Annotated in this window: 51 protein-coding genes and 1 pseudogene; 39 read left to right on the top strand and 13 right to left on the bottom strand. The window is 68.0% G+C overall.

Going from position 1 to position 56,983, the window contains the following annotated elements; all coding sequences use genetic code 11:
* The first annotated feature begins 22 nt into the window (after positions 1-22).
* Positions 23-1,075: a porin gene (locus GPA27_RS10390; RefSeq protein ID WP_169140182.1), complete on the top strand. Its 1,053-nt coding sequence runs from the start codon at positions 23-25 to the stop codon at positions 1,073-1,075.
* A gap of 173 nt (positions 1,076-1,248) precedes the next feature.
* Here the strand turns inward: GPA27_RS10390 and GPA27_RS10385 are convergent, their stop codons facing one another.
* Positions 1,249-2,346, bottom strand: a complete 1,098-nt coding sequence (locus GPA27_RS10385) for an ABC transporter substrate-binding protein (RefSeq protein ID WP_246261023.1) — start codon at positions 2,344-2,346, stop codon at positions 1,249-1,251.
* 105 nt (positions 2,347-2,451) lie between these two features.
* On the opposite strand from GPA27_RS10385, the gene GPA27_RS10380 reads away from it, so the two are divergent.
* The 11 genes from GPA27_RS10380 (at position 2,452) to GPA27_RS10330 (ending at position 14,376) form a co-directional block, all read left to right on the top strand.
* Positions 2,452-3,129, top strand: a complete 678-nt coding sequence (locus GPA27_RS10380) for a response regulator (RefSeq protein WP_169140177.1) — start codon at positions 2,452-2,454, stop codon at positions 3,127-3,129.
* Positions 3,130-3,147: 18 nt separating this feature from the next.
* Entirely contained in the window at positions 3,148-4,557 is a 1,410-nt protein-coding gene (locus tag GPA27_RS10375; RefSeq protein WP_169140175.1) for a sensor histidine kinase, read from the top strand.
* 161 nt (positions 4,558-4,718) lie between these two features.
* On the top strand, positions 4,719-5,690 hold the full coding sequence (locus tag GPA27_RS10370) for a Bug family tripartite tricarboxylate transporter substrate binding protein (RefSeq protein WP_169140173.1): 972 nt from the start codon (positions 4,719-4,721) through the stop codon (positions 5,688-5,690).
* 83 nt (positions 5,691-5,773) lie between these two features.
* Positions 5,774-6,754 (top strand): Bug family tripartite tricarboxylate transporter substrate binding protein, encoded by a 981-nt coding sequence (locus tag GPA27_RS10365; RefSeq protein WP_169140170.1) that lies wholly within the window; start codon positions 5,774-5,776, stop codon positions 6,752-6,754.
* The gene (locus GPA27_RS10360) at positions 6,751-7,233 is read left to right on the top strand and encodes a tripartite tricarboxylate transporter TctB family protein (RefSeq protein WP_169140168.1); all 483 of its coding nucleotides are present in this window, start codon (positions 6,751-6,753) and stop codon (positions 7,231-7,233) included. The genes GPA27_RS10365 and GPA27_RS10360 overlap by 4 nt, the downstream gene beginning before the upstream one ends.
* A 1-nt stretch (position 7,234) precedes the next feature.
* Entirely contained in the window at positions 7,235-8,752 is a 1,518-nt protein-coding gene (locus tag GPA27_RS10355; protein WP_169140165.1) for a tripartite tricarboxylate transporter permease, read from the top strand.
* Between the two features lie 12 nt (positions 8,753-8,764).
* Positions 8,765-9,508, top strand: coding sequence for a TerC family protein (locus GPA27_RS10350; RefSeq protein ID WP_169140240.1), 744 nt, complete (start codon positions 8,765-8,767; stop codon positions 9,506-9,508).
* Positions 9,509-9,598: 90 nt separating this feature from the next.
* On the top strand, positions 9,599-10,048 hold the full coding sequence (locus GPA27_RS10345; protein WP_169140163.1) for a universal stress protein: 450 nt from the start codon (positions 9,599-9,601) through the stop codon (positions 10,046-10,048).
* A gap of 245 nt (positions 10,049-10,293) precedes the next feature.
* Positions 10,294-10,536 carry a hypothetical protein gene (locus tag GPA27_RS10340; protein ID WP_169140161.1) on the top strand — a complete coding sequence of 81 codons (243 nt, stop codon included), beginning with the start codon at positions 10,294-10,296 and terminating at the stop codon, positions 10,534-10,536.
* A 113-nt stretch (positions 10,537-10,649) separates the two neighbouring features.
* The gene (hemE, locus tag GPA27_RS10335) at positions 10,650-11,720 is read left to right on the top strand and encodes a uroporphyrinogen decarboxylase (RefSeq protein ID WP_169140159.1); all 1,071 of its coding nucleotides are present in this window, start codon (positions 10,650-10,652) and stop codon (positions 11,718-11,720) included.
* A 484-nt stretch (positions 11,721-12,204) separates the two neighbouring features.
* Entirely contained in the window at positions 12,205-14,376 is a 2,172-nt protein-coding gene (locus GPA27_RS10330; RefSeq protein WP_169140157.1) for a primosomal protein N', read from the top strand.
* A 223-nt stretch (positions 14,377-14,599) separates the two neighbouring features.
* Here the strand turns inward: GPA27_RS10330 and GPA27_RS10325 are convergent, their stop codons facing one another.
* Positions 14,600-15,973 carry a tryptophanase gene (locus tag GPA27_RS10325; RefSeq protein ID WP_169140155.1) on the bottom strand — a complete coding sequence of 458 codons (1,374 nt, stop codon included), beginning with the start codon at positions 15,971-15,973 and terminating at the stop codon, positions 14,600-14,602.
* 365 nt (positions 15,974-16,338) lie between these two features.
* Here GPA27_RS10325 and GPA27_RS10320 point away from each other — a divergent pair, with 365 nt between their 5' ends.
* The 22 genes from GPA27_RS10320 (at position 16,339) to GPA27_RS10215 (ending at position 39,180) form a co-directional block, all read left to right on the top strand.
* The gene (locus GPA27_RS10320) at positions 16,339-16,590 is read left to right on the top strand and encodes a hypothetical protein (RefSeq protein WP_169140153.1); all 252 of its coding nucleotides are present in this window, start codon (positions 16,339-16,341) and stop codon (positions 16,588-16,590) included.
* 71 nt (positions 16,591-16,661) lie between these two features.
* Positions 16,662-17,336 carry a rhomboid family intramembrane serine protease gene (locus GPA27_RS10315; RefSeq protein WP_246261022.1) on the top strand — a complete coding sequence of 225 codons (675 nt, stop codon included), beginning with the start codon at positions 16,662-16,664 and terminating at the stop codon, positions 17,334-17,336.
* A gap of 72 nt (positions 17,337-17,408) precedes the next feature.
* The gene (locus tag GPA27_RS10310; protein WP_169140151.1) at positions 17,409-18,032 is read left to right on the top strand and encodes a glutathione S-transferase; all 624 of its coding nucleotides are present in this window, start codon (positions 17,409-17,411) and stop codon (positions 18,030-18,032) included.
* Between the two features lie 373 nt (positions 18,033-18,405).
* Positions 18,406-19,587, top strand: a complete 1,182-nt coding sequence (locus GPA27_RS10305) for a hydrogenase small subunit (protein WP_169140149.1) — start codon at positions 18,406-18,408, stop codon at positions 19,585-19,587.
* Positions 19,588-19,589: 2 nt separating this feature from the next.
* A complete protein-coding gene (gene hybA, locus GPA27_RS10300) occupies positions 19,590-20,597 on the top strand; it encodes a hydrogenase 2 operon protein HybA (RefSeq protein WP_169140147.1) in 1,008 nt (335 codons plus the stop codon).
* The gene (gene hybB, locus GPA27_RS10295; RefSeq protein WP_169140145.1) at positions 20,594-21,763 is read left to right on the top strand and encodes a Ni/Fe-hydrogenase cytochrome b subunit; all 1,170 of its coding nucleotides are present in this window, start codon (positions 20,594-20,596) and stop codon (positions 21,761-21,763) included. Before hybA ends, hybB begins: the two co-directional genes overlap by 4 nt.
* A 23-nt stretch (positions 21,764-21,786) precedes the next feature.
* The gene (locus GPA27_RS10290) at positions 21,787-23,499 is read left to right on the top strand and encodes a nickel-dependent hydrogenase large subunit (RefSeq protein WP_169140143.1); all 1,713 of its coding nucleotides are present in this window, start codon (positions 21,787-21,789) and stop codon (positions 23,497-23,499) included.
* Positions 23,499-24,017: a HyaD/HybD family hydrogenase maturation endopeptidase gene (locus tag GPA27_RS10285; protein WP_169140141.1), complete on the top strand. Its 519-nt coding sequence runs from the start codon at positions 23,499-23,501 to the stop codon at positions 24,015-24,017. Before GPA27_RS10290 ends, GPA27_RS10285 begins: the two co-directional genes overlap by 1 nt.
* A gap of 1 nt (position 24,018) precedes the next feature.
* The gene (locus tag GPA27_RS10280) at positions 24,019-24,303 is read left to right on the top strand and encodes a HypC/HybG/HupF family hydrogenase formation chaperone (RefSeq protein WP_169140139.1); all 285 of its coding nucleotides are present in this window, start codon (positions 24,019-24,021) and stop codon (positions 24,301-24,303) included.
* Positions 24,300-24,872, top strand: coding sequence for a [NiFe]-hydrogenase assembly chaperone HybE (gene hybE, locus GPA27_RS10275; protein WP_169140137.1), 573 nt, complete (start codon positions 24,300-24,302; stop codon positions 24,870-24,872). Before GPA27_RS10280 ends, hybE begins: the two co-directional genes overlap by 4 nt.
* Positions 24,873-25,074: 202 nt before the next feature.
* Entirely contained in the window at positions 25,075-26,193 is a 1,119-nt protein-coding gene (locus GPA27_RS10270) for a nickel-dependent hydrogenase large subunit (RefSeq protein ID WP_169140135.1), read from the top strand.
* Complete coding sequence (gene hypA / locus GPA27_RS10265; protein ID WP_169140133.1) at positions 26,186-26,527, top strand: hydrogenase maturation nickel metallochaperone HypA; 342 nt, start codon at positions 26,186-26,188, stop codon at positions 26,525-26,527. The genes GPA27_RS10270 and hypA overlap by 8 nt, the downstream gene beginning before the upstream one ends.
* 102 nt (positions 26,528-26,629) lie before the next feature.
* A complete protein-coding gene (gene hypB, locus GPA27_RS10260) occupies positions 26,630-27,643 on the top strand; it encodes a hydrogenase nickel incorporation protein HypB (protein ID WP_169140238.1) in 1,014 nt (337 codons plus the stop codon).
* 197 nt (positions 27,644-27,840) lie between these two features.
* Positions 27,841-28,986 carry a Kae1-like domain-containing protein gene (locus tag GPA27_RS10255; RefSeq protein ID WP_169140131.1) on the top strand — a complete coding sequence of 382 codons (1,146 nt, stop codon included), beginning with the start codon at positions 27,841-27,843 and terminating at the stop codon, positions 28,984-28,986.
* 145 nt (positions 28,987-29,131) lie between these two features.
* The gene (locus tag GPA27_RS10250) at positions 29,132-29,389 is read left to right on the top strand and encodes a HypC/HybG/HupF family hydrogenase formation chaperone (RefSeq protein WP_169140129.1); all 258 of its coding nucleotides are present in this window, start codon (positions 29,132-29,134) and stop codon (positions 29,387-29,389) included.
* Positions 29,386-30,537, top strand: coding sequence for a hydrogenase formation protein HypD (hypD, locus tag GPA27_RS10245; RefSeq protein ID WP_169140127.1), 1,152 nt, complete (start codon positions 29,386-29,388; stop codon positions 30,535-30,537). Before GPA27_RS10250 ends, hypD begins: the two co-directional genes overlap by 4 nt.
* Entirely contained in the window at positions 30,534-31,598 is a 1,065-nt protein-coding gene (hypE, locus tag GPA27_RS10240) for a hydrogenase expression/formation protein HypE (protein ID WP_169140125.1), read from the top strand. The genes hypD and hypE overlap by 4 nt, the downstream gene beginning before the upstream one ends.
* Before the next feature lie 254 nt (positions 31,599-31,852).
* Positions 31,853-33,769 (top strand): hydrogenase maturation protein, encoded by a 1,917-nt coding sequence (locus GPA27_RS10235; RefSeq protein ID WP_169140123.1) that lies wholly within the window; start codon positions 31,853-31,855, stop codon positions 33,767-33,769.
* A complete protein-coding gene (locus GPA27_RS10230; protein WP_169140121.1) occupies positions 33,766-35,211 on the top strand; it encodes a sigma-54-dependent transcriptional regulator in 1,446 nt (481 codons plus the stop codon). The genes GPA27_RS10235 and GPA27_RS10230 overlap by 4 nt, the downstream gene beginning before the upstream one ends.
* Before the next feature lie 7 nt (positions 35,212-35,218).
* On the top strand, positions 35,219-36,214 hold the full coding sequence (locus GPA27_RS10225) for an NADH-quinone oxidoreductase subunit B family protein (protein ID WP_169140119.1): 996 nt from the start codon (positions 35,219-35,221) through the stop codon (positions 36,212-36,214).
* A gap of 139 nt (positions 36,215-36,353) precedes the next feature.
* Positions 36,354-37,808, top strand: coding sequence for a nickel-dependent hydrogenase large subunit (locus GPA27_RS10220; protein ID WP_169140117.1), 1,455 nt, complete (start codon positions 36,354-36,356; stop codon positions 37,806-37,808).
* Between the two features lie 13 nt (positions 37,809-37,821).
* On the top strand, positions 37,822-39,180 hold the full coding sequence (locus GPA27_RS10215; protein WP_169140115.1) for a sensor histidine kinase: 1,359 nt from the start codon (positions 37,822-37,824) through the stop codon (positions 39,178-39,180).
* Position 39,181: 1 nt separating this feature from the next.
* Here the strand turns inward: GPA27_RS10215 and GPA27_RS10210 are convergent, their stop codons facing one another.
* From GPA27_RS10210 to GPA27_RS10190, 5 genes are all read right to left on the bottom strand, one after another.
* Complete coding sequence (locus tag GPA27_RS10210; protein ID WP_169140113.1) at positions 39,182-41,023, bottom strand: T6SS phospholipase effector Tle1-like catalytic domain-containing protein; 1,842 nt, start codon at positions 41,021-41,023, stop codon at positions 39,182-39,184.
* On the bottom strand, positions 41,020-41,520 hold the full coding sequence (locus tag GPA27_RS10205; RefSeq protein WP_169140111.1) for a DUF3304 domain-containing protein: 501 nt from the start codon (positions 41,518-41,520) through the stop codon (positions 41,020-41,022). Before GPA27_RS10205 ends, GPA27_RS10210 begins: the two co-directional genes overlap by 4 nt.
* Positions 41,521-41,597: 77 nt before the next feature.
* A complete protein-coding gene (locus tag GPA27_RS10200; protein WP_169140109.1) occupies positions 41,598-42,560 on the bottom strand; it encodes a DUF4123 domain-containing protein in 963 nt (320 codons plus the stop codon).
* Positions 42,561-42,568: 8 nt separating this feature from the next.
* Positions 42,569-45,466 carry a type VI secretion system Vgr family protein gene (locus GPA27_RS10195; RefSeq protein WP_211164922.1) on the bottom strand — a complete coding sequence of 966 codons (2,898 nt, stop codon included), beginning with the start codon at positions 45,464-45,466 and terminating at the stop codon, positions 42,569-42,571.
* A 178-nt stretch (positions 45,467-45,644) separates the two neighbouring features.
* The gene (locus GPA27_RS10190) at positions 45,645-46,313 is read right to left on the bottom strand and encodes an MOSC domain-containing protein (protein WP_169140107.1); all 669 of its coding nucleotides are present in this window, start codon (positions 46,311-46,313) and stop codon (positions 45,645-45,647) included.
* Between the two features lie 830 nt (positions 46,314-47,143).
* Here GPA27_RS10190 and GPA27_RS10185 point away from each other — a divergent pair.
* Entirely contained in the window at positions 47,144-48,778 is a 1,635-nt protein-coding gene (locus tag GPA27_RS10185; protein ID WP_169140105.1) for a methyl-accepting chemotaxis protein, read from the top strand.
* A gap of 69 nt (positions 48,779-48,847) precedes the next feature.
* Here the strand turns inward: GPA27_RS10185 and GPA27_RS10180 are convergent, their stop codons facing one another.
* On the bottom strand, positions 48,848-49,522 hold the full coding sequence (locus GPA27_RS10180) for a potassium channel family protein (protein WP_169140103.1): 675 nt from the start codon (positions 49,520-49,522) through the stop codon (positions 48,848-48,850).
* Positions 49,523-49,903: 381 nt separating this feature from the next.
* On the opposite strand from GPA27_RS10180, the gene GPA27_RS10175 reads away from it, so the two are divergent.
* Positions 49,904-50,488 (top strand): DUF4124 domain-containing protein, encoded by a 585-nt coding sequence (locus GPA27_RS10175; protein ID WP_169140101.1) that lies wholly within the window; start codon positions 49,904-49,906, stop codon positions 50,486-50,488.
* Between the two features lie 157 nt (positions 50,489-50,645).
* Positions 50,646-50,885, top strand: coding sequence for a PA2433 domain-containing protein (locus GPA27_RS10170; RefSeq protein WP_169140099.1), 240 nt, complete (start codon positions 50,646-50,648; stop codon positions 50,883-50,885).
* A gap of 194 nt (positions 50,886-51,079) precedes the next feature.
* On the opposite strand, the gene GPA27_RS10165 is transcribed toward GPA27_RS10170, so the two are convergent.
* The 5 genes and pseudogenes from GPA27_RS10165 to GPA27_RS10145 form a co-directional block, all read right to left on the bottom strand.
* Positions 51,080-51,442, bottom strand: a complete 363-nt coding sequence (locus GPA27_RS10165; protein ID WP_076604059.1) for a hypothetical protein — start codon at positions 51,440-51,442, stop codon at positions 51,080-51,082.
* Positions 51,443-51,864: 422 nt separating this feature from the next.
* Complete coding sequence (locus tag GPA27_RS10160; RefSeq protein ID WP_256222893.1) at positions 51,865-52,011, bottom strand: hypothetical protein; 147 nt, start codon at positions 52,009-52,011, stop codon at positions 51,865-51,867.
* Positions 52,012-52,078: 67 nt separating this feature from the next.
* Positions 52,079-52,276, bottom strand: a pseudogene (locus GPA27_RS10155) (transposase); the annotation flags it as partial.
* 60 nt (positions 52,277-52,336) lie between these two features.
* Complete coding sequence (locus GPA27_RS10150; protein WP_169140097.1) at positions 52,337-55,042, bottom strand: CoA-binding protein; 2,706 nt, start codon at positions 55,040-55,042, stop codon at positions 52,337-52,339.
* Between the two features lie 27 nt (positions 55,043-55,069).
* On the bottom strand, positions 55,070-56,317 hold the full coding sequence (locus tag GPA27_RS10145) for an ATP citrate lyase citrate-binding domain-containing protein (RefSeq protein ID WP_246261021.1): 1,248 nt from the start codon (positions 56,315-56,317) through the stop codon (positions 55,070-55,072).
* Between the two features lie 97 nt (positions 56,318-56,414).
* Between GPA27_RS10145 and tnpA the strand changes: the two genes are divergently transcribed.
* Positions 56,415-56,720: an IS66 family insertion sequence element accessory protein TnpA gene (gene tnpA, locus GPA27_RS10140; protein ID WP_169140095.1), complete on the top strand. Its 306-nt coding sequence runs from the start codon at positions 56,415-56,417 to the stop codon at positions 56,718-56,720.
* A partial coding sequence (gene tnpB / locus GPA27_RS10135) for an IS66 family insertion sequence element accessory protein TnpB (RefSeq protein ID WP_169140093.1) occupies positions 56,720-56,983 on the top strand: 264 nt, incomplete at its 3' end. The genes tnpA and tnpB, both read left to right, overlap by 1 nt.

Here is a 56,983-nt window from a genome sequence, read left to right as displayed (position 1 = left end):
TGAGCGCAACCGGAGGAGCACAATGCACAAGAAAATCATCGCCGCGGCCATCGCGGCGGCCGTCGCCATGCCGTTCGCGGCGCTGGCGCAATCGACCCCGTCCAACGTCACGATCTACGGCCTGCTGGACCTCAACCTTGCGCGCGAATCGGCGGGCGACAAGGAACGCACCGGCGTCGATCACGGCGAACTGAACGGCTCGCGCCTGGGATTCAAGGGCAGCGAGGCGCTCGGCGGCGACCTGAAGGCGATCTTCACCATCGAGAGCGGCTTCGACCCCTCTACCGGCACCGCCGAGCAGGGCGGCCGGCTGTTCGGGCGCCAGTCCTTCGTCGGCCTCGAAAGCGCCAGCTGGGGCCGCCTCACCCTCGGCCGCCAGTACTCGCCGGCCTTCGTCGCCATCGACCCGTTCGACGCCACCGGTTCGGCCGACCGCAGCGTGGGCCTGCTGACGCGCAAGACGGGCGGCATCAAGCCGGCCTACGAGACGCGCTTCGACAACATGGTGAAGTACCGCTCGCCGAGTTTCGCCGGCCTCGAGTTCGATCTCGGCTATTGGCTGGGCGAGAAGAGCGGCAACGGCGACGCGCGGAAGGAAGGCAACGGCCACGGCATCACCGCGCTGTACAAGAACGGCGCGTTGGCGGCCTCGCTGACGACCCAGAGCGTGCATCGCGACGCCACCGGCGGGCGCGTGCGCACGACGGGCGGTGGGATCGCCTACGACTTCGGCGTCGTGAAGCCCTACCTCGCCTACACCCAGGACAGGGAAAGCGGTTCGGTCGGCAGCGGCAAGGCGCGCACCTTCGACGTCGGCGCCGAGATCCGTGTCACCGCCAACGACACGATCGCGCTGAGCTACGCCAAGCGCGACGAGCGCAACGACGCCGCGGCCGAGGACGCGCAGGGCTGGTCGGCGTACTACATGCACGACCTGTCCAAGCGCACGACGCTGTATGCCGCGTACTCGCAGCTCAGCAACAAGGACGACGCCAACTACGCGCTCGGCAACCTCACGCCCGATGCCGGCGACGATCCGCGCGTGCTGATGGCGGGCATCCGCCACCGCTTCTGAGCGGCCCTCGCCCCGGAGGCTATCTTCTCCTCTTCGCGCGTTCCCGCGCGTTCCTTCCCCCGGCGCAGCGACTCCCGGCGCCGGGGGTTTTTCGCGTCGACGTCCCCGGGAACGATACCGCGAGCGGGCTCGTCATGCCTGTGAAGACGGGCGGAACCGGGTTCCGCCGTGGATCAGGGCGCGGGAAACAGCGTTTGCTGCCACTTGCGCAGGAAGTCGCGGCGCTTGACCTGGTCGAGGTAGGTCATCAGTCCGGGCCCGATCGGGATCGGGCGGAAGGCGCCGCCGAGCTGGCGGCGCAGCTCGGCGGCCGCGGCGTCGTCGGGCACGTCGTCGCGCACCGCGAAGAAGCCGGGGTTCTGCGCGAGCAGCTGCTGTCCCTCGCGCGACAGCAGGTGGTCCAGCCACAGGCGTGCGGCGTTCGGATGGCGCGCGCCGCGCGAGATGAAGGCGATGCGGCTCAGCACCAGCGTGTAGTCGCGCGGCAGCACGACGCCGATCGCAGGGTCCTCATGGGCGCGCAGCAGCGCGTAGGAGCCGAGCACGTTGTAGCCGATCAGCGCCTCGCCGGACGCGATGCGGTCGAGCATGCCGGTGGTCGAGACCAGCGTGGCGATGCCGGTGCGGCCGAAGGCCTGGGCGAGCTTCCAGAACACGACCGGGTTCGCGAGCTCGTCCTGCGTGTGCAGCATGAAGCCGAGGCCCGACGTGGAGGGTTCGTAGGTCGCCAGCTTGCCGCGGAAGCGCTCCGGCTGCTGGGCGAGCAGGCGCAGCAGCTCGGCATGCGTCGTGGGCACGTCGGCGGGGGCGAGCCGCTTGCGGTTGTAGGCGATCGCGACGGGTTCGAAGGTGGTGCCGAAGGCCTCGTTCTTCCACACCGCCCAGTCGGGCAGCGCGGCCGTCTCGGCGGAGCGCCAGGGCTGGGCGTAGCCGTCGTTGACGAGCTTCACCTGCATGTCCATCGCCGAGCTCCACACCACGTCGGCCTGTTCGCCGCGCGCGGCCTCGTCGAGGAAGCGCCGGTACAGCTCGCCGCTGTTGAGGTCCTCGTAATGCACGCGCACGCCGGGGTAGCGCTGCTCGAAGTCGCGGATCAGCGGGCGCGCGATGCGCTCGTCGGTCGCGGCATGGACGATGACGCGGCCCTCGCGTATCGCCGCCGCGTAAAGCGTGTCGTCCCGCGCCGCACGGGCGCTCGCGGCCGTCAGCACGCACGCGCACGCGAGCGCGAGCGCGACGGTGCGAAGCAGGCGGGGCAGGAATGTGCTCAATTCGAGGTCCTTGCGGAGGATGGCAGTGGTCCGCAGTGATTTTGCACGCCGCGCTCGTTTGCGGCACGATGATCTATCCAACAGCTTTCGAAGCACCTTCAGCCGATGCGCCTGCTGCTCGTAGAGGATCATACCGAACTCGCGGAATGGGTTTCCAAGGCGCTGGTGCAGGCGGGTTACGCCGTCGACGTGATGCGCCGCGGCGACCATGCCGACCACGCGCTGCTCACCCAGCCCTACGACCTCGTCGTGCTCGATCTGTCGCTGCCCGGGATGGACGGCCTGGAGGTGCTGCGCCGCCTGCGCGGGCGCGATGCGACCCGGACCACGCCGGTGATCATCCTCACCGCGCGCGGCTCGACCGAGGATCGCGTGAAGGGCCTCAACCTCGGCGCCGACGACTACCTGCCCAAGCCCTTCGAGCTCACCGAGCTGGAGGCGCGCATCAAGGCGCTGCTGCGCCGGGCCGGCAACCTCGTGCCGACGGTGAAGATCGGCCGGCTGGAGTTCGACCTCAACTCGCGCCTCGCGACGGTCGAGGGCAAGCCGCTGTCGCTGACACCGCGCGAGCTCGCGGTGCTCGAGGCGCTGATCGCGCGCCAGGGGCGCCCGCTCGCGCGCGAGGCGCTGTTCGAGAAGGTGTTCAGCTTCGACGAGGAGGCGCGTCCGGAGGCGATCGAGATCTACGTGCATCGCCTGCGCAAGAAGCTGGAGGGCTCGGGCGCGGTCGTGACGACGCTGCGCGGGCTGGGCTACCTGATCGGCGAGGCGGGCGGTGACTGAGGCTTGGCGCGGGCGGGCATGCGCGCGTCGCTGAGCCTGCGCGGGCGCGTCGCGCGCTGGCTGCTGCCGCCGCTGCTGATCCTGCTCGCGATCAACGCCGTGCTGTCCTGGGTGGGCGCGCGCCAGGCGGTCAATCGCGCCTACGACCGTTCGCTCACCGCATCGGTCCGCGCTATCGCCGAGCAGGTGCATTCGCTCGAGGGCGAGATCACCGTCAATGTGCCGTACTCGGCCTTCGACGTGTTCGAGGCCGGCGTGCAGGAGCGCGTGTTCTACGCCGTGATCGCCCCCGACGGGCGCCTCGTGACCGGCTACGAGGATCTCCTCGCGCCGCACGCGCCGCCCGAGGACGGCACGCTGCTGCTGGCGGAGATGCAGTACCGCGGCGAGGACGTGCGCATCGGCGCGATGCGGAAGCGCCTGTACGACCCGGCGCTCGCGGGCGGCGACGCGGTGACGATCGTGTTCGCCGAAACCACCGAGTCGCGCGTCGCACTTGCCCGCGAACTGTTCTTCGACAGCCTGCGGCGCCAGCTGCTGCTCGTCGGGCTGGGCGCGCTGATGCTGGTGCTGGCGCTGGGCACGGCCTTTCGCCCGCTCGTGGAGCTGCGCGACGCGGTGCAGCGGCGCGCCGAGGACGACCTCACGCCGGTGCCTACCGGCAACGTGCCGAGCGAGGTGCAGCCGCTGATCGGCGCGATCAACCACCACATGGAACGCCTGTCGGCGATGCTCGCGGCACGCCGGCGCTTCCTCGCCGACGCCGCGCACCAGATCCGCACCCCGCTCGCGGTGCTCAGCACGCAGGCCGAGTTCGGCGCGCGCCAGGGCGACCCGGGCGAGATGCGGCGCATCTTCGAGAGCCTGCTGGCGACGATCCGCAGCACGCGCCGCATGGCCGACCAGATGCTGTCGCTGTCGCGCGCGGAGCCGGCCAACGGCCTGATCCAGGAGCAGGCGCCGGTCGATCTCACCGCGATCGCGCGCGAGGTCGCGCTGGAGCTGGTACCGGTGGCGCTGAAGAAGCGCATCGAGCTCGCCTTCGAGGAGACGGGGCCGGCGCCGATGACCGGCAACGCCGCGATGCTGCGCGAGCTCGTCGCCAACCTCATCGACAACGCCATCCGCTACAGCCCGCCGGACACGCAGGTCGTCGTCGCGACCGGCACCGCGGACGGGCACGTCGTGCTCGCGGTGAGCGACGAGGGACTGGGCATTCCGGTCGCCGAGCGCGACAAGGTGTTCCAGCGCTTCTACCGCATCCTCGGCCAGGGCGGGCCGGATGGCAGCGGCCTGGGGCTCGCGATCGTGCGCGAAATCGCGCTCGCGCACGGCGGCGAAGTGAGGCTCGCCGATGCGCCGGGCGGACGCGGGCTGCAGGTCGAGGTCGAGTTTCCGCGCCGCGCGGACGAGGCCGGACAGGCTTAATTTGTGATGTCGGCTTGAGTGCTGCGCCGTCGCTCCCTCCCCTTCAAGGGGGCGGAACAAGGCGCTGTCGACCACTGAAAGCCAATCGAAAGCCCTTCTCCGTATCGTCTGCCTTCATGCAGGGCCGGAGCGACCGGTCCGATATCAAGGAGGAGACAAGCATGATCCGCAACATCGTCAAAACCACCCTCGTCGCCGCAGCGATCGGCCTCGGCTTCGTCGCCAGCGCCCCGGCGCTCGCGCTCGACAGCGTCAAGATCCTCGTGCCGGCCAACCCGGGCGGCGGCTGGGACCAGACCGCGCGCGCGCTGCAGGCCGCGATCAACGCCGAGGGCCTCGCGAAGAAGGTCACCGTCGACAACAAGGGCGGCGCGGGCGGCACGATCGGGCTGGCACAGTTCGTCAATGGCGCCAAGGGCGACGGCGGCGCGACGCTGGTCGGCGGCATGGTGATGGTCGGCGCGATCGCGACCAACAAGTCGCCGGTGAACCTGACCCAGGTCACGCCGCTCGCGCGCCTCTCCGGCGAGACGCTGGTCGTCGTCGTGCCGGCGAGCTCCAAGATCCAGACCCTGAAGGAGCTGATCGACCAGTTCAAGGCCAACCCGGGCTCGGTGTCGTGGGGCGGCGGCTCGGCGGGCGGCTCGGACCACATCCTCGCGGGCCTGATCGCGCAGGCCGTCGGCGTCGATCCGACGAAGGTGAACTACATCGCCTACTCGGGCGGCGGCGAGGCGCAGGCCGCGATCATGGGCGGCCACGTCGCGGCCGGCATCAGCGGCTTCGGCGAGTTCCAGTCGCAGATCAAGTCCGGCAAGCTGCGCGCGCTGGCGGTCTCGGGCGCCGAGCGCATCCCCGGCGAGAGCGTGCCGACGCTGAAGGAGCAGGGCGTCAATGTCGAGATGGTGAACTGGCGCGCGATCTTCGCCGCGCCCGGCATCAGCGAGGCGCAGCAGAAGGAGCTCGTCGCCGTGCTCGACAAGGCGGTCACGTCGAACTCGTGGAAGGACGCGCTGAAGCGCAACGACTGGCAGGACATGTACCTCGCCGGCCCCGAGTTCAAGAAGTTCCTCGACGCCGACATCGCGCGCATCACCAAGCTGGTGACCGACCTCGGCATGGTCAAGCCGTAAGCGGCCGCCTCGCCGCCCGCAGCACCTACCCGCGCGGGGCCGCGCCGCCGCGGCCCGCGGGACCTCTTCCGGAGACACTCGACATGCGACATCACCCTATCGGCGCCGGCCTCGGCCGCGCGCTGAGGACAGCCCTCGCCGGCCTCGCCCTCGCGGGCGCCACCCTGGCCTGCGCCGCGGACTACAAGATTCTCGTGCCCGCCGCGCCCGGCGGCGGCTACGACCAGCTCGGCCGCGCGGTGCAGGCCGCGCTGCAGGCCAACAAGCTCGCCGAGCGCGTGCAGGTGAACAACGTCGCCGGCGCGGGCGGCACGATCGGGCTCGCGCAGCTGATCAACAGCAGCAAGGGCGACGGCGGCGCGCTGATGGCGAGCGGCAAGGGCATGGTATCGGCGGTGTTCATCAACAAGTCGCCGGTCACGCTGTCGAACGTCACGCCGATCGCGCGCCTCACCGGCGAATACGAGGTGCTGGTGGTGCCGGCGAGCTCGCCGCTCAAATCCATGGCCGACCTCGTCGCCGCGTACAAGGCGAATCCGGCCGCGGTGTCGTGGGCGGGCGGCTTCGCCGGCGGCGTCGACCAGCTCACCGCGGGCATGATCGTGCAGGCGATCGGCGGCGAGGCGGGCAAGTTCAACTACGTCGCCTTCGGCAGCGGCGGCGAGGTGCTGGCGCAGGTGCTGGGCGGCCACGTCACGGTGGGTCTGGGCGGCTTCAACGAGTTCGCGGGCCAGATCAAGGCGGGCAAGCTGCGCGCGCTGGCGGTCACGGCGCCCGCGCGCGTCAAGGACATCGACGTGCCGACGCTGAAGGAGCAGGGCATCAACGTCGAGTTCGTGAACTGGCGCGGCATCATGGCGGCGCCCGGCATCAGCGACGCACAGCGCGACGAGCTGGTGAAGGCGCTGACGCAGATGGCGAAGAGCGAGTCGTGGAAGGCGACGCTCGAGAAGAACGAGTGGGTCGACATGCTGATGGCCGGCGACGAGTTCCGCCACTACGTCGAGGCTGAGCAGAAGACCGTGCTCAAGCTCGTCACCGACCTCGGGCTGGTGAAGAAATGAGCACGCGCGCACGCATCGACGCCGGCGAGCTGCTGATCTCGCTCGTGCTGCTGGCGCTGGGCAGCTTCGTCGCCTTCGAGACCCAGGGCATCGCCGAGACGCAGGGTTATGCGCAGGTCGGTCCGCGCCTCTTCCCATACGTCATCGGCACCGGTCTCATGCTGTGCGGCGCCTGGCTCGCGTGGCAGGCGCTCTCCGGCGGCTGGCGCGCGATGCCGGAAGAAGCCGAGACGCACGCGGCGCCCGACCGCATGGGCTTCCTGCTGATCAGCGCCGGCGTGGTGCTGCACATGGTGCTGATCGGCTGGGCCGGCTTCATCCTCGCCTCGACGCTGCTCTTCGTGCTGGTCGCGCGCGGCTTCGGCAGCAAGAAGCCGGTGCGCGACCTCGGGATCGCGGTCGTGCTGTCGTCGATTGTGTATTTCCTCTTCACGCGCGGCCTGGGCCTGAGCCTGCCCGCCGGCCCGTTCGGAGGCTGAGATGGACACCCTTAACGCACTATTCTCCGGCTTCGCCGTCGCGCTGAGCCTGCAGAACCTGTTCCTCGGCTTCGTCGGCGTCACGTTGGGCACCGCGGTCGGCGTGCTGCCGGGCGTCGGCCCCGCGCTGACGGTGGCGCTGCTGCTGCCGGCCACGGCCGGCTTCGACCCCACCGGCGCGCTGATCATGTTCGCCGGCATTTACTACGGCGCGATGTTCGGCGGCTCGACGACTTCGATCCTGCTCAACACGCCGGGCGAGTCGGCGACCATCGTCACCGCGATGGAAGGCAACATGATGGCCAAGCGCGGCCGCGCCGGCGCGGCGCTCGCGACCTCGGCGATCGGCTCCTTCGTCGCCGGCACGATCGGCACCGTGCTGCTGACCTTCGTGTCGCCGTTCGCGGTCGACGTCGCGCTCAAGTTCGGCCCGGCCGAGTACTTTTCGGTGATGGTGCTGGCCTTCGTGACGGTGTCGGCGGTGCTCGGCGCCTCGCCCGCGCGCGGCCTCGCGGCGCTGTTCCTCGGGCTCGCGATCGGCCTCATCGGCCTCGACAGCCAGACCGGCCAGGCGCGCTTCACGCTGGGTGTGCCGGAACTGCTCGACGGCCTCGACATCGTCGTCGTCGCGGTGGGGCTGTTCGCGGTCGGCGAGACGCTGTACGTCGCCACCTACCTCAACCGCGGCGTCGACACCATCGAGCAGATGAAGGGCTCGATCTGGATGAGCAAGGAGGACTGGAAGCGCTCGTGGAAGCCGTGGCTGCGTGGCACCGCCTTCGGCTTCCCGTTCGGCTGCATCCCCGCTGGCGGCGCCGAGATCCCGACCTTCCTGTCCTACGCGACGGAGAAGAAGCTCAGCAAGCATGCCGACGAGTTCGGCAAGGGCGCGATCGAAGGCGTCGCCGGGCCGGAAGCGGCCAACAACGCCTCCGCGAGCGGCACGCTGATGCCGCTGCTGACGCTGGGCCTGCCGACCACCGCGACCGCCGCGATCATCCTCGCCGCATTCCAGCAGTACGGCCTGCAGCCTGGTCCGCTGCTGTTCGACACGCAACCGGAGCTGATTTGGGGCCTGATTGCAAGCATGTATATCGGAAACGTCATCCTCCTCGCACTGAACCTGCCGCTCGTGGGGGTCTGGGTAAAATTGCTGGCGATCCCGCGACCGCTGCTCTACGCCGGCATCCTGATCTTCGCGACGATGGGCGCCTACGGCATCCGCAACTCGTGGTTCGACCTGGCGCTGCTGTACGGCATCGGCCTGCTGGGCTTCGTGATGCGCCGCTACGACATCCCGGTCGCGCCGGTGCTCGTCGGCCTGATCCTGGGGCCGCTGTCGGAGCAGCAGTTCCGCCGCGCGCTCGCGATCAGCCAGGGCGACCTGTCGATCTTCGTGACGCAGCCGATCTCGGCGACGGTGCTGGCGATCACCGCGCTGGTCGTGATCGTGCCGCAGGCATGGCGCCTCGTGCGCCGCATGCAGGCGAACGCGATCGGCCACCATTCACCGATCTGAGGAGTAATGACCGTGTTTGAAACCATGATGGACGCCGCCTTCTGGGTGTCCGTGCTGCAGATCATCGCCATCGACATCCTGCTCGGCGGCGACAACGCCGTCGTGATCGCGCTGGCGTGCCGCAAGCTGCCCGAGCACCAGCGCAACAAGGGCATCGCGTGGGGTGTCGTCGGCGCGATCGCGCTGCGCATCGTGCTGATCTTCTTCGCGCTGCAGCTGCTGGCGCTGCCCTTCCTGAAGGTCGTCGGGGCGCTGCTGCTGCTGTGGATCGGCGTGAAGCTGATGCAGCCGGAGGACGAGGACGGCCACGGCAACGTCGAGGGCTCGACGCATCTGCTCGGCGCGATCAAGACCATCGTCGTCGCCGACGCGGTGATGAGCCTCGACAACGTGATCGCGGTTGCCGGCGCGGCCAAGGGTGACCTCGGCCTCGTGGTGTTCGGCATCGTCGTCAGCATCCCGATCATCGTGTGGGGCAGCAAGTTCGTGCTGAAACTGATGGACCGCTTCCCGATGGTCATCACGCTGGGCGCGGCGCTGCTGGGCTGGATCGCCGGCGGCATGCTGGTCGGCGACGTCGTGATGAAGCCCTACGTCGAGCACCTGCCGGGCTGGCTGCATTACCTGAGTTCGGCCGTCGGGGCGCTGTTCGTCGTCGCGCTCGGCGGCTGGCTCGCGCAGCGGCAGTCCGGCGACGGCGACGCGGCGGGCGAGCTCGCGGTCGAAACCGCCGGCGGGAGCGCCGCGCGCGACTGAGCGCCGCACCACGCAACGCCGGCCGCGCGCCGGGGCCGTCCCCACGGCCCGGCGCGCGCCAAAGAACCTCTCTCATCCCAAGGACGCACCATGTTCCAGCACATCCTCGTCCCCACCGACGGCTCGCCGCTGTCCGACCAGGCCCTAGACCGCGCGATCGGGCTTGCCCGCAACCTGGGCGCGCGCCTGACGATCCTCAACGCGATCGCCGAAGCGCCCTTCCCGGTGACCAACTTCGGCGAGGGCGGCCACTACGATCCCGAGAAGTCGCGCCGCTTCGCCCGCGAAGCCGCTACGCACGGCCAGCACATCCTCGACGCCGCGCTCGCCCGCGCGCGCGAGGCCGGGATCGATGCCGACGCGGTCCTCGAAAGCAGCGAGGCGCCCCACCGCGTGATCATCCACACCGCCGAGAGCCGCGGCTGCGACCTGATCTGCATGGCCTCGCACGGCCGGCGCGGCATCAACGCGCTGCTGCTGGGCAGCGAGACCAACAAGGTGCTCGCGCACTGCACGATTCCGGTGCTGGTGTGCCGCTGAACGCGCGACGGGCCGCGCTGCGGTCGCTTCGGCGCGCCGCTGGCGCGGGACGGCAGCGCCAGCGGCGCCCGTCGGCGGCGACGCCGGTGGAAACCTTCTGACCACCCGCGTCTGCCGTCCGGAATGCAGCTTGCCGGCGGTGGATGTCGACCCCCAGCGCGGCCGCACTCCTGTTCGCTGGCACGCAACTTGTTTCAACCTCGGCTGATCCAGTTAACCGCGCCCAGCATTCCGAGGACATCGTCATGAAGCCGCTCCGCATCGCCACCGCCATCACCCTTACGCTCTCCGCCGGCCCGCTCCTGGCGCACGGCGATCACGGCTTCGTGCCGGGCCTCGCGCACATGTTCTCGTCCGGTGCCGAGCACCTGCCGGCGGCCCTGGTCACGCTGGTGAGCGCCTTCTTCGCGGTGCGCGCGAGCGGTGCGCTGCGCTGGACGCTGGGCGGCCTCGCGGCGGTGGCCGGAGCGCTGACTTTCGCGCTCTGAGCGCGCCCGCGGCGGGGCATATGCCCCGCTCTGCCACCGGGGGTCGGCATGACGGCGGAAAACGCGGATAATCGCGGTTTGCGCCCGCATCGGGCAGATTTGAGGACGTAACCGTGACCCGCCTGCAGAATGACACCTTCCTGCGCGCCTTGCTGCGCCAGCCGACCGAATACACGCCGCTGTGGCTGATGCGGCAGGCGGGGCGCTACCTGCCCGAGTACTGCGAGACCCGCAAGCGGGCGGGCAGCTTCCTGAACCTGTGCAAGAGCCCGACGATGGCCTGCGAGGTCACGCTGCAGCCGCTCGCGCGTTACAACCTCGACGCCGCGATCCTGTTCTCCGATATCCTCACGGTGCCGGACGCGATGGGCCTGGGCCTGTACTTCGCCGAAGGCGAAGGGCCGCGCTTCGAGCGCCCGCTGCGTGACGAGTGGGAGATCCGCAACCTCGCGATCCCCGATCCGCACGCCGAGCTGCAGTACGTGATGGACGCGGTCGCCGAGATCCGCCGCGCGCTCAACGGCAGCGTGCCGCTGATCGGCTTCTCCGGCAGCCCGTGGACGCTCGCCTGCTACATGGTCGAGGGCGGCTCGTCCGACGACTATCGCAAGGTCAAGGCGATGGCCTACTCGCGCCCCGACCTGATGCACCACATCCTGTCCGTGACGGCCGACTCGGTCGTCGCCTACCTCAACGCGCAGATCGAATCCGGCGCGCAGGCCGTGATGGTGTTCGACTCCTGGGGTGGCGCGTTGTCCGAGGCCGCCTACCACGAGTTCTCGCTGCCCTACCTCAAGCGCGTCGTCGACGGCCTGATCAAGGAGCGCGACGGCGAGCGTGTGCCGAACATCGTGTTCACGAAGGGCGGCGGCCTGTGGATCGAGAGTATCGCCGACATCGGCTGCGACGCCGTCGGCCTCGACTGGACGATGGACATCGGCCGCGCGCGCAAGCTCGTCGGCGACAAGGTCGCGCTGCAGGGCAACCTCGACCCCAACGTGCTGTTCGCGCCGCCGGAAGCCATCGCGCGCGAGGCGAAGCGCGTGCTCGATTCCTACGGCAACCACCCCGGCCACGTCTTCAACCTCGGCCACGGCATCTCGCAATTCACGCCGCCCGAGTCGGTGTCGGTGCTGGTCGACACCGTGCACGAGCACAGCCGCAAGATCCGCGCCGGCGCCTGAGCGTCCCGCACCCGAACCCCGGCCGGGACGCGCACAGCGCACCCCGCCGGGGTTCCTTTTTTGGGTTGGGGAAAATTCCCCGGTCGTCGGCACCGTCAAGGTGCAATGCGTGCAGTTGGAGGCGTCCGGCCGACCCTTGTCAAGCGGAATAATATGCGTTGACCGCTTGACTTATGCACAACGGCCCGATTCCGCAGCCGGATCCTGCATGGAATCGGGGTTTATTCACCTGAAAACATAAGTGTATGAAATTTAACGAATAAAAATTTGCCTACTGTTAAGGCAATGTGACACAAGGGCAGATGCGGCGCCGGTTTCAGGACGTTTCACCCATGCTATCAACAAAGTTATCCACAGCTTTTGTGGACAAGCGCCGGAAGGGTTTCACGGCAAAGATTTAACCCCCGTTTCCGAACAACGAATTTAACAATCATCCGTAAGTAGATGATTTGCAAATAGAACTTGCGCAGAACACGAGATCCGAATGTCCATCGTCCGCGTCGCGCTGCCCGTTCCGATTCCGCAACTCTTTGATTATTCATCGCAAGATGCATGCGAGGAGGATGTCGGCCGGTGCGTGCGGGTGCCCTTCGGGCGGGGCGAGAAGAGCGGCGTGATCGTCGCGCTGGTCACCGCATCGGACGTCGACCCCGCACGCCTCAAGGCGGTGCGCCACATCCAGCGCGAGGTCGCGCCGCTACCGCGCGACTGGCTGGAGCTCGTCGCCTTCGTCGCGCGCTACTACCACGCGCCGCTCGGCGAGGTGATCGCGCTCGCATTGCCCCCCGGGCTGCGCCGCGCCGATGCCGTGAGCGACCGCGAGAGCGACCCGCTGCTCGACCTGAGCGCGGATGGCCACGCAGCGCTGGCCGAGGCACGCCGCGCGAGCCGGGCGCTGGCGCTGCTCGGCGAACTGCGCGCGGCCGGCGTGATCCGGCGCAGCGCGGCGCGCGAGCTGCCGGCGGGCGCGGCGCTGGGCGACGCGATGAAGCGCGGCTGGGTCGTCGCGGTGCGCGGCGCGGACCCCTCGCAGCCGGCGGCGAACCGGCCGGAACTGACCGACGAGCAGCGCGCCGCGGTCGAGGCGGTGTCGGCAGGGCCGGAAGGCTTCGCCCCCTGGCTGCTCCAGGGCGTCACCGGCAGCGGCAAGACCGAGGTGTATCTGCGTCTGGCCGAGCGCGCGCTCGCGGCGGGCCGCCAGGTGCTGATGCTGGTGCCCGAGATCGCCCTCACGCCGCAGCTCGAATCGCGCGTCGCGAACCGCTTCCCCGCCGCCTGCGTCGTCAGCCTGCATTCCGCGCTCGCCGAAGGGGCGCGCTCGCGCGGCTTCGTGCAGGCGCTCGAAGGCCGCGCCGACATCGTGCTGGGCACGCGCCTGTCGGTGTTCGCGCCGCTGCCGCGCCTGGGCCTGATCCTCGTCGACGAGGAGCACGACGCGTCCTACAAGCAGCAGGAAGGCGTGCGCTACTCGGCGCGCGACGTCGCGGTGTGGCGCGCGCACCAGCGCAAGGTGCCGGTGGTGCTCGGCTCGGCGACGCCTTCGCTGGAGAGCTGGCAGCACGCGCGGCTGGCGCGCTACCGCAGCCTGCGCCTCGACGCGCGCGCGCTCGCGAGCACGCTGCCGACGGTGCGGCGCATCGACACGCGCCGCATGAAACTCGACGAAGGCCTCAGCCCGCAGCTCAAGACCGCGATCGGCGAGCGCCTCGCGCGCGGCGAGCAGAGCCTGGTGTTCCTCAACCGCCGCGGCTACGCGCCGGTGCTGTCCTGCCCCGCCTGCGGCTGGGTGAGCCAGTGCCCGCACTGCTCGGCCAACCTCGTCGTGCATCTCGCGGACCGCCGCCTGCGCTGCCACCACTGCGGCTGCGATACCGAGGTGCCGCACCACTGCCCGGTGTGCAGCAACCAGGACATCCAGCCCTTCGGCCGCGGCACGCAGCGCATCGAGGCGCGCCTCGTGGAGCTCTTCCCGGAAGCGCGGGTGCTGCGAGTGGACCGCGATTCGGCGCGCACGCGCAACCAATGGGAGAGCCTGCTCGCGCAGATCGCCAGCGGCGAGGCCGACATCCTCGTCGGCACGCAGATGATGGCCAAGGGCCACGATTTCCCGCAGCTCACGCTGGTCGGCGTGATCGGCGCCGACGCGTCGCTGCATGCGGCGGACTTCCGCGCGCCGGAGCGCCTGTTCCAGCAGCTGATGCAGGTCGGCGGCCGCGCCGGACGCGCGCACCTGCCGGGCGAAGTGCTGGTGCAGACCGAGTACCCCGACCACCCGCTGTATCGCTGCCTCGTCAAGCACGACTTCGACGCCTTCGCCGCGAGCGGCCTCGACGAGCGCCGTGCCGCCGGCTTTCCGCCCTTCAGCTTCCAGGCGATGCTGCGCGCCGACGCGCCGCTGCTCGACGACGCGATGCAGTTCCTCGCCCACGCGCGCCGCCTCGCGCAGGAGATGGCGCCGGCGGGCGTACGCGTGTTCGATGCGGTGCCGATGCGCCTGACGCGGCTCGCGCGGCGCGAACGCGCGCAACTGCTGGTCGAGGCGGACGAGCGGGCGCCGTTGCAGGGCTTCCTCGGGGCCTGGATCGAGGTACTGCGCGCGCAGCGCACGCCGCGCGAACTGCGCTGGCAGCTCGACGTCGATCCGCTCGAGGTGTGACGGAGGGGGCGGCCGGCTGCCGCCGGGAGTTAACCCGGATTAGCCCGGATTGTGCTCCAGCCAGTCGGCGCGCTCGGCGAGGCGCTGCGGAGGCTCGGCACGAGGCGGGTGACGATGGAATCGGAAAAGACGTGGGGCGTCCACAGCGCGGGCACATTGATGCGGCCATGACCGTCGGCACGTCGTCGGCTTGGCCTGTACGAAACGCTTCGGAGCGGGCGGATCAGCCGACCCAGGCAAACTCGGCCGTGAAATGGCGCAGGAACTTCGGCTGCCGGGTGATTCGTACGCCGCGAATGTCGGCCGCCTTCGCCTTCACCTCGGCAATGACCTCTGCCGCGTAGTCGAAGTGCGACTGGGTGTACATCCGGCGCGGAAAGGCAAGGCGCAGCAGTTCCATCTTGTGAAAGGTCTCCGTGCCGTCGTCGAGGCGTTTGCCGAACATGACCGAGCCGACCTCCACGCCGCGGATGCCGCCTTCGAGGTACAAGGCATTGCCGAGCGCCCACGCGGGATAGTGCTCGACCGGCATATGGGGCAGCACGGTGCGTGCATCGAGATACACCGCGTGGCCACCGGTTGGGCGGACGAAGCCGACGCCCGCCGCGTCGAGCTTTTCGCCCAGATATTCGGCGGTGCGCAGCCGGTAGCGCAGGTAGTCCTCGTCGAGCCCTTCCTCGAGCCCGACCGCCATCGCCTCGAGGTCGCGCCCCGCCAGGCCGCCGTAGGTCGGGAATCCCTCCATCATGATCAGGTTGTTGCGGATGTCGTCAAGCCAGCGGTCGTCGCGCAGGGCGATGAAACCGCCGATGTTGACCATGCCATCCTTCTTGGCGCTCATCGTGCAGCCGTCGGCGTAGGACAACATCTCGGCGACGATGTCCGTGATGCGCGCGTGCTCGTACCCGGGTTCGCGCATCTTGATGAACATCGCGTTCTCGGCGAACCGGCAGATATCGATGATGAGCGGCTTGCCGTACTGCTTGAGCAGCCCGGCATAGGCGCGGATATTGGCTAGGGAAACCGGCTGGCCGCCGCCCGTGTTGTTGGTGACCGTGATCATGCCGAAGGGGACGCGCTGCGCTTCGGCCTTGAGCACGGCCTCGACGCGTGCGAGGTCGATGTTGCCCTTGAACGGATGCGCGACGCTCGGCTGCAGCCCTTCGGCAATCACGAGGTCGAGCGCCTCGACGCCGAGGTATTCCAGGTTCGCGCGCGTGGTGTCGAAGTGGCAGTTGTTGGGGACGAGCTCCCCCTTCTTGCAGGCGGCCGTGAACAGCACTTTCTCGGCCGCCCGGCCCTGGTGCGTCGGCACGAAATGTTCCATGCCCGTGATCGTCCGGACCACGGTCTGCAGGCGGTAGAAGCTGCGTGCACCCGCGTAGCTCTCGTCGCCCAGCATGATCGCGCTCCACTGGCGCGATGACATGGCACCGGTTCCGGAGTCGGTCAGCCAGTCAATGAGCACGTCGTCCGCACGCAGCTGGAAGACGTTGAGCTTGGCTTCCTCGAGCAATTGCACCCGTTCCGCGCGGCTGGTCATGCGGATCGGCTCCACGCTCTTGATGCGGAAGGGTTCGATCTGGGTTCTGGGCATCGCCGCGCTCGTCTCGATGGTTTTCATGAGGGGCAACGCTAACACCCGGAAAATCGGCGTGGTGTCGCTAATTTGCAACAGGAATGGAATATTCCGTCAATGCACGGCGGCCGTCCGATCGCTGACAAGTGCGTTTGCCCAGCGCGAAATAGCCGCCTCTTGTCCCCGGCCAAACAGGGTCGGCAGGATGCACGAGTATCGTCCAGAAAAAAACGTGGTAGGCCCCCTGTTCCCGACCTATGTTGGTAGAGGCAGTCAGGGCTATAAGCGCAGCCTGGTCCGGGTTACGCATGGCCTTTTCGTTCGCTGGTCGGGGGCGGGCGGACCGGTCGCAGGGGCGCTGCGTGGCGGCTACGGAGGCGATCATGAGTTCTGCCAACGACTATGGAACCCATTACTGGTGCGTGACGGGCCACGCCGAACCCGTTTTCGTCTATGCCGACAGGCTGGAAATCACATCCTGCGGCGCACTCGTTGCATGGGGCAGTTATCGCAACGAGGGCACCCGCGCCGCGCCGGAACAACAGCTGTGGGGCGCGGCACCTGGTCAGTGGAAGACATTCTTTGCGGCCAGTCTCGTCGACAGAAGGCCGGTCGCAGTGGACGTGCCGGCATGACACTTCGCGTGTGATATCCGACGCGATCCACAGCGCAAGCGGCTGCCTGCAAGGCCCGCCGATGCCGGGTCATGATGCAGGTTAACGTCCCCGACCCGGCATACACCAGCTCCGAGCGCGCCCGCGCGAACTTCCGCCTGGCGTTCACGATCGCGCTCGGCTTCGTCGCGCTCCTGTGGCTCATCCAGATGGTGAATGCAACGCTCGGACTGGGCCTGGAGCGCTTCGGGGTGCGTCCCCGGATATGGCGCGGACTGGCGGGCATCGTCCTTGCCCCGCTGCTGCACGGCGACGTCGGCCACCTATTCGCCAACACCGTTCCGCTGGTGGTGCTGATCACGGCGATGCTCCACCTATATCCCAACTCGGCCCTCAGAGTGCTTCCTGCGATCTACCTCGGCCCGGGCGTCGCGGTGTGGCTATGGGGCCGCGCGTCGATCCATGTCGGGGCGAGCGGGCTGGTCTACGGGCTGCTTGCATACGTCTTCGTGGCCGGCACGATCCGCCACGACCGCCGCGCGATCGCCGCGTCGCTGCTGGTGTGCTTCCTGTATGGCAGCCTCGTGTGGGGCGTATTGCCGATCCAACCCGCGATGTCCTGGGAAACCCACCTTGCCGCTGCGCTGATCGGCTCGGTCTCGGCGGTCGCGCTGCGGCGTCTGGACATTCCGCCGCGACGCCGGTACTCATGGGAGGATGAAGCGGACAATGCGGATGAAGAGGACGAAGAGGACAGGCACGAGTGAACTTGCATCGCCGGCGCGGGCTGTCTATACGTTTCTCGTTCGCTGACTGCCGAACTCCAACAAGGACGACAAATGGACAACTTGAAACTGACCTACTTCGACTTCGATGGCGGGCGTGCCGAACCTGCACGGCTGGCCCTGCATATCGGTGGTATCCCTTTCGAGGACAATCGCTTTGCGCCGGCCGATTTCGCTGAGGTTCGCAAGGCCACCCCGCTTGACCAGGTCCCCACCCTGCAGGTCAACGATGTCGTGGTCACGCAAGGCAATGCGATCACGCGCTACGCCGGCAAACTGGCCGGGCTGTACCCGGAAGACGCGCTGCAGGCCCTGTTCTGCGACGAAGTCATGAGCGCCCTCGAAGACGTCAACGTCAAGATCGGCGCGACCTTCGGCTTGAAAGGCGACGACCTGAAGAAGGCGCGCGACGCCCTCGCAAGCGAAACCCTGCCCAGATACTTGCGCTGGCTCCAGCATCAGCTCGAAAGCCGCGGCGGCGCCTACCTCGCCGACAATCGTTTGACGATCGCCGACCTCAAGGCGCTGATCGTTCTGCGCTGGCTGAGCTCCGGCAAGCTCGATCACATCCCGGCCGACCTGATCGCCACGGTGGCCCCCAAGCTCACTGGGTACATGGACCGGATCGCCAACACGCCGGCCATCGCGCAATACTACGAAAAGCGCGCCGGCGCCTGAGCGCCTGGCGCGGGGCGCTGCGACAGATCGGACGAGCCGGCTGCATCGGCTGTCCGATCATCAGATTGATTTCTTCGGCCTGCTCTACGGACAGGGGCGAAGAACGCGCGCGTAATGCGATTGGCGCCCGTTCCGCACAAGAACGACTGCGGTGGGCCGCGGCGCTTGGCCGGTGGAATGTCGGGTGGAAAGCCGGTTTCCACTATCATGCGCCGAGCGTATCCGTCCATGCCGGGTGAGCTTCCCCGGTCGCTGCAAGCAACTGATCGGTAAAGAAAAACCGCTAGCCCGAAATTGGGCACGGTTCTTGTGATCTCCCCCGCATACGACGCGCACACGTGATGCCGTCGATGGACAAGAACGGGGGGAGTGCATGCACCACGAGTTGAAGGAACTGGCCGAAGCCTGGGCGGCGCGGCCGGTCGAGGAGCGCCTGGGAATGAGCCGGCGCGGCTTCATGCAGTTCTGCGCGACGCTGGCGACGACGCTGGGCCTGCCGGCGACCGCCGCGGCGCAGGTGCAGAGCGCGATCGAGCAGAAGCGCCGGCCGTCGGTGATCTGGCTGCACTTCCAGGAATGTACCGGCTGCACCGAGTCGATGCTGCGCGCCGAGCATCCGACGATCGAGAAGCTGATCCTCGACATCATCTCGCTCGACTACCACGAGACGCTGTGCGCCGCGGCCGGCCATCAGGTCGAGGCCGCGCGCAAGCAGGCGATGGCCGACAACAAGGGCAAGTACATCCTCGTGATCGAGGGCGCGATCCCGACCAAGGACGACGGCATCTACTGCAAGGTCGGCGGCCAGACCGCGATCGAGCTGACGAAGGAGTGTGCGGCCGACGCCGCCGCGGTGATCGCGATCGGCTCCTGTGCGAGCTGGGGCGGCATGCCCTCGACGGGGCCGAACCCGACCGGCGCATCGGGTGTCGCGGAGGTGCTCGGCAAGCCGGTCGTGACCATCCCCGGCTGCCCGCCCAACCCGTACAACTTCCTCGCCACCGTCGTGCATTTCCTGAGCTTCGGCGCGCTGCCCGAGGTCGATCAACTGGGTCGGCCGAAGTTCGCCTATTCGCGCCTGATCCACGAGAACTGCGAGCGCCGCGCGCACTTCGACGCCGGCCGCTTCGCGATGGAGTTCGGCGACGAGGGCCATCGCAAGGGCTACTGCCTGTACAAGCTGGGCTGCAAGGGGCCCGAGACCTACGCGAACTGTCCGACGGTGCTGTTCGGCGACGCGGGCGCGGGCACCTGGCCGGTGGGCTGCGGCCACCCGTGCATCGGCTGTACCGAGCAGGGTGTCGGCTTCGAGAAGCCGATCCACATGCTCGCCAAGGTCAAGAACGTCGAGCCGCCGGCGAGCTACCCGTCCGTGGGCGAGGCGCAGGGCAAGGGCGCGTCGCTGGGCTCCGTCGCGGTGCTGGCCGCCGTCACCGGTGCGGCAGCCGGGGCGGGCGCGATGTTCGCGAAGAACCTCGGCAAGTCGCACGCCGAGCAGCAGGCCGCGAAGGACAAGGACGGCAAGGCGGACCACCAGAGCGCCGGGCGGGAGTGACGATGAACTCCCGACGCGACTTCCTCAAATGCGCGCTCGCGGGCGGCGCGGCCGTCGCCGGTGCGGCGGCGAGCCCGGCCGCGCAGGCGCGCGGCAACGCCGACGTTTCGCCCGACGCCGTGGGCCTGCTGTTCGATTCCACCCTGTGCATCGGCTGCAAGGCCTGTGTCGCCGCGTGCAAGACCGCGAACGACCTGCCCCTCGACATCAACACGTCGCCCGACTGGCCGTGGGACGTGCCGCTCGACACGACCGCGCGCACCTTCAACGTGATCAAGGTGTATCGCGACGGCAAGGCGACGCTCAAGGACGCGGAGCAGGGCGGCTACGCGTTCATGAAGAGCTCCTGCCTGCACTGCGTCGATCCGAGCTGCGTGTCGGCCTGCCCGGTGTCCGCGATGAAGAAGGACCCGGTGACCGGCATCGTCGGCTACGACAAGGACGCCTGCATCGGCTGCCGCTACTGCGTCGCCGCCTGTCCCTTCGGCATCCCGAAGTACGACTACGACTCGCCGACCGGGGCGATCGGCAAGTGCGAGCTGTGCCGCCACCGCATGCAGGACGGCCACTATGCGGCCTGCGCCGAGGTGTGCCCGACCGGCGCGACGCTGTTCGGCAAGGTCTCGGATCTCAGGGCCGAGGCGCAGCGCCGCCTCGCGTTGAAGGCGGGCGACACGACGACCTTCCCGCGCGGCAATCTCAGCGCGGGAGACCAGCCCGCGTGGGAGGGGGTCGTGCCCGCCTACGTGCAGCACGTGTATGGCGAGAAGGAAGTCGGGGGCACGCAGATGATCAAGCTCGCCGCGGTGCCTTTCGACAAGTTCGGCCACAAGCCGCTGCCCGAACGCTCGTTCTCGTCGAAGTCCGAGACGCTGCAGCACACGCTGTACGGCGGGCTCGCGCTGCCGGTGGTGGCGCTGGGCGTGATGACCTTCCTCGCCAAGCGCAACATGCCCAAGGACGACGAGCCGCAGGCCCCACACACTGACCAGCAGGAGGGCGGCCGATGAGCGCTCATGTCCATGTCGCGCCGGCGCCCGTCGGCGGGCGGCTCCTCAACGCCGTGAGCTTCGTCTGCGGTGTGCTGATCCTGTCGGCCTTCGCGGTCCTCGCGCTGCGCTTCTGGGGCGGTCTCGGTGCAGTTACCAATCTGAACGACGGCTACCCGTGGGGCATTTGGGTGGTCGGCGACGTCGTGATCGGTTCGGCCTTCGCGTGCGGCGGCTTCTCGGTCGCGATGCTGGTGTACATCTTCAACCGCGGCGAATACCACCCGCTGGTGCGCCCGGCGCTGCTCGCGAGCCTGTTCGGCTACTCGCTGGCGGGGGCGGGGGTGATCTTCGACCTCGGCCGCTACTGGAACTTCTGGCACATCCTGTGGCCGGGCTACGCGTCGCCGAATTCGGTGATGTTCGAGGTCGCGGCGTGCATCTCGCTCTACATCCTGGTGATGTGGCTGGAGTTTTCGCCGACCTTCTTCGAGAAGTTCGGCTGGAGCAACGCCCAGCGCAAGGTCGGGCGCGCGATGTTCTTCCTGGTGGGCCTCGGCACCGTGCTGCCGATGATGCACCAGAGCTCGCTCGGCTCGATGCTGATCGTGTTCGGCACGCAGTTGCATCCGCTGTGGCAGACCATGGCCTTGCCGGCGATCTACCTGATCTCGGCGATCACGATCGGCTACGCGGTGGTGCTGTTCGAGTCTTGCGTCGCCGCCGCCGGCTACCGGCGCTCGATCGAGATGCACCTGCTCACCCCCTTGTCGAAGGTGATGCTGGGCATGCTGGGTCTGTATCTCGCTATCCGCTTCGGTGACCTCGTCGTGCGCGGGGCGATTGCGACCGCCTTCGAGCCGACGCTGCAGGCCTTCATGTTCTGGCTCGAGAGCATCGCCTTCGTGCTGCCGCTGTGGATCCTGGGCACGCCCGCGAAGCGCGCGAACCCGGCGAACCTCTTCACCGGCGGCGCCGTGCTGATGATCGCCGGCATCCTGCTGCGCGTGAATTCCTATCTGGTCGGCTACCAGACCGGCGACGGCTGGTCCTACTTCCCGTCCATCCCCGAAATGCTGGTTACCTTCGGCATGTTCGCGATCGAAGTGCTGGCCTACATCGTCATTACCCGCCGCTTCCCGGTGCTGCCGCGCGAGGATCACGCGCCGGCCGGGCAGGCGGCCTGAGAATTTCCGAGGAGACTTTTCCCATGAGCCAACGCATCACCATCGACCCGGTCACCCGGATTGAAGGCCACCTCCGGATCGACGTCGAGGTCGACGGCGGCAAGGTCACCAAGGCCTGGTCCTCGGGCACCATGTGGCGCGGCGTCGAGAACATCCTGATCGGCCGCGACCCGCGCGACGCGTGGGCGATCACGCAGCGCATCTGCGGCGTGTGCACGACCGTGCATGCGATCTGCTCGGTGCGCGCGGTCGAGAACGCGCTGAAGCTGGACATCCCGCTGAACGCGCAGCTGATCCGCAACATGATCATCCTCGCGCATGCGGTGCATGACCAGATCGTGCATTTCTACCACCTGTCGGCGCTCGACTGGGTGGATGTGGTCTCGGCGCTGAAGGCCGACCCGGACAAGGCCGCCGCGCTCGGCCAGAGCCTGTCGTCGTGGTCGGGCAACAGCAAGCACGAGATGCGCAAGGTCAAGGAGAAGCTCGCGAGCTACGTCGCCAGCGGCCAGCTCGGCATCTTCACCAACGGCTACTGGGGCCACCCGGCGATGAAGCTGCCGCCGGAGGTGAACCTGCTCGCGGTCGCGCACTACCTGCAGGCGCTGGAGATCCAGCGCTACGCGAACAAGATCGTGTCCATCCTCGGCTCGAAGACGCCGCACATCCAGAACGTCGCGGTGGGCGGCGTCGCCAACCCGCTGTCGGCGAATTCGCAGTCGGTGCTGACGGTCGAGCGCCTGATGGCGATCCAGGAGTGGATGACCAAGCTCGACGACTTCGTGAAGAACGTCTACATGGTGGACGTGGCCGCGATCGGCGCCTTCTATCCCGAATGGACGAAGGTCGGCCGCGGCGTGGTCAATTACCTCGCCGCACCGGACATCCCGCTGGATTCCGCGGGCACGCAGTTCGCGATCCCCGGCGGCTACATCCCGAACGGGGACCTGTCGCAGTTCAAGCCGATCACGGCCTTCGGCGACAAGTTCTTCGAGGACGGCGTGTCCGAGGCGATCAAGCACTCGTGGTACGAGTACGGCGGCGGGGACTCGACTTCGCTGCACCCGTACAAGGGTGAGACGACGCCGAAGTACACCGACTTCCAGGACGACGGCAAGTACTCGTGGCTCAAGTCGCCGACCTTCCTCGGCAAGCCGGCCCAGGTCGGACCGCTCGCGCGCGTGCTGTGCGGGCTCGCCGCCAAGCACGAAGGCATCACCAAGTACGCGACCGGGATGCTGGACACGGTGTCCTCGCTGGCCAAGACCAAGGTCGGGCTGGATGCGATGCACTCGACCATCGGCCGCCACGCCTCGCGCGCGATCATGTGCGGCGTCGAGACCGACACCCTCAAGGGCCAGTGGCAGATGCTCATCGACAACATGGCCAAGGGCGACCTCGACACCTTCAACGCGCCGGTCTTCCCCAAGGGGGAGATCCACGGTGTCGGCTTCCACGAGGCGCCGCGCGGCATCCTGTCGCACTGGGTGGTGATCGAGAACCAGAAGATCAAGAACTACCAGTGCGTCGTGCCTTCGACGTGGAACGCCGCGCCGAAGAACGAGAAGGACGAGATGGCGCCGTACGAGGCCTGCCTGATCGGCAACCCGGTGATCGACGCCGAGAAGCCGCTGGAGGTGCTGCGCACGATCCACTCCTTCGACCCCTGCCTCGCGTGCGCGGTGCATATCCTCGACACCGAGAACACCGAAGTCGTGCGTGTGAAGGCGGCCTGATGAGCAACTTTGACACCCCGATCCGCCGCGCCGTGCTGCTGGGCGTCGGCAACATCCTGCTGACCGACGAAGGCGTCGGGGTGCGGCTGGTCGAGCAGCTGCAGGTGGGCTACGAGATCCCCGCCGCGCTGACGGTGCTCGACGGCGGAACGGCGGCAATGGAGCTGCTGGAAGACCTCGAGAACCTCGACCTGCTGGTCATCGCCGACTGCGTGCGCGTCGGCCAGCCGCCCGCGAGCGTTGTCGTGCTCAAGGACGACGAGGTGCCGGCCTTCTTCCGTGCGCGCATCTCACCGCACCAGGTCGGGTTGTCCGACGTGCTCGCGACGCTGGAGATCACCGAGCGCGCGCCGCGCCACGTCGTGGTCGTCGGCGTCCAGCCCTTCGACATTTCCACCTGCATGGAGCAGAGCGCCCCGGTGCGCGCGGCGATGCCGCAGGCGCTGCAGGCGATCCGCGATGCGCTGGCGGAGTATGGGCTGCCGACGCCGGCGAAGGTGCTGGCGGAGGCCGCCTGAGATGTGCCTGTCAATGCCGATGCAGGTCGAAGCGTGGGTCGGCGACGGTGAACTCGCGTGGGTCGTGCGCGGCGAGCGCCGCGAGCAGGCCAACATGCTGCTCGTCGGCCCGCAGCCGGTCGGCAGCTGGGTGCTGGTCGCGCTCGGCTTCGCCAAGGAAGTGCTCGACGCCGAGAGCCTCGCGCTGACGGAGGAGGCGCTCGCGGCGCTGGCGGCCACGCTCGACGGCGATTACCACACCGATGCGTGGTTCCGCGACCTGCCTTCGGCGAGGGATGTCGCGTGAGCGAGGTGCTCCCCTTCGTCCGCGTGCCGGCCTTCCGCCCGCCGGAAGCGGAGGTCGCCGCCCCGTGGCAGTCCGACCCGAGTACACCGCTGGCGCGCCATTTCCGTCGCGTGCACGAAACCCGCATGCTCGGACTTCCGTTCCTCAACGAAGCCCTCGACGTCACGGTCGCGGCCTGCGAACGCGTGGGCGGCGACTGGCTCGCCGCGCTGGTGACGCCGTGGAGCATCCAGCTCGTGCTGCTGCCCGGCGGTGGCACGCTGTGGCGCGACACCGCGGCCGGCACCCGCCATACGCTGACCTTGCCGGTGGGCGATCTCGTGTTCATCGGCGAGGCGGCCGAGCACGCGTCCGACCTCGTCCCGGCCTTGCTGTACTGCCCGCTGATCGCGCCGCCCGACGGCATCAGCGACACCGCGGCGGCCTGCGCGATCGCGCGCGAGGCCCTCGCGACGGTGCTCCAACCACTGCCTGCGACCCCCGGCGCGACGGACGAGGGCAATGCCGCGCCCCATCCGCGTACCCCGCCTTCACCATCCCGTCGCGCCTTCCTGCGCGGCCGTTCCTGACATGGTCTCGCGAGCCGTGCCGGCAGGCTTTCATGCGCGTTCGACTGCGCCTATCATCGTCGCGACCCCGTTTCCCCGCCGCGACCGGCGGGTGGAACGCACTTATCGTCACGGGTCGGGCGGTGCAAGGAGAAAGCATGGTTCAGGGCTGGCGGCACCTCGTCGCGCGCGGCGGGGAAGCGTACGACTGCGAGAGGCCGGCATGAGCCCGGACGGCAAGCTTCGTCTGCGCGCGATCCGCGACGGCCGCCGCATCGGTGGCGTGCGCGTGGAGAATCCACGTCCGCAGGCCGCGCAGGTGCTCGTCGGCCGCAGTGTCGAGGATGCGGTCAAGCTGGTACCCGCGCTCTTCAGCCTGTGTTCCCACGCCCAGGGCATCGCCGCGACCGCGGCCTGCGTCGTGGCGGGCGCGCCCACGCTGGCGCGCGCCGAGCCCTGGGCCGAGGAGCGCGCGCTCGCGACCGAGGCGGCGCAGGAACACCTGTGGCGCCTGATGCTCGACTGGCCGCGCATCTTCGGCCACAAGCCGCGCAGCGACCGCTTCGCCGAACTGCACCGCCGCCTCGCGAAGCTGGGCGACGCGCGCGCGGCGTACGAACTCGGCGGCGACCTGCTCGACCTCGTCGTCGTCGAACTCCTCACCGGCTTCTTTGCGGCGCGCGAGCCCAGCGGCCTGCGCGAGTTCGTCGAACGCGCGCGGCGCGGCGGCTCGATCGGCGCCGCGCTCGCGGACCTGATCGAGATGGGGTCCTCGACGCCCGAAGGCGAAGCCGTGCCGCTCTTGCCCGCCCTCGCGGCGGGCGCCTGGGCTCACGAGCTGGGTGGCGTGCCGTCGGCGGACTTCTGCGCGGCGCCGACGCTGTTCGGCCGTGCGCACGAGACGGGCGTGCTGCCGCGCCATGCCGGGTCGATGATGGTGCGCAGCCTCCTTACGCACCGCCACCGCATCGCCGCGCGCCTCTTCGCACGCGTCATCGACCTGTCGGACTGCGCGAGCCGCCTGCGCCATCCGCTGGCGTCGGACATGCCGCGGCTGGTCGATGCGGCGCCGCTCGGCGAGCACGCCGGCCTTGCCTGCGTCGAAACCGCGCGCGGCCTGCTGATGCACGCGGTGCGCCTCGACGGGGAACGCATCGCCGAGTACGCGATCGTCGCACCGACCGAATGGAACTTCCACGCTGACGGCCCCTTCGTGCGCGAAGGCTGCGGCTGGGAGGCGGATTCCGAGGAGGAGGCGATGCGGCGCCTGAAGGCCCTCGCGCTGTCGCTGGATCCGTGTATCGAATACGAGATCGTGTTCGAGGACGCGCCCGGTGCATGAGATGTCGCTCGCCGAGAGCGTGCGCGGCATCGTCGAGGACGCCGCGACCGCGCAGGGCGCACGGCGCGTGAAGACGATCGTGCTGGAGATTGGCGAACTGTCGTCGGTCGAGGTCGAGGCGCTGCGTTTCTGCCTCGACGTCGTATTGCGCGATTCGCTCGCGGACGGCGCGGCGATCGAGATCGAGCCGGTCGCGGGCGTCGGCTGGTGCCTCGCGTGCGACCGCAGCGTGCCGCTCGCGCAGCGCTACGACCCGTGCCCGCAGTGCGGCGGCTATCAGATCAGGCCAACGGGCGGCACCGAGATGCGGGTCAGGGAAATCGAGGTCGAGTGAGGCGGAAATGTAGGGTGGGAGGAGCCGAAGGCGTATCCCGCCATGCAGCGCCGGAAGAGGTTCGGACGCCCGATGTGGCGTTCAGACGAGTTGGAGCAGGACATGTGTACGGTATGCGGTTGCAGCAGCGGTGAAGTGAACATCGGCGGCGCGGGGCGGGCGAAAGCCGCGCGCGCGAAGGGCGGCGCGACGCGCGCATGGAAGGCCGTGAACGCGGCGTCCCCAGCGGTCGAAGCCGCGATGCCTGAACCCGTCTCCGCCGACGCCAGCGAGGACACACACATCCACAGCGACGATCATCACCTGCACTTCGGCGCCGGTCCCGCCCACGCCCACGTACCCGGCCTCACGCAGTCCCAGATCGTCAAGATCGAGCGCGACATCCTCGGCAAGAACGACGCCCGCGCCGACGAAAACCGCCGCACGCTGGCCGGTCGCGGCATCTTCACGCTGAACCTCGTCTCCAGCCCCGGTTCGGGCAAGACCACGCTGCTCGTGCGCACGCTCACCGAACTTGCCGGCCGCGTGCCCGCCGCGGTGATCGAAGGCGACCAGCAGACCGAGTTCGACGCCGAGCGCATCCGCGCGACCGGCGTGCCGGCGCTGCAGATCAACACCGGCAAGGGCTGCCACCTCGACGCCGACATGGTCGCGCGCGCGCTCGCGCAGATGGCGCTCGCCGACGACAGTCTGTTGCTGATCGAGAACGTCGGCAACCTCGTCTGCCCGGCCGCCTTCGACCTCGGCGAGGCGCACAAGGTCGCGATCCTGTCGGTGACCGAGGGCGAGGACAAGCCGCTCAAGTATCCCGACATGTTCGCCGCGGCTGACCTGATGCTGCTCAACAAGGTCGACCTGCTGCCGCACCTGACCTTCGACGTCGAACGCGCGATCGCCTATGCGCGCCGCGTGAATCCGGCGATCGAGGTCATCCGCACGTCCTCGACGAGCGGCGAGGGCATCGCCGAGTGGCTCGCGTGGCTGGAGCGGGGGATGGCGAAGGCGAGGGCGGCGCGCGCTGCCGCCGTGCCGCCCGTGACGCGGGAAGGCGTACGGAGCGAACCCGTCGCGGCGGTGAAGGCCGGCGACACCGGGGCGAAAGCGTGTGCACGTTGATCGGCGCGGCGGCCCGGCCTGCGGCAATCATCGTTCGCCCTCAGCCTGTCGGAGGGCTCGTGGCGAACGCTGATCGGGTGGCGGGTCAATGACTCCGAAGCCGGGCTCCTGCGAGCGCCAGCATCGACGCGGCGTGCCCGCCCTTCCACACGCGCAGGCCGACCGGACCTGTCCGATGATCGGATGACGGCCCGACCATGAATTTCCCCAGCCTCCCGCCCTTCGCCGCTCCGCTGCCGCTCGCGCTCGCCGGCCCGCCCGTGCTCGCGTTCGGCGCGTGGTTCAAGAATGCGCTGTGCCGCGCGCAGGACGGCGTGGCGGTGATGAGCGAGTCGGTGGGCGACCTCGACAGCCCGGAAGCGCGCGCGCACATGGACGCGCTGGCCGAGGCGCTGCTCGCGTCCGGAGTCCCCGCGGCGATCGCCCACGACCTGCACCCCGATTTCCATTCGTCCCGACGTGCGTGCGAGTTGGCGGAACACCTGGGCGTCCCCGCGATTCCCGTGCAGCACCACCACGCGCATGTCGCCGCGGTGCTGGCGGAGAACAAACACCCCGGCCCTGCGCTGGGTGTCGCGCTCGATGGCGTGGGCTTCGGCACCGACGGCACGGCCTGGGGTGGGGAGCTGCTGCGCGTCGAGGGCGCCTCCTTCGAGCGCCTCGGCCATCTCGACCCGCTGCCGCTTGCCGGCGGCGACCGCGCGGCGCGCGAACCCTGGCGGATGGCGGCCGCGGTGCTGCATCGCGCCGGTCGCGCCGGCGAGATCGCAGGTCGCTTTGCCGCCCAGCCCGCCGCGGCGATGCTCGCGCAGCTCCTCGACCGCGCGGCGCTGTGCCCGCCGACCTCCAGCCTCGGCCGCGTGTTCGATGCCGCGGCGGGGCTGCTGGGCTTGTGCCCCGTGATGCGCGTCGAGGCCGAGGCCGCGATCGCGCTCGAACGCGCGGCGGCGGAATACCTCGACCGCGGCGGCAATCTTCCGGCCGAGGCCGGCGCCTGGATCATCGACGGGGCGGGGCGGCTCGACCTGATGCCGCTCCTCGTCGCGCTGGCGGACGAGCCGGATGCCGCCCGTGGCGCCGCGCGCTTCCACGTGACCCTCGCCGCCGCACTCGCCGACTGGGTCCTGCACGAGGTCGCGCGCACCGGCCTCGACGTCGTCGCGCTCTCCGGCGGCTGCCTGCACAACCGCATCCTGTCGCAACGCCTCGGCGCCGCGCTGCGCGCCCACGGGCTCACCGTCCTCGAGGCGCAACGCCTGTCGCCCGGCGACGCCGGCCTCGCGCTCGGGCAGGCCTGGGTTGCGATCCATCACCTGAACCGCGGGGCCTGCGGTGCGGCGTAGGGCGGGGGCTGCGCAGCGTATTACGGCCACGCCACGGGGGGCGACGTTCGGGCCTGGCGCGCGGGGCGAGTCCTCGGCTTCTCCCGCACGAGGCGCCGTGCCAAGCCCCTGCACTGCATCGAAAACCGATTCGAAGGATTGAAAGATGTGTCTCGCCATCCCCGCCCGCATCGTCGAACTGCTCCACGGTGACGCCTGCCGCGTCGACCTGGGTGGCGTGCGCAAGGAAATCTCGCTCGCGCTGGTCGATGGCGCCGCGGTCGGCGACTACGTGATCGTGCATGTCGGCTACGCGCTGTCGAAGCTCGATCAGGACGAGGCGGAGCAGACGCTCGCGCTCTTCGCAGAAGCCGGCCTCGACGGTCCCGCGCTCGCGGCCGTATCCGAAGAAGGGGCGGCATGAAGTACGTCGACGAATTCCGCGACGGCGCGCTCGCCGCGAAGCTCGCGGGTGCGATCGCGCGCGAGGCCGACCCCGGCCGCAATTACGCCTTCATGGAATTCTGCGGCGGCCACACGCACGCGATCTCGCGCTACGGCGTCACCGACCTGCTGCCGGCCAACGTGCGCATGATCCACGGCCCCGGCTGCCCGGTGTGCGTGCTGCCGATCGGCCGCATCGACATGGCGATCCGCCTCGCGCTATCCCGCCCCGACATCACGATCTGCACCTACGGCGACTGCCTGCGCGTGCCCGCGTCCGACGGCCTGTCGCTCTTGAAGGCCAAGGCGCGCGGCGCCGACATCCGCATGGTGTACTCGGCGGCGGACGCGCTGGCGCTCGCGCAGAAGATGCCCGAACGCGAAGTCGTGTTCTTCGCCATCGGTTTCGAGACGACCACGCCGCCGACCGCGCTGGTGCTGCGTCAGGCGCAGGCGCTGCAGCTCGCGAACTTCAGCGTGCTGTGCAACCACGTGCTGACGCCGTCGGCGATCCTGACCATCCTCGAATCGCCCGAAGTGCGCGAGCTCGGCACCGTGCCGCTCGACGGCTTCATCGGCCCGGCGCACGTGTCGACGATCATCGGCAGCCGCCCCTACGCCTTCTTCGCCGAGGAATACCGCAAGCCGGTCGTGATCGCCGGCTTCGAGCCGCTTGACGTGATGCAGGCGATCCGCATGCTGATCCGGCAGGTGAACGAAGGCCGCGCCGAGGTCGAGAACGAATTCACCCGCGCGGTCACCGAGGACGGCAACCTCAAGGCGCAGGCGCTCGTATCCGAAGTCTTCGAACTGCGCCGCAGCTTCGAATGGCGCGGGCTGCGCGAGGTGCCGTACTCCGCGCTGCGGATCCGCGCGCCCTTCGCTGCGTGGGACGCCGAAACCAAATTCGGCCTCGAATTCGTCTCCGTCCCCGACAACCGCGCCTGCGAATGCGGCGCGATCCTGCGCGGCGTGAAGACGCCGACCGACTGCAAGCTGTTCGGCACCGTGTGCACGCCCGAGAACCCGATGGGCTCGTGCATGGTGTCCTCCGAAGGCGCCTGCGCGGCGCACTACAACTATGGGCGCTTCCGGGATGTCCCGGTCGTCGCCGGGACGACCCGATGAGCCTCCCCTCCCCCGTCAAGAAGGGCTACGTGCGCCCGCTGGACCTCAAGCACGGCCGCGTCGACATGGGCCATGGCGCCGGCGGCCGCGCGATGGCGCAGCTGATCTCCGAGCTCTTCGCCGCCTCCTTCGCCAACGAACACCTCGAACGCGGCGACGACGCGGCGGTGCTGCCGGCCCCCGCGCCGGGCGAGCGCCTCGTCGTCGCGACCGACGCGCACGTCGTCAGCCCGCTGTTCTTCCCCGGCGGCGACATCGGCTGCCTGTCGGTGCATGGCACGATCAACGACCTCGCGGTGATGGGCGCGCGCCCGCTGTATCTCGCCGCGAGCTTCATCCTCGAGGAAGGTTTCCCGCTCGCCGTGCTCGCGCGCATCGTCCAGTCGATGGCGCACGCCGCGCGCGAAGCCGGTGTGCCGGTCGTCACCGGCGACACCAAGGTCGTCGAGCAGGGCAAGGGCGACGGCGTCTTCATCACGACCACCGGCGTCGGCGCGCTGCCCGCGGGGCGGGAGATCGGCGGCGCGAACGCCCGCCCCGGCGACGCCATCCTCGTCTCCGGCACCCTCGGCGACCACGGCATGGCGATCATGGCGCAACGCGAATCGCTCGCCTTCGACTCCGAGATCGCCTCCGATACCGCCGCGCTGCACGGTCTCGTCGCCGCGATGCTCGACGCGGTGCCGACCATCCGCGTGCTGCGCGACCCGACGCGCGGGGGGCTGGCGACCACCCTCAACGAGATCGCGACCCAGTCGGGCGTCGGCATGGAACTCGACGAAGCCTCCATCCCCGTCCAGCCCCAGGTCGCCGCCGCGTGCGAGTTGCTGGGCCTCGATCCGCTGTACGTCGCCAACGAAGGCAAGCTGATCGCGATCTGCCCGGCCGACGCCGCCGACCGCCTCCTTGCCGCGATGCGCGCCCATCCGCTGGGCGAGCGCGCGGCTCGCATCGGCACCGTCACCGCCGACCCGAACGCCTTCGTGCAGATCCGCACCGCCTTCGGCGGCCGGCGCATGGTCGACTGGCTCTCGGGCGAGCAGCTGCCGAGGATTTGTTGATCGGGATCGAAGACGTGAAGGAGAGATCGACAGCGCTGTTATCAGGGGCACCGGACTCCCTCCCCTTCAAGGGGAGGGTTGGGGTGGGGATGGGTTTCCGCTCCGCCGGGAAACAACCCATCCCCATCCTGTCCGTCCCAGGGCTGGCTTTGCACAGCCAGCCCGCTCGGACGGCGCGAAGCGGTGCTTCGCGAAACCCCGTCCTCGCCCCCTTGAAGGGGAAGGGACCGTCTTATTGAGTTCCGAGTTCTCCAATGCGCATCCTGCTTCTGACCCACAGCTTCAACAGCCTCACGCAGCGGCTTTTCGCCGAACTCACGGCCGACGGACACGAGCTATCGGTCGAACTCGACATCGCCGACCGTGTCGCCGAGGAAGCCGTCGAACTTTTCCGCCCCGACCTGATCCTCGCCCCCTTCCTCAAGCGTGCTGTCCCCGAATCCATCTGGTCGCGCCACCTCACGCTGATCGTGCATCCCGGCATCGTCGGCGACCGCGGTCCGTCCGCGCTCGACTGGGCGATTACAAATGGGGAAGGGGAGTGGGGCGTCACCGTGCTGCAGGCCGAAGCAGAAATGGACGCCGGCCCGGTGTGGGCGAGCGTCCGCTTCCCGATGTGTGCCGCGACGAAGGCAAGCCTCTACCGCAACGAAGTCACGGCCGCGGCGCTGCAGGCAGTCAGATCCGCCATCCAGAACGTCCCTCGCTGGCGCGAAGGCCAATGGACGCCAACACCACTCGCGGACATCCTCGAACACGCAGCCAGCGCCACAACTCGAAACGCCGAACACAACGCAAGCTCGTTCAGCCCCGAACACGGCAGCCCCCTTCGGGCGGTGTTTCGTGCCGAGGCGTCCGCCACGCGTCCAACGAGGCGCGAGACAGCGCCCGGAGGGGGCGGTTTAGCAGCACAACAAACGCGCTTCGGCACCGAGCGTCCCCTGATGAAACAGTCCGACCGAAAGATCGACTGGACGCACGACAGTACAGCGACGATCCTGCAAAAACTCCGCGCCGCCGACGGCTTCCCCGGCGTCACGGACACGCTCTTCGGCACCCCCTGCCATCTCTTCGACGCCCACCCCGCGACGCCCGAAGAACTCCGCCCCGCACAGCCGGGCGAAATCATCGCCCGCCGCCACAACGCCCTCCTGCGCGTCACCATCGACGGCGCCGTGTGGATCGGCCACGTCAAACGCGCCGACCACGCCCACCCCTTCAAGCTTCCCGCGACCACCGCCTTCGCCGCCGAAGCCGAGGCACTCCCCGAACTCCCGATCCCGCTGCACCGCGATGCAGCGGACCCCCGCTGGAGCGAACTGCGCTACCGCGAAAGCCCCGACGGCAGCATCGGCTTCCTCGCCTTCGACTTCTACAACGGCGCGATGGCCACCGACCAATGCCAGCGCCTCACCGCCGCGATTCGATTCGCCGCAAGCCGCCCGACCCGCGTCCTCGTCCTCGAAGGCGGGCGCGACTTCTGGTCCAACGGCATCCATCTCAACCGCATCGAGGCCGCCGCCTCGCCCGCGGATGAATCCTGGGCCAACATCAACGCGATGAACGACGTCTGCCTCGCGCTGCTCACGCTCACCGACCGCCTCACGGTCGCCGCGCTGCGCGGCAACGCCGGGGCAGGGGGCTGCTTCCTCGCGCTCGCCGCGGACTACGTCTGGGCGCGCGACGGCATCGTCATGAACCCGCACTACAAGAACATGGGCAACCTGTTCGGCTCCGAATACTGGACCTACCTGCTGCCGCGTCGCGTCGGTCCGGAAGCGGGGCACCGCATCATGGCCAACCGCCTGCCGCTCCTCACGCGCGACGCCCGCGCCGCGGGCCTCGTCGACGCGAGCTTCAGCGCCGACCTGGCGACCTTCGAAACGGAGATCGCACGCCACGCCGCCGCGCTCGCCGCCGACCCCGCGCTGACCGCGCGCATCGCCGAGAAGGCCGCCCGCCGCGCCGCCGACGAGGCGGAAAAGCCGCTCGCCGCCTACCGCGAAGAGGAACTCGCCGCGATGCGCCGCAACTTCTACGGCTTCGACCCCAGCTACCACGTCGCGCGCTACCATTTCGTGATGAAGAGCCCGCAATCCTGGACCCCGCGCCACCTCGCCCGCCATCGCGACCTCGGCTGGCGCGTGCCCGGAGAGGCCGAAGCCGCATGACGAGAACGCTGCCCACAGTCCTCATCGTCGACGACGAGATCCGCTCGCAGGAAGCCTTGCGCCGCACGCTCGACGAGGACTTCGAAGTCTTCACCGCCTCGTCCGCCGCCGACGCCCTCGCGATCCTCGAACGCGAGCTCATCCAGATCGTGCTCTCCGACCAGCGCATGCCCGGCACCTCCGGCGTGCAGCTGCTGCGCGAAGTGCGCGAGCGCTGGCCCGACGCGGTGCGCATCATCATCTCCGGCTACACCGATTCGGAAGACATCATCGCCGGCATCAACGACGGCGGCATCTACCAGTACCTCCTCAAGCCCTGGCAGCCCGAACAGCTCCTGCTCACGCTGCGCGGCGCGGCCGAGATGCACCGCCTGCAGCGCGAGAACCAGCGCCTGTCGCTCGACCTCAAGGTCGCGAGCCCCGTGCTGCGCCAGCGCGTCGCCGGCAAGAAGGAAGCCTCGCGCCGCCGCTTCGGCGCCGACGCCCTGCTGCGCGCCCCCGACTCGCCGATGAACGCGCTGTGCGCCCTCGTCGCCAAGGTCGCCGACTTCGACATCCCGGTGCTGCTGACCGGCGAATCCGGCACCGGCAAGGAACTCCTCGCCCGCGCGCTGCATTACGGCAGCGGCCGCAGCGAGCAAGCCTTCGTCGTCGAGAACTGCGGCGCCGTGCCCGACACGCTGCTCGAATCCGAACTCTTCGGCGCCCGCCGTGGCGCCTTCACCGGCGCGCACGAAGACCGCGAGGGCCTGTTCCGCCAAGCCGACAACGGCTCCATCCTGCTCGACGAGATCGGCGAAACCTCCGCCGCCTTCCAGGTGAAACTGCTGCGCGTACTGCAGGAAGGCGAGGTCCGCCCGGTCGGCGCCGCGCGCCCGGTTGCCGTCGACGTGCGCGTGATCGCCGCGACCAACCGCGACCTGGAGGCCGACGTGCGCGAAGGGCGCTTCCGCGAAGACCTCTACTACCGCCTCGCCGCGATCACCATCGCCGTGCCGCCGCTGCGCGACCGGCGCATGGACATCCCGCTGATCGCGCAGCAATACGTCGACAGCGCGCAGCAATCCCTCGGCCGGACCTTCGAGCCGCTCGGCGCCGACGTCCTCACCTGCCTGCAGGCCTACCGCTGGCCAGGCAATGTGCGCGAACTGCGCAACGAAGTCCTGCGCATGATCGCGCTCTCCGACGGCCCGCGGCTCGCCGCCGCCCACCTCTCGCCGCGCGTGCTGCGCGCCGCCGAGGACCACCAGGAACCAGAACTCCAGCTGCTGGCCGGTCTCGACGGCGACCTCAAGACCCGCCTGGAAGCGCTCGAAGCGCGCATCGTCAAGGAAAGCCTGATCCGCCACCGCTGGAACAAGACCCGCGCGGCCGCGGAACTCGGCCTCTCGCGCGTGGGGCTGCGCAGCAAGCTGGCACGGTATGGACTGGAGACCAGTTGAGCGCCCCATGAACCTCCTCTGGCTCCAGTCCGGCGGCTGCGGCGGCTGCACGATGTCCCTGCTGTGCCACGACGCCCGCGACCTCGTCGCGCTGCTGCGCGACGCCGGCATCAATATCCTGTGGCACCCGGCGCTGTCCGAACAGACCGGCGCCGAAGTCATCGCGCTGCTCGAATCCTGCGTGCGCGGAGACACCCCCGTCGACCTCCTGTGCATCGAAGGCTCCATGCTTCGCGGCCCCCAAGGCACCGGCCGCTTCCACATGCTCGCCGGCACCGGTCGCCCGATGATCGCCTGGGTCCGGGACCTCGCTGCCCGCGCGAAACATACCCTCGCCATCGGCAGCTGCGCGGCCTGGGGCGGCATCACCGCCGGCGGCATGAATCCGTCCGAAGCCTGCGGCCTGCAATGCGACGGCGACACCCCCGGTGGACTGCTCGGCGCGGACTATCGCGCGGCGGCCGGACTCCCCGTCATCAACGTCGCCGGCTGTCCGACCCATCCCGCCTGGGTCGTCGAAACGCTCCTCGGACTCGCGCTCGGCGAACTCGACGCCGACGGCCTCGACGCGCTCGCCCGTCCGCGCTTCTACGCCGACCACCTCGTGCACCACGGCTGCAGCCGCAACGAGTTCTACGAGTTCAAGGCCAGCGCCGAGAAAGCCTCCGACCTCGGCTGCCTGATGGAAAACCTCGGCTGCATGGGCACGCAGGCGCACGCCGACTGCAACGTCCGCCCGTGGAACGGCGGCGGCTCGTGCATCACCGGCGGCTACGCGTGCATCGCCTGCACAGAACCCGGCTTCGAGGAGCCCGGCCACCCCTTCGTGACGACGCCCAAGGTCGCCGGCATCCCCACCGGCCTGCCGTCCGACATGCCCAAGGCCTGGTTCGTCGCGCTCGCCGCGCTGTCGAAGTCCGCGACCCCGAAGCGCGTGCGCGACAACGCGCGCGTCGACCACCCGGTCGTCGCGCCCGCGCTGCGCAAGGCGAGGCCGAAATGACGCGAAAGATGCGGTCGGGCACGCAGCGGTCAATCACCGTTCGGGCTGAGCCTGTCGAAGCCAACAAGCCGCCCTTCGACAAGCTCAGAGCGAACGGATTTTGCTCGGTGGCAGGGGCGAAAAACCGGAGGCTGCAAGGATGACCCGTCTCGTCGTCGGCCCCTTCAACCGCGTCGAAGGCGACCTCGAAGTCACGCTCGACGTGCAGGACGGGCGCGTCGCGTCGGCGCAGGTGAACTCGCCGCTCTTCCGCGGCTTCGAGCAGATCCTGCTGGGCAAGGACCCGCGCGACGCGCTCGTGTACGTGCCGCGCATCTGCGGCATCTGCTCGGTGTCGCAATCGGCCGCCGCTGCCCGTGCCTTAGGCGACGCCATGGGCCTCGCGCCGCCCCCCAACGGCGAGTTCGCCGCGAACCTGATCCTCGCCAACGAGAACCTGGCCGACCACTTCACCCACTTCTACCTCTTCTTCATGCCGGACTTCGCGCGCGACGCTTACGCCGGCCGGCCGTGGTTCGACGCCGCGCGCGCCCGCTTCAAGGCCGTCGAAGGCACCGCGACTGCCGACGCGCTGCCCGCGCGTGCCGCCTTCCTGCAGATCCTCGGCATCCTCGCCGGCAAATGGCCGCACAGCCTCACGCTGCAGCCCGGCGGCTCCGCGCGCGGCATCGGCGCGTCCGAGAAGATCCGCGTGCATGCGCTGCTGCGCGAGTTTCGCGGCTGGCTCGAACGCCACCTGTTCGGCGACAGCCTCGAAGCCATCGCCGCCCTCGACTCGATCCCCGCGCTGCAAGCCTGGAAGGCGAGCCGCGCGCCCGCATCCAGCGACTTCCGCCTCTTCCTCGAAATCGCCGACGCCCTCGCGCTCGACCGCCTCGGCCGCGCGACCGACCGCTTCCTCAGCTACGGCAACTACCCGACAGCCGGCTCCCCCTTTTTCGCGCGCGGCGTGTGGCACGCGCCGACCGGCACGCTCGCACCCGTCGCCCACACCGACATCGCCGAGGACGCGAGCCACGCATGGATGGCTGACGCCCACCCGTTGCACCCGTGGCAGGGCGATACCCGCGTCGATATCGAGCGCCTGGGCGCCTACAGCTGGTGCAAGGCGCCGCGCCTCGCGGGCGAAGTCGTCGAATGCGGCGCGCTCGCACGCCAGGCCGTAGACGGCCACCCGCTGATCCGCGACCTCGTCGCCGTGAGCGGCGGCAACGTCGCCAACCGCGTCATCGCGCGCGTGCTCGAATTCGCCCGCGTCGTCCCGGCGATGGAGCGCTGGGTGCGCGCGATCGAGCCGGGCGAAGCCTTCTGCCACCACGGCCCGATGCCCGACGAGGCGCAGGGCCTCGGCATGGTGGAAGCCGCACGCGGCGCGCTCGGCCATTGGCTCGTGATCCGCCAGGGCCGCATCGCCAACTACCAGGTCGTCGCCCCGACCACGTGGAACTTCTCGCCGCGCGACGCCGCCGGCACCCCCGGCGCCCTCGAACAGGCGCTCGTCGGCACGCCGGTCGGGGAGGGCGAGCAGGTACCGCTCGCCGTCCAGCACGTCGTGCGCTCCTTCGATCCGTGCATGGTGTGCACGGTGCATTGATCCGCAGAAACCGATGAGCGAGCAGCAACCCCCCAGCAAGACCCCCGGCCAGACCGGCCATCCCGGCGAGCTGATCGCCGTCGACGAAGACATGTGGATGGACGTCATCCACAAGATGGACGAGGTGTACTCCGACCTGCTGCAGTATGAGGTGGCGCTCGAGGAGAAGAACGCCAAGCTCGAGGAGTCGCAGCAGTTCATCCTGTCGGTGCTGACCTCGATGTCCGACATCATGGTCGTGTGCGACCGCAACGGCCTCATCGAGGACGTCAATCGCTCGCTGGTCGACTTCTGCGGCCGCGATGCGGCCGAACTGCGCGGGCAGCCGATCTACGAACTCTTCGCCGACGAACTCCCGCACGACCTCGCGCGTGAACGCCTCGGCAGCTTCGGTCAGCAGGCCGTGCACGACTGCGAGCTGCCGCTGCGCGCGAGGGACGGCAGCGCCGTGCCGGTGTCGCTCAACTGCACGCCGCGCTTCAGCGCCGTCGGCAAGTCGCTCGGCATGGTCATCACCGGACGGCCGGTCGGCGAACTGCGCAAGGCCTACCACGCGCTGCGCCAGGCCCACGAGGACCTCAAGCGCACCCAGCAGCAGCTGTTGCACTCCGAGAAGATGGCCTCGCTCGGGCGGCTGGTCGCCGGCGTCGCGCACGAACTCAATAACCCGATCAGCTTCGTGCTTGGCAACGTGCATGCGTTGAAGCGCTACGCCGAACGCCTCCAGCGCTACCTCGCCGCCGTGCACGCGGGCGAACCGCCCGAAGCACTGGCCGAGCTGCGCGCCGAGCTGCGCATCGATCGCATCCTCGGCGATCTCCCGCCGCTGATCGAAGGCACGATAGAAGGCGCCGAGCGCACGCGCGACATCGTCGACGGCCTCAAGCGCTTCTCCGCGATCGACCGCGACGAAAACCGCGCCTTCGATCTGCGCGACGTCGTCGAACGCGCCGTGCGCTGGGTGTGCAAGGCCGCGCGCGACAACTTCCATGTCGCCGTCGAGCTGCCCGACCCGCTGCCGCTCACCGGCTCATCCGGCCAGATGCAGCAGGTCGTCATGAACCTCGTGCAGAACGCCTGCGACGCCACCGCCGGCCGCCCCGACCCGCGCCTCGCCATCCGCGCCGAGCGCGACGACAACCGCGTCCGCCTCCTCTTCCACGACAACGGCCCCGGCCTCGCCCCCGACATCCTCGACCGCATCTTCGACCCCTTCTTCACCACCAAGCCGGTCGGCATGGGCACGGGCCTGGGGCTGGCGATCAGCTACGGCATCGTCGAGCGCCACGGCGGGCGCCTGACGGCGGCAAATCATGCGGAGGGGGGCGCGGTGTTCGTGGTGGAGGTGCCGCTGGGGCGCAAGGCTGACTGACTCAGCTCTTATCGAAAACCACGCGACGGCGCACATGCCCGTCGCTTTCACGACGGGTGGTGGTCATCATTTTGACCGTGCGCTCCGTCTTGAAGTCTTCGAGATCCAGCAGGTCTTCGAAGTCGGTATCGCTGACCACGGGAAAATCGCTCCCTTTCTTTGAGTCTGTGGCAAGGATCCTGTGTTCGAGGGGAGTGAGCACGTCTCCCCTACGCTGTTTCTCCCGTACCAGTTTCACCTTCTCGCTCTTGTCATAAGCGGTAACCGGACCGGCCAGGTAGAACGAGGCATGCGAGTCATGGATGTATTCGTCGAAGAAGGTGTTTACCCCCGGAGGCACGTCCCTGATGGACTGGCTTTCCTCGATGGCTGCCGCATAGAGTGGTGAGAGCGGAGGAGGATTCGTCCCGTGTCGCTGTCGCACAATGTCTATCTGGCGCTTGCGCTGCGTGATGCGCTGCATGTCTCTCTGAAAATCCAGTTCGCTGGCGCGCAGGTCTTCCTTGTCCTGCTGATTGGCCCGACCGAAACTCGCCAACTCCGTAAAGCGCGGTGCGACCTTCAGGCGCCAGCGCCAGTAGAGGCGCATGTGCCTGAAGAGAAGGTCTTCCACTCGTGCGGCGGATGCCTTGGACCAGGTGGCATAGTCGCGGAAGTGTGCGGCGAGATCGGGCGCGATTTCGAGGTCTTCGATAAGGCTCTTTTGCTGCTTGTCCGCTAACTCGACTCTGTCCATCAAGGGGACACCCGATTTTCGCGCATCGTTGTACATGTTCAACAGCGTCACTTGCGACGCAAGCCGGTTGCGGCTGCCGTGCGACTTGCCCTGATCTCCGGGGGAATACCCGCCACCTACATCCGAGTGGGCGCCCGGATAGACAACCTCGACGCAGTTGCTTGGGTAAGAGGCCCCTCGGCGGACAGTCGACAGCGGAAAGGACTTGCGAATCTCATGGGCTGCGACATAGTGCACGCAGCGCTCGACGGGGTGCGGGACTTCCATCGTCCCGTCTGCCCAGCCCATCAATCCGTCGACCAGATTCAGTCTCTCGGGGCTACCCAGTAGGGGGGTCGAATCGGCCAAGCCGACCGACGCCACGGTGTCGAATAAACCAAGGAATTGAAAGCGAATAGATATTCCGCAGAAATGCAAGTAGCCCTTGTCCATCGTACAGAGACTTACGACCCAGTTGCAGAACGTTCGCGCCTCGGCAGCGCCCCGCGAAAAGCCGAACACGGAGAGATTGATCTGTCGCACGGCCGGACGTTTGTCACGTATCGCCGCATTCAGGCGCGATTCCAGCCCGGAGAAGAAACCGCGTCGGCGGCTTTCTGCCAGCTTCAACGTTCCACGTGATGCGAGAAAGCCTGCTCCATTGATATAGCGCTCCGCCTCCGCGTCGGAGACGAGGGCGCGGCCTCCGGACCCGGCCGCGCGATGAATTGCGTTGTATAGCTGGATCATCGCCCAGTAGATGCGCGCCTCGCCGCCGACCGCCATGGCTTTTCCGTCCGACGATTCGCTCATCTCCCCGATCATGCGAAACGGTGTTCCCACGCCTGGCATGTAGAACCTGAAGTAGCCGTTTGTCGCCTCGTCCCGAAATGCGTCGTGCAGCACGACCACATTCGAATGACTGCGCTTTGTCGTGTCGGCGATCTGTTCCTGGTCGCGCTCCTTGTTGTTGTTCGTCCCGTCAAAGAACATGCCGACCCAGATCGCCCTAGAGCACACCGACTGATTGCCGTTCAAAAGGCCGCCAAAAGTCGCCGATCGCCGCGATTGCTCCCGGGCGGACAGCCTGAGTTGGGGAATGCTGGTCGGTGCAGTTGTCACCGTCATTTTGCGAGCAGCCCTTGCGCTTCGTCCGGGGTCAGCGGGCGTGGAGAACCGAGGTGCGATGGATGATCAGGTCCCCAAGGAGCGTCCTCGCTTACATAGATGCGGATCTCGTCATTCGGCAGGAACATGATCTGGATTGTTCCTGGTTCACTGTATGGTTCAACTGGGATGGTTCTCTTTAAATTTACTGTTGGATTGCCGGGCTCATTTCGGCAAAAACTCCGACCGTTTTCATCTACACCCTTGCCGCAATCGCTTCGTCTCCACTCCAGGTTGACTTGAAGTCCTTCATACCATTTTGATGGGATCTGAACGCAGCATACAGATCCGCCACCGCTACCGATCCCGACTCCGCTTCCCCACGCCCCATCCACGTAATACTCCTGAATGCCTTCCGTGGAGAAGTTGTATGCGGACAGCGAACTCATGCTGAAGCGGTCATCACGAGATTCCCGTGAGCCATTATTGCAACCGGACAAGGTGACGATGAATGCCACGCTCAGCAGGATCCACGCCCATGAGCTCGGGGCGGTCCCAGATGGAGATCTGTCGTGAATGTCCATAGAATTTCTATCTATGTGATTTGCAATGATGAAGCCAATGAAGAAGGGCCGGTCGATCGCGAGGTAGTCGCCTCGATTTCATCCCATTGCCGATCACTCCATTCCGCAACCGCCATGCTGAATGACTTGCTTCCGCTGCGGGTAGCGGTCCAGGTAGCGGACAAACAGGCCAGCTCGTGAAAGCGTTCGGAGGAGCTCCAGGCGACGGTGACGAACTGCAATTGATCAGGCGCTTCGGTGACTCCATATCCGCGCGCGAGGTGCAGCAGGGCTTCAAGTCGGGTGAAGGTATCAAAGGGGGACGAGTCGGGAATAAGTTCCGGAGCTACTTCCAGAAGCCGTTGATACAGCACGTCGCACTCTGCCGCTTGCACGAGTGCTGCGAACTGCTGATCGCTGAATTCGATTGCCGCGCCGCCTCCCGCCAACTTCTCCGCGGTAACCCCTGTGAAGTCGCGGCACTGGAACTTGCCGTCGCGTCCGAGCCACGCCCATCGCCGCACGCTCTGGCCGAGTCGGGCGATCTGAGCACGATCCAGTACCCGGAGTACGGAAACCAAAACGCGTGTATCGGGGAATCGGCAGTACAAGTGCAGGCCGTCGGAAGTCCTGGCGTCGGCAAGCCACAGCAGGGTGGCACGGTCCGGCATGCCGTTCGACGTCTCTATCTCGACAAACGAAAGCGCAGGTAATCCGTCGGCGATGCCGATGAAACGCGCCATTGCGGATGCGTCGAAATCCACCAGTGGAACAAGGCGCGGCCCCAGTTCACCGTACGCCGCATAGCGACTGCCATCAAGAAGTGGTGCGCTCGGGGCGGACAACCGTTCCAGACTGCGGAGTGCCCGTGCTTCGAGAATACTCATGTCCGCAATGGCATAGCAGCGGCAGTTTTCATCGCGCGGGGCTTGTAGCCATGCGGTCAGCGCCGCCGCGGAATCTGGCGCATGCAAGTTCTGCAGGAATCTGTGCACGGTGCCTCCTATTGCATGGCAGCGAACGGCGACCCGGCCTTCATCGCGATGAGAAGGCACTCTTTGCATACACTCTGCGGGAACAGCGGCAAACCGTATTCCTCTGCCGTCGGCCCGCCGAAACTCTTCTTCGACGCATGCACCGTGATCGTCCCCGGGCACGCCACGGTGATGCCGCCGTCGATCGTGATGCTGGCGCCGCCTTCGACGCTGAAGACGATCTTCTTCGCCGCGGCGAAGTCGATGTTCGCGGAGGCCGAGACGAGCTTCATCTCGTCGCGGGCGAGGAGCTTGAGTTCGTCGCTCTGCGCCTGCAACTCGATGTCGTCCTTCGCGGCGATGAGGCGGATGCCGGTGTTGTCCTCGCCGGGTTCGACGGCGCCGGCGAGCAGGCCGATGGCCTGGCCGGCGTGGAGGCGGGCGCTGCCGGCGATGGCGAGGTTTGTGTCTTCTCCGCTCATGAGGGTGGCGGTCTCGCCGGCGGCGATCTGCACGCTCTGGCCGGCGATGAGGCCGATGCCGGCCTGGGCGGCCTGCAGAATCGCAGGGGTGGAGAGGTGGGGGACCTTGTCGCCGGCGACGGCGGTGTGGCCGGCGTCCGCGTCGGCGACGGCGTCGCCGAGATCGCGGCGGGAGACCATGCCGGAGGCGACTTTGCTCAAGGCCTTGAGCGGCGGGTGGTCCGGGTCGGCGGCGCTGGCGTTGGCCGCGGTGCTGCCGATCGCGGCAGCGAGCTTGACGGTCTGGTGCGTGTCGGCGGCGCGCGAGAGGGTGTCGGCGAGCGTGCACGCCTGTTTCAGCAGGGCCATGCCGGGGGCGAAGTCGCCGGCGGGCTCACCCGCGTGGCGGGCCGGCCAGGTGCTCATGACGATGCCGCGGCCCGCGCGCAGTGCTCCCCACGCGTCGGTGCGAAGCTCGGCGCCGGTGCCGCGGAAGGATCCGCGGTAGTTGCCGGCCTGGTGGATGAGGTGGCCGAGGTTGAGCTCGGAGGCGTGTTGCGTGCTCTTGAGCTGCACGCGCAGTTGCTCGTCGCTGTCGTCGAAGACGAGCTGGTTGTAGCCCGCGCCGGGGCCGCGGGCGCCGAATTCGCGGGTCTTGAAACCGCTCAGCGCGCCGGGGTGGCGGTGGCTGTCGCCGGCGGCGCCGTGCCAGGCGGGGCTGTTGCCGCCGGTAAAGTGGCCAATGAGGTTGCCCTGGCCGGCCGGGCGGTGGTCGGTGGCGGCGTCGAACACGGCGGTGTCGGATGCTGGCCCGGCGCGGCCGCCGGGCGTCGGCGGGATGCCGCCTGCGCCACGGCCGTTGTAGAGCGCGCCGAGCACGACGGGGCGGTCGATGTCGCCGCCAAGGAAATTCACCAGCACTTCCTGGCCGATGCGCGGCAGCCACTGCCAGCCCATGCCGGCGCCGGCCTGGCGGGTGGCGACGCGCACCCAGCAGCTCGAGCGGTCGTCCGCGGCTTCGCCTTCCTGCCAGTGAAAACGCACCTTGATGCGGCCGAGCGCGTCGCACCACAGCTCGTCGGCGCCGTTCGGCACGGTCTCGCCCTGCGGGCCGACGACGATGGCGCTCATCGGGCCGGGCGCGGTCGGGCGCGGGTTGATGCGCGTACCGGTGTCGTCCGCGAGCACCGGGCGCCACGGCTGCTGGGAGTGCAGCGCGTCGAAGGCGTTGCCATAGCCGCGGCGGCGCGCGAGTTCGATGACGGCGGCGGGCAGCTCCCGCGGCGCGTGCACCGGTGCGAGCGCGTCGCCGGTCGCGAGCGAGGCTTCGTCGTCGGCGGACAAGTCCTGCGCCAGCCGCGCCGCGATCGCTTCGATGCGTTCGGCGTCGAGGTTGTTGATGCCGGCATGGAGGACGTCGAGCACGGCGAAGCGTTCGCCTGCGGCGGCGGGGACTGCGGGAGTAGCGGGGTCCCGCGGCAGGCCGTTCACGGCGACGAAGGTGCCGGGGCGCAGGCTGCGCACGGTGCCGCGGCCGAGGAAGGTGCTTGCGCGCGCCTCCGTTGCTTCCATCGCGAGGCGCTGATAGCGCTCGGCTTCGGCGGCGCTCGCGTGCGCGTATTGGCCGGCGTAGTCGTAGTGTTCGAGGATCGGCAGGTCCGCGCTGCCGACGCGGCGCGCCGTCGGCACGCTCGCCGCGGTCGCGCGCTTGCTGCGGTAGTCGTAGCCGAGCACCGTGCCGAGGGTGGGGGCGAGGCGGTGCTGCGCGCCGAAGGCGACGATGCTGTCCTGGTCTTCCTGCGAGTCGGCGCGGTGGAAGCGGATACCGCGTCCGCCCAGCGCGTGCGCCGAGAGGGGATCCTCCGCGAAGCGTGTGCTGTCGGCGAAGAGGCGCATGCGGTGGCGTGCGGGGGCCTCGCCATCCTCCTCGATGCACCAGCCCAGCCCTTCCTCGGCGAGCAGGCGCGACACGAAGGCGTAGTCCGATTCGCGGTACTGCACGCAGTAGCTGCGCGGGCGGGCGGTGGCGAGGAAGGGGGCGACGTCCTCGTGCCAGTGCCACGCTGCGTGCGCGCGGTAGTCGGCGAACACGGCGTCGAGGATCTCGGGCACGGACTTGTCCTGGAACACGCGGTTGTGGCGGCCGCGCGTGAGGAGCCAGGTCCACGGCACCACGGTGAGGCGGTAGCGGCTCCAGCCGCCGTCGCTGCCGGGATTCGCGACCGCGCGCACAAGGCCCGAGCGCTCGCTGCGGCTGCCGTCGGAGAGCGCGCTGCGCAGCGTCACTGCCTGCCCGAGCATCGGTTCGAGGGCGAGGAAGGCGTCCTGCGACAGGGTGTCGAGGTGGAACTCGAAGCCGCCGGACAGGGTTTCGCGGCCCCACCAGGCTTCGACGGCGAGCGGCGGGCCGTCCGTGTGCCAGTGCAGGTCGTACAGGCGGGAGCGTGCGGCGAGGGGGGGAATCATCGGGGAAGCGGTCGCGGTTCGCGGTTCGCGGTTCGGACTGGCGGCGCGGAGAAATGGTCAAAAAAGACCGAAAGCATATCACGGGCGCGCACGCGGAAATGTCAATGACAAGTCGACGGGCGTGTTCGATCGCCCCGCGCGGTTTGACGTCGCCCCGTCCGCGCCGTGAGCGGCGCCTTCAACCGCCTCGGGGATTGTTCTCCAGCCACGCGGCGCGATCGGCGAGGCGCCGGGCCTGCTCGGGGGCGAGGCCGGCGGCGGTCGCGATCGCGCGCAGTGCGGCGGCATCGGGGCGGTGCGCTTGCGTTGCGCGCCAATAGGTGGCGACCGTGATTTCAGGGTTGGGGCGTTCGACCAGTTCGAAGGCGTCGCCCGGCGCAAGTGTGCCGGCTTCGCGCACGCGGTAGTACCAACCGGTGATCCCCTCCTGCGCGACGAACAGCGAGGCGCCCGCGATGTCGAGGCGGTGGTCGATCTTCCAGCATGGCCGGCGCGGCTGGCTCAGCTGCACGAGGGCGCTGCCGATGCGGAACAGGTCGCCGATGCACACCGACTCCTCCGTCCAGCCGCGGGTCGACAGGTTCTCGCCGAGCACGCCCGCCTGCAGCATGGCGGCGCGCTCGGGGTAGCGCTGCGCGAGGCGCGCGTAATGCTCGACGGGGAAGTGGTGCAGGGCCTTCTCGGCGCCGCCGTGGTAGCGCCGGTCGGCCTGGCGGTCGCCGGCGAGGCCTTCCCCCGTGACGGCGACGGGGCCGTCGACCGGCAGCTTGAACATGCCCGTCAGCTGGCCCTCGGGCGGCAGCGGGCGCAGCGCGCCGACGAAAACGTGGTCGATGAGGGTGTGCATGGCAGCAATGCTACTGCCGGAATGTCCGGTCGTGTGCGCGGAGAGCCCGGGCGCCGGTTGCATGCGCGGAGACCTCGTATCGAGGGCTCAATCCGGAGAAGGCACCGGACTCGCTGCACTCGCAGCGACGGGGGCGGCGCGATGACGAGGCCGCGATCGGGCAACGACGGTTTTGACGGGACATGACGCCGCAATTCCATGGAAATATTCTGGACGGCGCGATTGTACGGTTCGATGCGCGCATATCCAAATGGGATAATGCGGCGGTGCTCTTCCGGGGGAGTGCGTCGAGCGACGCTTGGGCGTCGCCGCCAAGCAGGCGCCTCGGCCCGTGGCGCGGATGGCCGACAGCGCATGGCACGGACGGCCGGCCGTTACACCGGCTGCTATGTCCACATCACTGTGTCGGGCGATCTCTTCCGACCATACGCTGGCGAGTGATGTGCACCTTCACACCTGCGGCGCGTTGAAGCGCTGACTACGCAGGCGTCCGTGGTTCGCCCATTGTGAGCCAAACGCGATGGATCGGCCCGCTCGAGATGCCCGGCCGATCGCGTCACCGTGGTCTGACCCATGCTGCTACGGCCCCGCAGCGACTGCGTGCCCCCGATGCGGACGCGAGGATCGAACTGTCCGGAATCAAACCGGTACTCGCTGCAAATTGCTAAAGTCTGTAACGGAAATGCCGTAGCGACTCGTACCGTGAGGGCCTTGGTTACCGGCCAGCGAGCGCACAGATCCCGACACGGCAACACCGCGCGAGCGGCCGATCGCTTGCGCTGATGCAACGCCTTGTTAGCGGGTTACCCGCTCTGAGAACGGACTCGAAGATGGCCTACACGCTCACGATCAAACAGAAATTGCTGGGCTCCGCCGCAATTTCGATTGTCCTGACCCTTGGCGTCGGGCTCATCGGCTACATGTCGACGGTGCAACTGTCCGAGGCCAACGAACTCTCCGCGACGTACGCCGAGGCGATCCGCTTTCACGTCGAAACCGACATGTTTCACGATGCACTGAACAGCGACGTGCAGGCGGCGCTGCTGGCAGGATTGCGCGGCGACGCGGAGGCGCACAAGGGGGCGCTGGCGGACGTGGCCGAGCACGCCACGTCGATGAAAACCAACGTTGCCGAGCTGGCCAGGCTGCCGATCTCCGCGGAAATCAAGCAGGCGATTGCCCAGACGGACGCTCCGCTGGAGGCCTATACGCAAGGGGCCACGGAAATGGTGAAGATGGCGCTCGACCAGAACGACGCGGCGTTCGCCAGGAAGCCCCGATTCGACGAGCTGTTCGGGGAACTGGAAACGAAGCTCGAACAGGTCAGCGATCGTCTGGTCGAGGAGACCAAACGCACGCGTGACGAGGCGATCTCCTCGGCAGCGCACCAGAAGCAACTTACGTTGGGGGCCTTGGCGATCGCACTGCCCCTTCTGCTGCTGTTCAGCGTGCTGACCGTACGCAGCATTTCGCAGCGCCTGCAAAGCCTGACCCGATTCACCCATGAACTGGCCTCCGGAGATGCCGACCTCCGCAAGCGGCTGCCTTCCGAGGGGGGCGACGAAATCGCAGGCAGCGCGCGCTCGTTCAATGCATTCATGGGCACGCTGCAGCAGATCATCACCGATCTGAAGAATGATTCGGACGCTCTCCACGGGTCGGCAGCGCAACTTTCGTTGTCGGCGCAGGACGGGGAAAAGCGCGCATTTGCGCAGAGTGAAGCGTCGGAGACTGCCGCAGCGACGATCGAGCAGCTGACCGTGAGCATTGCCGCGGTTGCGGCAACTTCCGAAGAGGTGCGCGCGCTGTCGAACGCCGCACGCGGACGCACCAGCGAGAGTCACGAGAATCTCGAGAAGCTGGTGCGCGAGGTCGCCGCGGTGGAAGCCGCCGTGCGCGAGATCGCCGATTCCGCCGCCGCGTTCATCGAGAGCACCACGGCGATCACGTCGATGACCCGGCAGGTGCGCGAGATCGCCGACCAGACCAACCTGCTCGCCCTCAACGCAGCCATCGAAGCCGCCCGCGCCGGCGAACAGGGGCGCGGATTCGCAGTGGTTGCCGACGAGGTCAGGAAACTGGCCGAGCGCTCGGCCAGTTCGGCGGTCCAGATCGATGATGTCACCGTCGGGCTGGGCACACGCGCGGCCGAGGTCGAAAAGGCCATCCATCGCGGCTTGCAGGCACTGGAAACGAGCCATGGATGCGTCGAACATGTGGTCGACTCGCTGTCCGCTGCGGATGGCTCGGTTGGCGATGCCTCCCGCGGTGTCGATGACATCGCCCGAGCGGTCCTGGAGCAGCGCACCGCCAGTCAGGGAATCGCCCGGAACGTGGAGCAGATCGCCCGCATGGCGGAGGGGAACCACGCGTCCGTCAGGCAGACCGCCGCGGTCGCGGCATCAATGGCGCAGACTGCATCGCAATTGCAGGCCCTGGTGCAGCGTTTCCGCATCGCCAATTGATCCGGGGAATTGTGAATTGGGGACAGAACACGATTTGCCGAGAACGTGCGGGAACTAATGTTCCGTCCCCTATTTTCCCCGCGCCGTTCGGGTTGTCACTGACAGTGCAACCAACCGTGACACGACCAGGGCGAGATACATCACGCCCGTGAATTCCTCGATCATGACGAGGGCACGGGCCATCGGCAGGAGAGGCACGATGTCGCCGAGTCCGACGCCGGACAGCGTCGTGAAGCTCAAGAAGAGCAGCTCCATCCACGTGCGCGGGTCGTCCGAGGCCACGAGGGCACCGAAACTACCCGGCAGCAGGGTCTGACACACCACATAGGCGTAGGCGAATGCCCACGCGAGCAGGGTGAACGTCGCCCCCGCGGCGAACAGCTCGTCGACCGATGCGACGTCATCCTCGAACATGTAGGCGATCAAGCTGCCCGCTGCGTAGAAGTAGAACACAGCCTCGAACGCGGCCATGAGGACCATTCTGCGGGGATCGAAGTCGAACGCCAGCCATATGGAAAGAACGACCACCGGGAGGGCGAGCACGACGCCGAAGCCTGTCAGCCAGGGACCGCGCTTCACGACATACAGCGCCGCACCGAGCACAAGCAGGCCGATGACGCCGAACAATGCACGCTCCGCCGACGTGTCTTCCATCAGTGGATAAAGGAGGATGCCCAGGATTTGGACACACAGGAGCGCGGCAGACGGATGCTTGACGGGGGACGTTGCGAGGCGGGTGGTCATCGGCACTTTCGGCATCTCGTGCTGGATGCTGACAGTGTCGCACTCAGGCACTCAGTCCGGGGACAAATTGGACGAAGTGGGGGCAAGAACACGTTCTTCAGAGGCTGTGATTTCGCGCAAACTCACACAAAGATCTTTGGTTCAGGCGGCGGTGCTCTTCGTCGTGGTCTGTCCTCTATTGTCCGAAAAACGTGGTCTGTCCCCTATTGCCCCGAGACCGCCGGCGATCGACCTGTCAGACGTTACTTGTAAGGCCGAGTTCGGGCTTCTAGTATGTCAATGGCAATGATTGCATCTGGCATGCAATGGCCCGCCGCACTCGTTCGAGCAGACCTCGGCGTTGCGAGTGGATGCGACATGACGATTGCAACGAGGGCGCCAATGCGGAACAACCTGACGATCCTGAAGATCCTTTTGATCGCAGTCGCGACGGCCGGAGCCACCATCTACAAGTGGGTCGATGAGCAGGGCGTGACCCAGTATTCAGATACGCCGTTGAAGAATTCCAAGAGTCAGCCCCTTGAGATTGAATCGGAACGGCCCCCGGCATCGCCCGAAACCGAGAATCGTTTGCCGACCGAAAGCTGGAGGGAGAAGGCGGACGCGTTTCGAGAGCGGCACCAGGCGCGTCAGCAACAACTGGAGGGTGAGCTGAAGAACCAGCGGCAGGACGCCGAACAGCAGGCGATCCGGCGCGGCGAGCGCACTCCTGTCGGTGGCGAGAGCGGCGCAACGCAACCCCTGCAGAAAGCCGTCCTGAGCACCATCGTCATGCTCTTCAGCGCGAAAGCCCCGGACTGTACCGACCACAAAGTCATCGACACCGAATTGATCGAGAGAAGCCGGCGGCCAAGGCAGTACGTCGAGCGTTGGACGGTCGATCGATGTGGGCAAGCGGTACGCTACCGGGTGACCTTTATGCCGAGCCCGCGAGGCGGGACGGACTTTATCGTGGAAGCGGAATAGGCAAAGCCGCTATGCACAGCCAAGGGTCTGCGGCAGGACGGACTGCGACGCCCCCTTGACGCCGAGCCGCACGACCCCCTGCGGAATAAACCGCTACGGCGAGGCGTTCACTTCACACGCAGGCATGTCCGTCCGCGTTGTCCCCAAGGAGGTTTCCATGAAGAAGCTCGTCATCCTGGCCCTCGCCGCGCTGTTTTCCGGCAGCGCCCTGGCCCTCCACTGCCCCGCCGACATGAAGAAGATCGACGCCGCCCTCACCGCCAGCCCCAAGCTGACCGATGCGCAAATGAGTGAGGTCAAGCAGCTGCGCGCCGACGGCGAAGCCTTGCACAAGGCCGGCAAGCATCAAGAATCCGTCGACACCCTGGCCAAGGCGATGAAGATTCTCGGCATTTGAGCTGAGAGTCCCGGCGCGTACGGGATTGAACTCGATATAGCGCTGACAGGCCAGGAGATAGCCGTCAGACTGCGTTGGGCAGGAGCGGTAGCGTCCTTCCCGGAGGCTGCCGCGGCGCCGGGTTCGTCACTCGCGCAATGAGCGGCTAGCGCAAAAGCACGGTCGCCGCCGGAATTCCGCTGAAACGGCACGGATCATTCGGTGGGAGCGAATCCGTAATATGAGCCGTAGGCGGACGGGGCCGGTGCGTAGGCGGCAACCTTGATCGCGTCCGCCAGTGTGACCTGGTTGGTGAAGCCGTCGACACCGCCTTCCTCGCCGCTCCAACGCTCCTCGACCTCCTTCTCGGTCAGACCGTCGAGATCGAGGTGCCTGTCGAAACGCTCGGAGCGGTATTCGAAAGCGGTGTCATGGGCGATGAACAAGGTATGAGCGCATGCGGTAATGCGAGTCTCATCAGCCGGGTCGGCCCCCATGACACGCGTGCCGCAGAACGGGCAATGCACGGGAGTGTAGTAATAGGTTCTGAGTTCGGTTCGCTGGATGGGGCTTCGCATGGTGTGTTCCTTGTCGTGTTGAAACGGCGGGTCTTGACTGCCGTGGCGGCCAGGCCGCAACGAAGTGCGCGGGCAGACAAACTGCGTGCCGGGGGTGACCAAGCCGTTACTTGATAATGCGGGGCATAGCCTCTGGGTGAGGCGAGATCAAGAAGGCGAACTGAGAATGGGGAATTGACGCCGCAGAACTGCGGACACTAGACCAACAAGACAGCAACACTAGCTGGAAATCGCGAAGCGTACGATACGCGCCATTGGCGCCCGTGGCAAACTAAACATTTGAAAACATGCGAAAACATCAAGCTCACACCGAGGTCTGAGGCGGCGGACGAATTGGCGGACGAATTGGCGGACGAATTGGCGGACAGACCACGTTTTTCAGTGGTTGCGATTGCGCGCAAACTCACACAACGATCTGTGGTTCAGGCGGCGGTGCTCTTCGTGGTCGGCCCCGCTTTACCCAGCTGGGCCCGGCGCCCCAGCGCGGCGGCCACCTGTGCGCCGAAAAGCGCTGTGCCGAGCTCCCAGAGGCTGCCGCTGCGCTGGTAAGTCCGGTTGACGTACTGCACGTAGCGTTCCGAGGGCCTTCATCACTTCGCCCGGCGCCTCGGCCCGTGGGGCCGAAACGAGCAGGTGAACGTGATTGGTCATGAGGACGTAAGCGAGTACGCGGCAACCGGTCGTTGCCGCGTACTCGTCGAGCCAGTCGAGATACCGACGGTAGTCCTCGTCTGCGTAGAAGCAGGCTTGCCGGTTATTGCCGCGCTGGATCAGATGCAGCGGGACATTGGGCAGTGACAGGCGGGGGCAGCACGGCGGTGGCCCCCAGGGCAAGACCGGCAAAGCTGAGGTCTCGACGGTTCATGATGTTGCCTCCTGATGTGAATGGCGTGGTCAGCTGACGAAGCGGCAAGCGGACGCCGCGGTACGCGTATCCATGTTGCGCCCGCGGTTGAGGTGGTCGTCGATCTCGGCGGCGCAGCCCAGCATCCGCGCGTACAGGAACACCGTGAAGGCCGCCGATTCGAGCGCCGTCTCGCCGAATTCCCCGGCGCGCCACGGCTTCCACGTGAGCTTCAGCAGCAGCGCCGCGATCACCGCGTCGATGTTCACGCAGTACACCGTGCGCGACACCCCGGAATCGAAGAGCGCCTGCACGAGCGCCCGGTAGTAGTCGTGGAACACGTTGGCTTCGCCGCGGGAGGCCATCAGCTCGCGGATGAAGGCTTCGCGCGGATCGACGTTGACCGGGCGATCCTTGAACACCGGGTGATTCACGCCGGGGATCTTCTGCAGATCGGCGCTGCCCGAAGCTTTGGCTTCGGCCTTGTAACGACCGTAGTCCTCCGCGTAGCCCCGCGCGAGCGCCGCCAGGTCCAGTCCGTGCGCCGGGTCTGCCGGATCGGCGAGCGCCGTGTCGCGGAACTGCCCGATCAGGAACTGCACGCCCTCGAAGCCGTTGCCGCCGTGCGCGTAGCCGGTATGCGTCAGGAAGCCGACGAGCGCCTTGTTGAGCTGCACGCGTTGCGGCGACTCCGGGCCGTCGGCCGAGACCGCCCCTTTCGCGCCCTGCGCCGAGATCGTGCCGGGGCCGTTCGTCAGCAGGATGCCGACGAGCGTCTGGAACGCGAAGCGGTCCGCCGCGTCCGGCGTGCGGCCGAGCAGCGCGCGGCAGGCGACGTCGGTGATCGAGGCCTCGCCGAGCAGCGTCGCGGTCGCGATACCGCAGAAGCCGTCCGGCCGATGCTGGGCCGCATCGGCCGAGGCGCCGATCAGCGCGCCGAAGAGTTTCATCCACCACGGCAGCGTCTCGACGCTGAGGCGCGACACCCGTTTGCGCATCAGCGGCCCCCACGCGAGCGTCGCCGTCACCGCCGCGAGCACGGCGTCCGCATTCACCGGCCGCCCGAAACTGCGCAGATAGCGCACGAACACCGAGCGCGCCGCACGGGCGTCGAGGCCCGCGAGCATCGCCTCGGCCAGCGGATCGGGTTCGCCGGCGAGCACCAGCTCCGCGAGCGCAGCATCTTCCGTGAGCCCCCCGACGCCGAACTCCTCATCGAGAGCGTCGCGCAGGCCCGCCTCATGGAAACGCTCGATGAGCGCCGCGACGATCGCGCGTGCCCGCTCCGCCCGCTTCGGCCCGACGATCGACAGCGCCGCGGCGAGCACCGCATTCGGTGCGTTGCCAGCCTCCCGCGCCGCCTGCGCTGCGGCGAGCGCCGGGTCGCCATGCAGGTTCATATGGGCCGCGAGCGCGACGTTCACGAGCTTGCGGTCGTTCTCGCCGCCCGCTTCGCGCAACATCGCGAGCCCGACGTTCGCCTCCAGCGGCAGCCGCGCCGCCTCCAGCACGCTCGTGCCGTTGAGGCTCGACACCTGCGTCTTCGGGTCCATCTTCGACGCACCCGAGGTATCCTTCATCGGCTCGCGCGGGAATACCGCGCCGACCTGCTTCGCCAGTGCGGCGATCTGTGCGCGGTAGGGCTCGGGTGCGGCAACGACCGGCAGATCCAGCTTCTCCGGCAACGCGATCCCCATGTTCGCGCCGAACCACGGCTTGAGTTCCATCGTGCCTTCCGGCGCGAAGTCCGGCAGCGTCGCGTTAGCGCGCATCACCGCGGTCAGCGCCGCCGGGATGTGGGCGATGTTCGTGACGACCGCGCCCTTCGGCGAGAACACCGGATTGTCCGGCGTGTAGATCGCGTCGACGCCGAACTTTTCCATGAACCAGCGTTCCTTCGCCCCCGCATCGTCATCGCCGCCCGCCATCGCGCCGGCGTGGCCGACCGCGCGCGTGAGCTTGGCCTTCCAGCGCCCGACGACGCAGGCGACGACCGGCTTCGTGAACTGCGCGTCGCGCTCGTAGTAGCCGCCCGGCTCGCAGTACAGCACCGCAGCCTTGCTGCGCGCGTCGTTCGCGAGCGCGAAGGCGAACTCGGGCGCGGCGTAATGGATGAAGACGTCCTTGCCGCTCGACACCAGCGTCGTCGTACCCCAGCCGGCCATGCGCAGGTATTGCGCGATCGTCGTCGTGAAGCCGCCGGAGTTCGACAGCACCGCGATCGAGCCGGGCTTGAGCGTGTCGGACGGGCTGTCGCCGCCGAGCGCCCCGCCGATCCGCACCTGGTTCCACGAATCCGCGACGCCGAGGCAGTTCGCGCCGAAGATGTCGATGCCGTGCTGCTGGCCCATCGCCCGGATTTCCCGCGCGTCGTGCACGGCAATCTTTTCGGTAATGATGAAGATCTTCTTCAGCTCCGGATTCACCCGGATCAGCTCCGCGACGCCGTCACGCGCGGCCGACGGCGGGAGGTACACAACGCCGCAATTGAAGCGGTGACCGTCGTCGAGGCCCTCGCGCACACTGTTATAGACCGGGATGTTGCCGGCCGCGGTCTCCAGCACCTGCCCGCGCCGTCCCGGCGAGGTGCCGAACACGACGTTGCCGCCCGACCATGCGTGGCCGACCGGAGTGACCTCGCTCGACTCGCCGCCGAGGATGTTCAGCACGCACACCCGGTCATGCCGCGTCGCAATCTGCGCCAGCGAACTGATCCCCACGTAATACTTGAACTCGCCCACACCCTGCTGGTACATGGCTGTCTCCTTGAATTCTGTCTGCGCTCAGGCCGCCACGGGGGCGATACCGAGCTTGCGCGCGATCGCATCGCGGCCCCCGGTCTTCATCCATTCATTGACTTCGCGCGCGTAATCGACGACCTCGCTCATCGCCGAGTCGAAGCCGAACAGGCGGTAGGGCAGCCCCAGCGCCTCGCAGGTGTCGCGCATCACGCCCATGCCGCGCACGAGGTTCGGTCCGCCGCGGCCGACGACGACGTAGAGCGGCGTCGGCCCGTTACGCGAGAAGTGCTCGCGCAAGGCGTCGGCGATCGCGCGGAAGGTCTCGAAGATGTCGGTGTTGTTCGACTTGCCGCCGATCACGAACAGCACGTTCGACTGCGCGAGCCAGTGCTTGAAGCAGATCGCCGCGACCGACTTCATCTTCTCGTAGGGCGGATTGCCGCCGAAGTCCGACGAGATGATCGCGTCGTCGCCGAGCATCTCGGTCACGAGCGAGTTCGCCCCGCCGCCGAAGGTCGGCGCGAGGATCGTGCCGCGCTCGTTGATCACGTAGACGTCGCTCTGCCCTTGGTGGGTGCGGAGCTGGTTGATCTCCTGCTCGAAGTCCGAATAGTCCGCGGCGAAAAGATGCGCCGGCAGGTCCAGTCGGTGCCAGCGCGGGTCGTCGCGGTCGAAGCCGCACTTGAAGTCGCACGCGACCGGCGTCAGTCGCCCGCGGCGATCGGCGCGCATCCGGATCGGGTTCAATTCGAGGGTCGTCATGCCGAAGTCGTGATAGAGCTCCCACAGTTTGGGCAGCTGCTGCACCAGCGGCGAGATGATCTCCTTCGGCGCGCCGATGTCGGCGAGCGCATTCGCGACGACGAAGGCCTTCAGGCCGGTCAGCGGATCGAAGGGGATGCGCGCGATCTTCGACGGATCGAGCTCCTCGATGTCCATCCCGCCGCAATGCGTCAACGTCATCGTCGGCGCGCGGAACTGCGTCGCGTCGGTGATCGAGAAATACACCTCGTGCTCGGCCGGCACCGCCGCCTCGAAGGTCACGCCGTTGGCCTTCGAGACCTGATTGCCGTGCCGATGCTCGACGAAGTACAGCCGCTCCTTCTCGGCGAGCGCGGTCTTCAGGTCCTTCGCGCGGCCGATCAGGCCCGCCTTGCCCTTCTTGCCGACGCCGCCCTTGAACACCGGCTTGACGAACACCGAGCCGTGGCGCTCGATCAGGTCCTTGATCGCTTCCTCGCTGGCATCGGGGCCCAGCACCTCGGGAGTGGGGAAGTCGGCAAAGCGCAACAGCTTGGCGCCGTAAGCGGTAACTGACCGGCGTTATTCCAGGGCACGTGATCGACGTGGACAATTGCCTCCAGGGTCAACAATGGAGGGATCGTTCATGGCAGGGGTGCTCAAGCGCAAATGGCGCCGGCGCAGCCGAGAGGAGTGGCAGGAGGTGTTCGCCCGGCACGGTTCGAGCGGGCTGAGCGTGGCGGCATTTTGCGCGCACGAGTCGATCAGCGTCTCGAGCTTTCAGCGCTGGCGTGCGATCGTCGGGCCGGTGTGCGGCAAGGCCGTCGCGGTGGGGCCGGCTCGGCAAGAGGCGTTCGTCGATCTGGGAGTGCTGGGTTCGGGCGGCGCTTCGCGCTGGGAGTTGAAGCTTGACCTGGGTGACGGCGTGGTGCTGCACCTGGTGCGCGGCTGATGTTCTTTCCCGAAGGCGCGGTGCGGGTGCATCTGTACGGGCGCCCGGTCGACATGCGCAAATCCTTCGACGGCTTGTATGCGCTGGCGCGCCACGGCGTGGGACAGGATCCGTTGTCGGGGCATCTGTTCGTGTTCATCAACCGGCGCGCGACCCAGATGAAGGTGTTGTACTGGGACCGCAGCGGGTTTTGCATCTGGGCCAAGCGGCTCGAGTCGGGTCGCTTCGTGTCGGACTGGTCGCGGACGACGAGCCGCGAGATG

The sequence above is a fragment of the Aromatoleum toluolicum genome (genome assembly GCF_012911005.2).
Taxonomy (GTDB): Bacteria; Pseudomonadota; Gammaproteobacteria; order Burkholderiales; family Rhodocyclaceae; genus Aromatoleum; species Aromatoleum toluolicum.
This window is presented reverse-complemented; position numbering and strand designations above follow the sequence as displayed.

Bases quoted from the DNA above. Each gene is read 5' to 3' on its own strand.
- GPA27_RS10390 (WP_169140182.1), top strand. From the start codon at position 23: ATGCACAAGAAAATCATCGCCGCGGCCATCGCGGCGGCCGTCGCCATG.
- GPA27_RS10380 (WP_169140177.1), top strand. From the start codon at position 2,452: ATGCGCCTGCTGCTCGTAGAGGATCATACCGAACTCGCGGAATGGGTT.
- GPA27_RS10375 (WP_169140175.1), top strand. From the start codon at position 3,148: ATGCGCGCGTCGCTGAGCCTGCGCGGGCGCGTCGCGCGCTGGCTGCTG.
- GPA27_RS10370 (WP_169140173.1), top strand. From the start codon at position 4,719: ATGATCCGCAACATCGTCAAAACCACCCTCGTCGCCGCAGCGATCGGC.
- GPA27_RS10365 (WP_169140170.1), top strand. From the start codon at position 5,774: ATGCGACATCACCCTATCGGCGCCGGCCTCGGCCGCGCGCTGAGGACA.
- GPA27_RS10360 (WP_169140168.1), top strand. From the start codon at position 6,751: ATGAGCACGCGCGCACGCATCGACGCCGGCGAGCTGCTGATCTCGCTC.
- GPA27_RS10355 (WP_169140165.1), top strand. From the start codon at position 7,235: ATGGACACCCTTAACGCACTATTCTCCGGCTTCGCCGTCGCGCTGAGC.
- GPA27_RS10345 (WP_169140163.1), top strand. From the start codon at position 9,599: ATGTTCCAGCACATCCTCGTCCCCACCGACGGCTCGCCGCTGTCCGAC.
- GPA27_RS10340 (WP_169140161.1), top strand. From the start codon at position 10,294: ATGAAGCCGCTCCGCATCGCCACCGCCATCACCCTTACGCTCTCCGCC.
- GPA27_RS10330 (WP_169140157.1), top strand. From the start codon at position 12,205: ATGTCCATCGTCCGCGTCGCGCTGCCCGTTCCGATTCCGCAACTCTTT.
- GPA27_RS10325 (WP_169140155.1), bottom strand. From the start codon at position 15,973: ATGCCCAGAACCCAGATCGAACCCTTCCGCATCAAGAGCGTGGAGCCG.
- GPA27_RS10320 (WP_169140153.1), top strand. From the start codon at position 16,339: ATGAGTTCTGCCAACGACTATGGAACCCATTACTGGTGCGTGACGGGC.
- GPA27_RS10315 (WP_246261022.1), top strand. From the start codon at position 16,662: ATGATGCAGGTTAACGTCCCCGACCCGGCATACACCAGCTCCGAGCGC.
- GPA27_RS10310 (WP_169140151.1), top strand. From the start codon at position 17,409: ATGGACAACTTGAAACTGACCTACTTCGACTTCGATGGCGGGCGTGCC.
- GPA27_RS10305 (WP_169140149.1), top strand. From the start codon at position 18,406: ATGCACCACGAGTTGAAGGAACTGGCCGAAGCCTGGGCGGCGCGGCCG.
- hybA (WP_169140147.1), top strand. From the start codon at position 19,590: ATGAACTCCCGACGCGACTTCCTCAAATGCGCGCTCGCGGGCGGCGCG.
- hybB (WP_169140145.1), top strand. From the start codon at position 20,594: ATGAGCGCTCATGTCCATGTCGCGCCGGCGCCCGTCGGCGGGCGGCTC.
- GPA27_RS10290 (WP_169140143.1), top strand. From the start codon at position 21,787: ATGAGCCAACGCATCACCATCGACCCGGTCACCCGGATTGAAGGCCAC.
- GPA27_RS10285 (WP_169140141.1), top strand. From the start codon at position 23,499: ATGAGCAACTTTGACACCCCGATCCGCCGCGCCGTGCTGCTGGGCGTC.
- GPA27_RS10280 (WP_169140139.1), top strand. From the start codon at position 24,019: ATGTGCCTGTCAATGCCGATGCAGGTCGAAGCGTGGGTCGGCGACGGT.
- GPA27_RS10270 (WP_169140135.1), top strand. From the start codon at position 25,075: ATGAGCCCGGACGGCAAGCTTCGTCTGCGCGCGATCCGCGACGGCCGC.
- hypB (WP_169140238.1), top strand. From the start codon at position 26,630: ATGTGTACGGTATGCGGTTGCAGCAGCGGTGAAGTGAACATCGGCGGC.
- GPA27_RS10255 (WP_169140131.1), top strand. From the start codon at position 27,841: ATGAATTTCCCCAGCCTCCCGCCCTTCGCCGCTCCGCTGCCGCTCGCG.
- GPA27_RS10250 (WP_169140129.1), top strand. From the start codon at position 29,132: ATGTGTCTCGCCATCCCCGCCCGCATCGTCGAACTGCTCCACGGTGAC.
- hypD (WP_169140127.1), top strand. From the start codon at position 29,386: ATGAAGTACGTCGACGAATTCCGCGACGGCGCGCTCGCCGCGAAGCTC.
- hypE (WP_169140125.1), top strand. From the start codon at position 30,534: ATGAGCCTCCCCTCCCCCGTCAAGAAGGGCTACGTGCGCCCGCTGGAC.
- GPA27_RS10235 (WP_169140123.1), top strand. From the start codon at position 31,853: ATGCGCATCCTGCTTCTGACCCACAGCTTCAACAGCCTCACGCAGCGG.
- GPA27_RS10230 (WP_169140121.1), top strand. From the start codon at position 33,766: ATGACGAGAACGCTGCCCACAGTCCTCATCGTCGACGACGAGATCCGC.
- GPA27_RS10225 (WP_169140119.1), top strand. From the start codon at position 35,219: ATGAACCTCCTCTGGCTCCAGTCCGGCGGCTGCGGCGGCTGCACGATG.
- GPA27_RS10220 (WP_169140117.1), top strand. From the start codon at position 36,354: ATGACCCGTCTCGTCGTCGGCCCCTTCAACCGCGTCGAAGGCGACCTC.
- GPA27_RS10215 (WP_169140115.1), top strand. From the start codon at position 37,822: ATGAGCGAGCAGCAACCCCCCAGCAAGACCCCCGGCCAGACCGGCCAT.
- GPA27_RS10210 (WP_169140113.1), bottom strand. From the start codon at position 41,023: ATGACGGTGACAACTGCACCGACCAGCATTCCCCAACTCAGGCTGTCC.
- GPA27_RS10195 (WP_211164922.1), bottom strand. From the start codon at position 45,466: ATGATTCCCCCCCTCGCCGCACGCTCCCGCCTGTACGACCTGCACTGG.
- GPA27_RS10190 (WP_169140107.1), bottom strand. From the start codon at position 46,313: ATGCACACCCTCATCGACCACGTTTTCGTCGGCGCGCTGCGCCCGCTG.
- GPA27_RS10185 (WP_169140105.1), top strand. From the start codon at position 47,144: ATGGCCTACACGCTCACGATCAAACAGAAATTGCTGGGCTCCGCCGCA.
- GPA27_RS10180 (WP_169140103.1), bottom strand. From the start codon at position 49,522: ATGACCACCCGCCTCGCAACGTCCCCCGTCAAGCATCCGTCTGCCGCG.
- GPA27_RS10175 (WP_169140101.1), top strand. From the start codon at position 49,904: ATGCGGAACAACCTGACGATCCTGAAGATCCTTTTGATCGCAGTCGCG.
- GPA27_RS10170 (WP_169140099.1), top strand. From the start codon at position 50,646: ATGAAGAAGCTCGTCATCCTGGCCCTCGCCGCGCTGTTTTCCGGCAGC.
- GPA27_RS10165 (WP_076604059.1), bottom strand. From the start codon at position 51,442: ATGCGAAGCCCCATCCAGCGAACCGAACTCAGAACCTATTACTACACT.
- GPA27_RS10150 (WP_169140097.1), bottom strand. From the start codon at position 55,042: ATGTACCAGCAGGGTGTGGGCGAGTTCAAGTATTACGTGGGGATCAGT.
- tnpA (WP_169140095.1), top strand. From the start codon at position 56,415: ATGGCAGGGGTGCTCAAGCGCAAATGGCGCCGGCGCAGCCGAGAGGAG.